This window comes from Flavobacterium sp. AK-345 (assembly GCF_058310175.1).
Genome location: NZ_JBZEER010000008.1, coordinates 1 through 57,671 on the forward strand (window position 1 = coordinate 1; position 57,671 = coordinate 57,671).

At 32.7% G+C, this 57,671-nt stretch carries 67 protein-coding genes (1 of these 67 running past the window's edge); 8 read left to right on the forward strand and 59 right to left on the reverse strand.

Annotated features, from left to right (window positions below):
- The 16 genes from AC4FQ3_RS14875 to AC4FQ3_RS14950 form a co-directional block, all read right to left on the reverse strand.
- On the reverse strand, positions 1-553 hold a 553-nt coding region (locus tag AC4FQ3_RS14875), incomplete at its 3' end, for an LbetaH domain-containing protein (RefSeq protein WP_491182351.1).
- A 5-nt stretch (positions 554-558) separates the two neighbouring features.
- A complete protein-coding gene (locus AC4FQ3_RS14880) occupies positions 559-1,932 on the reverse strand; it encodes a lipopolysaccharide biosynthesis protein (protein ID WP_491182352.1) in 1,374 nt (457 codons plus the stop codon).
- Between the two features lie 86 nt (positions 1,933-2,018).
- The gene (locus AC4FQ3_RS14885) at positions 2,019-2,939 is read right to left on the reverse strand and encodes a glycosyltransferase family 2 protein (protein ID WP_491182353.1); all 921 of its coding nucleotides are present in this window, start codon (positions 2,937-2,939) and stop codon (positions 2,019-2,021) included.
- A gap of 4 nt (positions 2,940-2,943) precedes the next feature.
- Entirely contained in the window at positions 2,944-3,876 is a 933-nt protein-coding gene (locus AC4FQ3_RS14890) for an NAD-dependent epimerase/dehydratase family protein (RefSeq protein ID WP_491182354.1), read from the reverse strand.
- A 66-nt stretch (positions 3,877-3,942) separates the two neighbouring features.
- Positions 3,943-5,013, reverse strand: a complete 1,071-nt coding sequence (locus tag AC4FQ3_RS14895; protein WP_491182355.1) for a lipopolysaccharide biosynthesis protein — start codon at positions 5,011-5,013, stop codon at positions 3,943-3,945.
- 7 nt (positions 5,014-5,020) lie between these two features.
- A complete protein-coding gene (locus AC4FQ3_RS14900; RefSeq protein WP_491182356.1) occupies positions 5,021-7,537 on the reverse strand; it encodes an SLBB domain-containing protein in 2,517 nt (838 codons plus the stop codon).
- 48 nt (positions 7,538-7,585) lie between these two features.
- Positions 7,586-8,632, reverse strand: a complete 1,047-nt coding sequence (rfbB, locus tag AC4FQ3_RS14905; protein ID WP_491182357.1) for a dTDP-glucose 4,6-dehydratase — start codon at positions 8,630-8,632, stop codon at positions 7,586-7,588.
- An 8-nt stretch (positions 8,633-8,640) separates the two neighbouring features.
- The gene (locus tag AC4FQ3_RS14910) at positions 8,641-9,648 is read right to left on the reverse strand and encodes a mannose-1-phosphate guanylyltransferase (protein ID WP_491182358.1); all 1,008 of its coding nucleotides are present in this window, start codon (positions 9,646-9,648) and stop codon (positions 8,641-8,643) included.
- 33 nt (positions 9,649-9,681) lie between these two features.
- Positions 9,682-10,965, reverse strand: coding sequence for a nucleotide sugar dehydrogenase (locus AC4FQ3_RS14915; RefSeq protein WP_491182359.1), 1,284 nt, complete (start codon positions 10,963-10,965; stop codon positions 9,682-9,684).
- Positions 10,966-11,267: 302 nt separating this feature from the next.
- Entirely contained in the window at positions 11,268-11,732 is a 465-nt protein-coding gene (locus AC4FQ3_RS14920) for a UpxY family transcription antiterminator (protein WP_491182360.1), read from the reverse strand.
- Between the two features lie 77 nt (positions 11,733-11,809).
- Positions 11,810-13,201 (reverse strand): UDP-glucose 6-dehydrogenase, encoded by a 1,392-nt coding sequence (locus tag AC4FQ3_RS14925; RefSeq protein ID WP_491182361.1) that lies wholly within the window; start codon positions 13,199-13,201, stop codon positions 11,810-11,812.
- Between the two features lie 26 nt (positions 13,202-13,227).
- Positions 13,228-14,211: an SDR family oxidoreductase gene (locus tag AC4FQ3_RS14930; protein WP_491182362.1), complete on the reverse strand. Its 984-nt coding sequence runs from the start codon at positions 14,209-14,211 to the stop codon at positions 13,228-13,230.
- Between the two features lie 9 nt (positions 14,212-14,220).
- Entirely contained in the window at positions 14,221-16,662 is a 2,442-nt protein-coding gene (locus AC4FQ3_RS14935) for a polysaccharide biosynthesis tyrosine autokinase (RefSeq protein WP_491182363.1), read from the reverse strand.
- Between the two features lie 14 nt (positions 16,663-16,676).
- A complete protein-coding gene (locus tag AC4FQ3_RS14940; RefSeq protein ID WP_073395805.1) occupies positions 16,677-17,471 on the reverse strand; it encodes a polysaccharide biosynthesis/export family protein in 795 nt (264 codons plus the stop codon).
- A 71-nt stretch (positions 17,472-17,542) separates the two neighbouring features.
- Positions 17,543-18,163, reverse strand: a complete 621-nt coding sequence (recR, locus tag AC4FQ3_RS14945; protein ID WP_491182364.1) for a recombination mediator RecR — start codon at positions 18,161-18,163, stop codon at positions 17,543-17,545.
- A 175-nt stretch (positions 18,164-18,338) separates the two neighbouring features.
- A complete protein-coding gene (locus AC4FQ3_RS14950; protein ID WP_073395799.1) occupies positions 18,339-18,704 on the reverse strand; it encodes a CoA-binding protein in 366 nt (121 codons plus the stop codon).
- Between the two features lie 153 nt (positions 18,705-18,857).
- Between AC4FQ3_RS14950 and AC4FQ3_RS14955 the strand changes: the two genes are divergently transcribed.
- Complete coding sequence (locus AC4FQ3_RS14955; RefSeq protein WP_042565886.1) at positions 18,858-19,487, forward strand: MarC family NAAT transporter; 630 nt, start codon at positions 18,858-18,860, stop codon at positions 19,485-19,487.
- Positions 19,488-19,566: 79 nt separating this feature from the next.
- Here AC4FQ3_RS14955 and ctlX read toward each other — a convergent pair whose 3' ends face one another.
- From ctlX to rpsL, 37 genes are all read right to left on the reverse strand, one after another.
- Positions 19,567-20,502 (reverse strand): citrulline utilization hydrolase CtlX, encoded by a 936-nt coding sequence (ctlX, locus tag AC4FQ3_RS14960; RefSeq protein ID WP_491182365.1) that lies wholly within the window; start codon positions 20,500-20,502, stop codon positions 19,567-19,569.
- Positions 20,503-20,577: 75 nt separating this feature from the next.
- Positions 20,578-21,492 (reverse strand): dimethylarginine dimethylaminohydrolase family protein, encoded by a 915-nt coding sequence (locus AC4FQ3_RS14965; protein ID WP_042565884.1) that lies wholly within the window; start codon positions 21,490-21,492, stop codon positions 20,578-20,580.
- Positions 21,493-21,556: 64 nt separating this feature from the next.
- The gene (locus AC4FQ3_RS14970) at positions 21,557-22,834 is read right to left on the reverse strand and encodes a citrate synthase (protein WP_042565883.1); all 1,278 of its coding nucleotides are present in this window, start codon (positions 22,832-22,834) and stop codon (positions 21,557-21,559) included.
- A gap of 155 nt (positions 22,835-22,989) precedes the next feature.
- Positions 22,990-24,282 carry a phosphopyruvate hydratase gene (gene eno / locus AC4FQ3_RS14975; protein ID WP_042565882.1) on the reverse strand — a complete coding sequence of 431 codons (1,293 nt, stop codon included), beginning with the start codon at positions 24,280-24,282 and terminating at the stop codon, positions 22,990-22,992.
- 103 nt (positions 24,283-24,385) lie between these two features.
- Positions 24,386-25,504, reverse strand: coding sequence for a glutamine-hydrolyzing carbamoyl-phosphate synthase small subunit (carA, locus tag AC4FQ3_RS14980; RefSeq protein WP_042565881.1), 1,119 nt, complete (start codon positions 25,502-25,504; stop codon positions 24,386-24,388).
- 248 nt (positions 25,505-25,752) lie between these two features.
- Complete coding sequence (gene rplQ, locus AC4FQ3_RS14985; RefSeq protein WP_042565880.1) at positions 25,753-26,244, reverse strand: 50S ribosomal protein L17; 492 nt, start codon at positions 26,242-26,244, stop codon at positions 25,753-25,755.
- A 36-nt stretch (positions 26,245-26,280) separates the two neighbouring features.
- Positions 26,281-27,273: a DNA-directed RNA polymerase subunit alpha gene (locus tag AC4FQ3_RS14990; protein WP_026109818.1), complete on the reverse strand. Its 993-nt coding sequence runs from the start codon at positions 27,271-27,273 to the stop codon at positions 26,281-26,283.
- A gap of 21 nt (positions 27,274-27,294) precedes the next feature.
- Positions 27,295-27,900: a 30S ribosomal protein S4 gene (gene rpsD / locus AC4FQ3_RS14995; protein WP_026982953.1), complete on the reverse strand. Its 606-nt coding sequence runs from the start codon at positions 27,898-27,900 to the stop codon at positions 27,295-27,297.
- 95 nt (positions 27,901-27,995) lie between these two features.
- Entirely contained in the window at positions 27,996-28,379 is a 384-nt protein-coding gene (gene rpsK / locus AC4FQ3_RS15000; protein ID WP_007803677.1) for a 30S ribosomal protein S11, read from the reverse strand.
- An 8-nt stretch (positions 28,380-28,387) separates the two neighbouring features.
- Positions 28,388-28,762 carry a 30S ribosomal protein S13 gene (rpsM, locus tag AC4FQ3_RS15005; protein ID WP_007803675.1) on the reverse strand — a complete coding sequence of 125 codons (375 nt, stop codon included), beginning with the start codon at positions 28,760-28,762 and terminating at the stop codon, positions 28,388-28,390.
- Between the two features lie 2 nt (positions 28,763-28,764).
- Positions 28,765-28,881 (reverse strand): type B 50S ribosomal protein L36, encoded by a 117-nt coding sequence (ykgO, locus tag AC4FQ3_RS15010; RefSeq protein ID WP_072945378.1) that lies wholly within the window; start codon positions 28,879-28,881, stop codon positions 28,765-28,767.
- A 12-nt stretch (positions 28,882-28,893) separates the two neighbouring features.
- On the reverse strand, positions 28,894-29,109 hold the full coding sequence (infA, locus tag AC4FQ3_RS15015) for a translation initiation factor IF-1 (RefSeq protein ID WP_007136545.1): 216 nt from the start codon (positions 29,107-29,109) through the stop codon (positions 28,894-28,896).
- 7 nt (positions 29,110-29,116) lie between these two features.
- Complete coding sequence (secY, locus tag AC4FQ3_RS15020; protein WP_042565879.1) at positions 29,117-30,463, reverse strand: preprotein translocase subunit SecY; 1,347 nt, start codon at positions 30,461-30,463, stop codon at positions 29,117-29,119.
- A gap of 13 nt (positions 30,464-30,476) precedes the next feature.
- Positions 30,477-30,929: a 50S ribosomal protein L15 gene (rplO, locus tag AC4FQ3_RS15025; RefSeq protein WP_017495009.1), complete on the reverse strand. Its 453-nt coding sequence runs from the start codon at positions 30,927-30,929 to the stop codon at positions 30,477-30,479.
- An 11-nt stretch (positions 30,930-30,940) separates the two neighbouring features.
- Positions 30,941-31,123, reverse strand: coding sequence for a 50S ribosomal protein L30 (gene rpmD / locus AC4FQ3_RS15030; RefSeq protein WP_017495010.1), 183 nt, complete (start codon positions 31,121-31,123; stop codon positions 30,941-30,943).
- A 12-nt stretch (positions 31,124-31,135) separates the two neighbouring features.
- Entirely contained in the window at positions 31,136-31,660 is a 525-nt protein-coding gene (gene rpsE / locus AC4FQ3_RS15035) for a 30S ribosomal protein S5 (protein WP_085950926.1), read from the reverse strand.
- 3 nt (positions 31,661-31,663) lie between these two features.
- The gene (rplR, locus tag AC4FQ3_RS15040) at positions 31,664-32,014 is read right to left on the reverse strand and encodes a 50S ribosomal protein L18 (RefSeq protein ID WP_042565878.1); all 351 of its coding nucleotides are present in this window, start codon (positions 32,012-32,014) and stop codon (positions 31,664-31,666) included.
- An 11-nt stretch (positions 32,015-32,025) separates the two neighbouring features.
- Positions 32,026-32,568, reverse strand: a complete 543-nt coding sequence (rplF, locus tag AC4FQ3_RS15045) for a 50S ribosomal protein L6 (RefSeq protein ID WP_042565877.1) — start codon at positions 32,566-32,568, stop codon at positions 32,026-32,028.
- 18 nt (positions 32,569-32,586) lie between these two features.
- On the reverse strand, positions 32,587-32,985 hold the full coding sequence (gene rpsH / locus AC4FQ3_RS15050; RefSeq protein ID WP_007803657.1) for a 30S ribosomal protein S8: 399 nt from the start codon (positions 32,983-32,985) through the stop codon (positions 32,587-32,589).
- Positions 32,986-33,089: 104 nt separating this feature from the next.
- Complete coding sequence (rpsN, locus tag AC4FQ3_RS15055; protein ID WP_007803655.1) at positions 33,090-33,359, reverse strand: 30S ribosomal protein S14; 270 nt, start codon at positions 33,357-33,359, stop codon at positions 33,090-33,092.
- Positions 33,360-33,362: 3 nt separating this feature from the next.
- Positions 33,363-33,914 carry a 50S ribosomal protein L5 gene (gene rplE / locus AC4FQ3_RS15060; RefSeq protein WP_007803652.1) on the reverse strand — a complete coding sequence of 184 codons (552 nt, stop codon included), beginning with the start codon at positions 33,912-33,914 and terminating at the stop codon, positions 33,363-33,365.
- 2 nt (positions 33,915-33,916) lie between these two features.
- Complete coding sequence (gene rplX, locus AC4FQ3_RS15065) at positions 33,917-34,231, reverse strand: 50S ribosomal protein L24 (protein ID WP_007803650.1); 315 nt, start codon at positions 34,229-34,231, stop codon at positions 33,917-33,919.
- Positions 34,232-34,242: 11 nt separating this feature from the next.
- Positions 34,243-34,611, reverse strand: a complete 369-nt coding sequence (gene rplN, locus AC4FQ3_RS15070; protein ID WP_007803649.1) for a 50S ribosomal protein L14 — start codon at positions 34,609-34,611, stop codon at positions 34,243-34,245.
- A 2-nt stretch (positions 34,612-34,613) separates the two neighbouring features.
- Positions 34,614-34,874, reverse strand: coding sequence for a 30S ribosomal protein S17 (rpsQ, locus tag AC4FQ3_RS15075; RefSeq protein WP_007803646.1), 261 nt, complete (start codon positions 34,872-34,874; stop codon positions 34,614-34,616).
- A gap of 17 nt (positions 34,875-34,891) precedes the next feature.
- On the reverse strand, positions 34,892-35,083 hold the full coding sequence (gene rpmC, locus AC4FQ3_RS15080; protein ID WP_007803639.1) for a 50S ribosomal protein L29: 192 nt from the start codon (positions 35,081-35,083) through the stop codon (positions 34,892-34,894).
- A 13-nt stretch (positions 35,084-35,096) separates the two neighbouring features.
- Positions 35,097-35,522, reverse strand: coding sequence for a 50S ribosomal protein L16 (rplP, locus tag AC4FQ3_RS15085; protein WP_007803637.1), 426 nt, complete (start codon positions 35,520-35,522; stop codon positions 35,097-35,099).
- A 19-nt stretch (positions 35,523-35,541) separates the two neighbouring features.
- The gene (rpsC, locus tag AC4FQ3_RS15090) at positions 35,542-36,303 is read right to left on the reverse strand and encodes a 30S ribosomal protein S3 (RefSeq protein ID WP_007803635.1); all 762 of its coding nucleotides are present in this window, start codon (positions 36,301-36,303) and stop codon (positions 35,542-35,544) included.
- Between the two features lie 5 nt (positions 36,304-36,308).
- Entirely contained in the window at positions 36,309-36,722 is a 414-nt protein-coding gene (rplV, locus tag AC4FQ3_RS15095; RefSeq protein ID WP_007803631.1) for a 50S ribosomal protein L22, read from the reverse strand.
- A 6-nt stretch (positions 36,723-36,728) separates the two neighbouring features.
- Positions 36,729-37,007, reverse strand: a complete 279-nt coding sequence (rpsS, locus tag AC4FQ3_RS15100; protein WP_012022488.1) for a 30S ribosomal protein S19 — start codon at positions 37,005-37,007, stop codon at positions 36,729-36,731.
- Between the two features lie 6 nt (positions 37,008-37,013).
- A complete protein-coding gene (gene rplB / locus AC4FQ3_RS15105; RefSeq protein WP_007803623.1) occupies positions 37,014-37,838 on the reverse strand; it encodes a 50S ribosomal protein L2 in 825 nt (274 codons plus the stop codon).
- A gap of 9 nt (positions 37,839-37,847) precedes the next feature.
- A complete protein-coding gene (rplW, locus tag AC4FQ3_RS15110; RefSeq protein WP_007803621.1) occupies positions 37,848-38,138 on the reverse strand; it encodes a 50S ribosomal protein L23 in 291 nt (96 codons plus the stop codon).
- A gap of 7 nt (positions 38,139-38,145) precedes the next feature.
- On the reverse strand, positions 38,146-38,775 hold the full coding sequence (gene rplD, locus AC4FQ3_RS15115) for a 50S ribosomal protein L4 (RefSeq protein ID WP_041516263.1): 630 nt from the start codon (positions 38,773-38,775) through the stop codon (positions 38,146-38,148).
- Entirely contained in the window at positions 38,775-39,392 is a 618-nt protein-coding gene (rplC, locus tag AC4FQ3_RS15120; protein WP_007803612.1) for a 50S ribosomal protein L3, read from the reverse strand. Before rplC ends, rplD begins: the two co-directional genes overlap by 1 nt.
- Positions 39,393-39,794: 402 nt before the next feature.
- A complete protein-coding gene (gene rpsJ, locus AC4FQ3_RS15125) occupies positions 39,795-40,100 on the reverse strand; it encodes a 30S ribosomal protein S10 (protein WP_007803605.1) in 306 nt (101 codons plus the stop codon).
- An 11-nt stretch (positions 40,101-40,111) separates the two neighbouring features.
- Positions 40,112-42,268 carry an elongation factor G gene (gene fusA, locus AC4FQ3_RS15130; RefSeq protein ID WP_042565875.1) on the reverse strand — a complete coding sequence of 719 codons (2,157 nt, stop codon included), beginning with the start codon at positions 42,266-42,268 and terminating at the stop codon, positions 40,112-40,114.
- A gap of 10 nt (positions 42,269-42,278) precedes the next feature.
- Positions 42,279-42,755 carry a 30S ribosomal protein S7 gene (gene rpsG, locus AC4FQ3_RS15135; RefSeq protein ID WP_007803600.1) on the reverse strand — a complete coding sequence of 159 codons (477 nt, stop codon included), beginning with the start codon at positions 42,753-42,755 and terminating at the stop codon, positions 42,279-42,281.
- Between the two features lie 22 nt (positions 42,756-42,777).
- A complete protein-coding gene (gene rpsL, locus AC4FQ3_RS15140; protein WP_007136570.1) occupies positions 42,778-43,161 on the reverse strand; it encodes a 30S ribosomal protein S12 in 384 nt (127 codons plus the stop codon).
- 471 nt (positions 43,162-43,632) lie between these two features.
- Between rpsL and AC4FQ3_RS15145 the strand changes: the two genes are divergently transcribed.
- From AC4FQ3_RS15145 to AC4FQ3_RS15170, 6 genes are all read left to right on the forward strand, one after another.
- On the forward strand, positions 43,633-45,048 hold the full coding sequence (locus AC4FQ3_RS15145; RefSeq protein WP_491182366.1) for a BamA/TamA family outer membrane protein: 1,416 nt from the start codon (positions 43,633-43,635) through the stop codon (positions 45,046-45,048).
- An 84-nt stretch (positions 45,049-45,132) separates the two neighbouring features.
- Entirely contained in the window at positions 45,133-48,387 is a 3,255-nt protein-coding gene (locus AC4FQ3_RS15150) for a SusC/RagA family TonB-linked outer membrane protein (protein ID WP_491182367.1), read from the forward strand.
- A 3-nt stretch (positions 48,388-48,390) separates the two neighbouring features.
- Positions 48,391-49,848, forward strand: coding sequence for a SusD/RagB family nutrient-binding outer membrane lipoprotein (locus tag AC4FQ3_RS15155; protein ID WP_491182368.1), 1,458 nt, complete (start codon positions 48,391-48,393; stop codon positions 49,846-49,848).
- Between the two features lie 17 nt (positions 49,849-49,865).
- Positions 49,866-51,068, forward strand: coding sequence for a hypothetical protein (locus AC4FQ3_RS15160; RefSeq protein ID WP_491182369.1), 1,203 nt, complete (start codon positions 49,866-49,868; stop codon positions 51,066-51,068).
- An 86-nt stretch (positions 51,069-51,154) separates the two neighbouring features.
- Positions 51,155-51,889 carry a 23S rRNA (guanosine(2251)-2'-O)-methyltransferase RlmB gene (gene rlmB, locus AC4FQ3_RS15165; protein ID WP_042565870.1) on the forward strand — a complete coding sequence of 245 codons (735 nt, stop codon included), beginning with the start codon at positions 51,155-51,157 and terminating at the stop codon, positions 51,887-51,889.
- A gap of 121 nt (positions 51,890-52,010) precedes the next feature.
- Complete coding sequence (locus AC4FQ3_RS15170) at positions 52,011-52,745, forward strand: DUF2490 domain-containing protein (protein WP_491182370.1); 735 nt, start codon at positions 52,011-52,013, stop codon at positions 52,743-52,745.
- Positions 52,746-52,747: 2 nt separating this feature from the next.
- Here the strand turns inward: AC4FQ3_RS15170 and AC4FQ3_RS15175 are convergent, their stop codons facing one another.
- On the reverse strand, positions 52,748-53,257 hold the full coding sequence (locus AC4FQ3_RS15175; RefSeq protein WP_491182371.1) for a hypothetical protein: 510 nt from the start codon (positions 53,255-53,257) through the stop codon (positions 52,748-52,750).
- A 69-nt stretch (positions 53,258-53,326) separates the two neighbouring features.
- Positions 53,327-54,091, reverse strand: a complete 765-nt coding sequence (locus AC4FQ3_RS15180) for a rhomboid family intramembrane serine protease (protein WP_491182372.1) — start codon at positions 54,089-54,091, stop codon at positions 53,327-53,329.
- Between the two features lie 140 nt (positions 54,092-54,231).
- On the opposite strand from AC4FQ3_RS15180, the gene AC4FQ3_RS15185 reads away from it, so the two are divergent.
- Positions 54,232-55,509, forward strand: a complete 1,278-nt coding sequence (locus tag AC4FQ3_RS15185) for a replication-associated recombination protein A (RefSeq protein ID WP_491182373.1) — start codon at positions 54,232-54,234, stop codon at positions 55,507-55,509.
- Positions 55,510-55,524: 15 nt separating this feature from the next.
- Here AC4FQ3_RS15185 and AC4FQ3_RS15190 read toward each other — a convergent pair whose 3' ends face one another.
- The 4 genes in view from AC4FQ3_RS15190 to AC4FQ3_RS15205 are tightly spaced (at most 4 nt apart) and all read right to left on the reverse strand, a layout consistent with a single transcriptional unit that may run on beyond the window.
- Positions 55,525-56,265: a hypothetical protein gene (locus AC4FQ3_RS15190; protein ID WP_491182374.1), complete on the reverse strand. Its 741-nt coding sequence runs from the start codon at positions 56,263-56,265 to the stop codon at positions 55,525-55,527.
- Positions 56,266-56,267: 2 nt separating this feature from the next.
- Positions 56,268-56,954 carry a YjjG family noncanonical pyrimidine nucleotidase gene (locus AC4FQ3_RS15195; RefSeq protein WP_491182375.1) on the reverse strand — a complete coding sequence of 229 codons (687 nt, stop codon included), beginning with the start codon at positions 56,952-56,954 and terminating at the stop codon, positions 56,268-56,270.
- 3 nt (positions 56,955-56,957) lie between these two features.
- Entirely contained in the window at positions 56,958-57,650 is a 693-nt protein-coding gene (gene radC, locus AC4FQ3_RS15200) for a RadC family protein (RefSeq protein ID WP_302093571.1), read from the reverse strand.
- A gap of 4 nt (positions 57,651-57,654) precedes the next feature.
- Positions 57,655-57,671, reverse strand: partial view of a GNAT family N-acetyltransferase gene (locus AC4FQ3_RS15205; protein ID WP_491182376.1) — the 3' portion only. The gene runs 445 nt beyond the window's last position; only the last 17 of its 462 coding nucleotides appear in the window; the start codon falls outside the window, past its right edge — the gene reads right to left on this strand; the stop codon is at positions 57,655-57,657.

Below are 57,671 nucleotides of genomic sequence, written 5' to 3' on the forward strand. Positions count from 1 at the left end.
TAGCACCAATAATAGTATTTTCTCCAATTATAACATTAGGTAAAATTACTACTCCTTCACCAATCCATACATTACTTTTAATTTCAACTGATCCTTTAGAATAAAGTGGTCGCTCAAAGGGAGAAAAGATAATAGAATCACTTTCAATTTTTCCATGGTAGTGGTCTGTAATAAAAACTTTACTAGCTATTAGTACACCATCACCAATTATAATCTTATTAATAGCTCCAATATGACAATCGTGATTTATTCTAACATTATCTCCGATTATTATTTTAGGATTAAATTTAAATCCTAAATATTCGTCGATTGCTTCAAGACGGAAGCGCAAACCACAATTGAAATTTTCACCAATTGAAATGTATTTTTCACCATGTAAGTAAAATGGAGATATAATAAAGAAGTTTTTCCCAATTTGATTAAATCGTTTTGCATACCAAAAAGAATAAGCATAATTAAAATAAAAATTTATTATTATTGCCCTGCGAGGAGAAACAATAAAATAAAATATGCTTACTAGCAATTCAACTATCTTAAACATAATTTTTTTCATTACACCTACTCATTATCAGAATGCCATTCCTTTTTTTTATTTTTAAAAATAAAATATGTCCAAATAAAACTTATAGCCGTAATAATCATATATCCCAAGGTCATTCCAAAAGAACCAAAATTTTTCCCTAGAACAATTGCTGAAATTGAACACAATATCCCAATCACGACGCTTAATAATAACATCGGTTCTTTTTTATGGCAGCGAAGATAAGTGGCCCAAGCGTTGATCATGTGATTTAAAAATATTGGTATCGTCATAAATAACATTGGAAAAAAAGGAAGAAAACGATCTGCTATATTTTGACCATCTATTCTTATATTAAAATATCGAAATGCAAAAATTAATATAAAGAAAATAGTTAATGCTACAAAATTTAAAAAAGAAGATTGAATTAGGGTTTTATTAAATAAAAGATCCAATTCTTTATATTTCTTAATTGAAATCAAACCAGAAAAAGCAGGTATTTTTGTACTAATCCAGCTTAATGTAAACATTAAAATAGCGTTTAAAACAGCTAAAGTCATTCCCATTTGACCTGCTGCAATTGGACCTTCCGTAGCAAAAAGCACTGGATTAAATAATTGAAAAATAAAGTATCCACTAATCCAGCTTAAAGCAATTTTCCATTGGAAAGGGAAAATTTCAATTCGATAATTTACCTTATATATATCGATTTTACTCCAGATGAAAAGAAGTATTTTTTTCTTTTCACTAAATATAATCCAGATCGGAATTATCAAAAATGCAATTATAGCCGCTAAGGGACTAGAGAATAACTTAAAGCCAAAAAAAAACAAACTGAGAACTAAAAACAATTGAACAACTTGTTGCGTAAAACGAATTTTGGCTACTTCCTTAATTTTTCCTAATCCCTCCAAAAAAGCTAAAATTGGAGAAATCATTAGAGAAAATGAGGTTGTAATAGAAAGAATTAACCACGGTATTTGCCATTCAACAATATTGCCATTTTTCCCAAATTTATTAAAAAAACAGTAACCTGTTATTAATAAACCAACAAATAACAAAACAGCAATTACCGCAAACCATCTTATTGTAAATCTAAGTAGAGAAGATAATCTAGAGCTTGCTTCTGTTGGTCCAGAAAAACTAATGCTATCTAACCATTTTAATTGTGCAATTTCGTAAGCTACAAACTGAGTAATGATATTAGATAGACCTAATTCAAAAAAAATTTGAATTGCTAATATACTCCCGAAAGTATAATAATAACCCTGCTCAACTTTTGATAAAAATTTTGCAACAAAAATCAAGGTAACAACTCCTCCTCCTGCTTGTATAATTCTGGACAAAACTGTAAATGCTATAGCTCCGTCGATGCCTAATTTGTTTTTTAACAACAAAAAATTTTTTTTCAATATATTTTAAATAGATTATCTAACATTAAACTCTTACCATTATTTTGCACTTTCTATTATTTTTAGTTTTAATTAGTAAAACTTAGTTAGATTGGTTTTTTTATGAATTTAAAAAAAAGATAAAGATTTTTTTTTACTGCAAATAAATAACTAAAAAAAACCATTTTAGAGTAACTATATTTACCATAATAAATTTGCAAATTTTCTTTAATATTCTCCAAATCAAAAGTATATTCGTTTTTAATTATTTTAGTATTATAATACCAGCTAGCTAAAAAATTAAAAAACAGGTCTTTCTTTATTTTCTCAAAAGTAATAATAGAAAGATGACCTTTTATCATTGCTTGTTCGATCAGCTGTAAATAATCTACAGCAAAAGTTCTAAACAAATTGTACCCACCCTTTTTTGATACTTCCTGATTTTCAAAATAAACATAATCATTAATAATAAATAAATCTTTTGAATATTGACTAAGAAATAAAGAAGTGTGTGGAAACATTGTATTAACTTCTAAATCTGAAATTTTATTAAAATCTTCTTTCCAAATCGAAAATCCGGAACTCCATGAGCTCCAAAATGACAAATCGGAATTAAAAGAATTAAAACAACTATAGCTTCTTATTCCATCTATACCAGAACCTTTAAAAAAAATCAGTGGTTTTAATAATTCTTGTTGTTTGATAAAAGAAATGAATTTTGATAATCCTTGATTTGAAAATAAAGTATAATTATTATGCAATTTTAAAAACATACCTCTACCTAATTTTAAAGCATTTAATGAATTCAAAAATCCTTCGCAATCCGTCCTACTGTATATAATATTAGGAAAATGTTGGTAAGATTTTAATAAAATTTCTAACTCATTATTTTTTGAATTATCAGATAGTACTACCTCAAAATCACAAAAAGGCACTATACAATCATTATATATACTATCTAAAGTATTTTTTAAAATTTCAATTCGCCCATTAGTTGGAATACATATTGAAAGATAAACTTTATCCATTTAGTTATTTATTTTTCATTTTGACCAATTCATGGTTATAAAAGTTTCTAATACCTTCTTCTAAGCTAATTTTTTTAGAATCACCAACTAAGTCAGTATATTTCTCAACATTTAATATCATAATCGGAACATCAACCGATCTTCCTTCTAAATATTCAACTTCAAAATCTTTTATTGAATATTTCTTTAAAATAGCAATAATATCATTTATAGAAGATCCTTGACCACTACCTATATTGTATATTTCATTATTTGAGCCATTTTCAATAATAGCAACAACTCCTTTTGCCAAATCATCAATATTGATATAGTCCCTAACGACAGTTCCATCTCCCCATATAGATATTTTCTCGTTATTCAATAAATGTCCAATTGAAGCCGCTATCAAACCTTGCTTACCAAATATATTCTGTCCGATACCATAAGGATTTGAAGGTCTTAAAATAAGATAATTTAATCCTGACTTTTTGCCTTCTAATAAAATAGACTGCTCTATTATAAGCTTTGACTGGCCGTAATAAGAAATTGGATTTGTTGCACTTGACTCTATAAAAAAACCATTTTCATTAATACCATAAATAGCACCACCTGAAGAGAAAAAAACAAATTTAACATTCGATTTAGCAAAAAAAGGAAGTAAGGTTATTGTTGGTTTAATTATTGCATCAAATTCATTAAGATATTCATCAATATTACTCGATGGAATTAAAGTTGAAACTAGATGAATAACAGTATTAATTGAATGATCTAAAACAATTTTTTTTACTAACTCTATCTCTTCTAATTTGCCGTAATAAATTGTAAAATTATTATTTGAATGATGTAATGAACCATTTGGCAATTCTAATACAAATATTTTGTACTTTTCCTTTGCAAAAAATTTAATAATATTAGACCCTATAAAACCAGTACCTCCTATCAATAATACATTTTCCATACACTTAATTGATTCAGAACCTCATTACAATTTATTGTAATTATCCCTGACAAAAATATTTCAATTTTAAACTAAATTTTTAAATATTTTTTTTAATATAAGAAATAAAATACTTAGGAAAACTGCTAAGAAGCCTCCTAGTAGAATACCCTTATGCTTACTTAATCCTTCTTTTGCTAATGGTAAAATGGGTCTATCTATTACTTGTATTAACGGAGTTTCTTTACGAAGAGTAACTTTAGCTAATTCAGCCTGTTTTACTAATTCTGTCAATATAGCGGTATTTGCCTGAACATCAACTTGCCTGTTTGCAGAAGGCGCTCTACGAACATTCATAGCTGGATTTAAGTTAAAAGTATTATCATTTGCAACTGCAACACCTGTAATAGACCTATTTAATTCTCTACGAATAGAATCGACCTGATGTTCTAAAATTGACATATTTATTCTAGCTTTTTTACTTTTAGTTTCAATATAAAATTTACCTACTTCTTTTACTAAAGCTTCACAAAAGTATTTAGCAAACATCTCGTTATTAGAAGACATGTCAATACTAATTATTGCAACTTTTTTATCTTTTTGTCCAACAGTTAACCCTTTCGCAGATAAACCATTATATAACGACCCTAAAATACTATCATGAACGCGAGTAAAATTTTTGCGTTCGCTATCTGGTAGAAATTTAATTTTAGCCAGTTTTGGATTTTCATTCCAACTAGCTCTGATATTATTAATAGCAATATACATTTCAGCTAAAGAAATTATTTTTCCATTATAATCAACAGGAGTTAATAGTGTCTGCTCAACCATCCTGCGGGATTTGAATAACTCTGTTAAATTCGAACCTGTAAATATATTCCCTCCATTACCTCCTAAATCTAAACCAAAGGAACTGGCCAAACCCAATGCACCTCCTAAACCACCACTGGATTTATCATCTTCCAATACAAAAGATAAAGTTGCAGTATAAATAGTTTTCTTAAATAATAACGAATAAGTTAATCCTAAAACAGCTCCAAAAATCCCTGCCAAGACTATTGTTTTCCACTGAGAAATGAGATATAAATAAAACACATTACCTTTTTCAATTAATTCTCTTAACGAAATTTCATCTTTTTGAATAGGTCCTTTTTCCATCAAATTCTTATTTAAAAGCTGTAACAATTAACAATGCCAAACTAGCAAATGCAGTTCCAAGCCCTGCCCATTCTCCTGCGCTCATTTTTGTTGTCTCTGGTTTTTCCGGCACAACAATTTGGGAGTCAGGTTCCACTTTTGGATAAGATCTAAAAAACAAAAATGAACCAGTTACTGATGCCTTCCCATTTGGATAAATAATATAGGCCTTTCTTTTCCATCCTTTATGATCAACTCCACCAACAGCATCAATGTAGTACTTAAATCCTTTTCCACTTCTATATGGAATTTCAGAAGTTAACAATACATTTCCAGTTACTTTGACACCCTCATTATAAACTGAAACCTCGATTTCATCACCAGGAAATAAAGTAACGTTTGAATAATGATTTTTATCTTTAACTATTTTTTCCCAGTTAATAGGAATTGTCGCGAATTTTAATTCATCCCTAAGCTTTTTAGATAATTTAGAACTTAATGTATCTTTTTCTTTTAAATTTGAATCTTTTAGATCTTTTCCTTCTTCAGTTAGTTTCTTATCAAGATTAAGATTTACACTTTCTAACTGCTCAATTTGTTCTTCCTTAATCGGTCTTTTAATTTTCATACCATCCAGATTAGCAATTGATGTTAATCCTCCAGCTCTCATTACAACATTGTAAACTGTTTCTCTTTTATTAGCGAGTACATACTTACCTGGATAAGTTACAGCCCCAGTAACTTTAACCATTTCAGGCTTTTCATAAACAGCCATTCTTCTTATATTAATAACATCGAAAGGTTTTAAAACAAAATTTTTAATTTGTTCATTATTATCAGCAGTGATTTCAAGTTCTACTAGTTCGATACGCTTTGGATCGCTGTCGTCAATTGCATCAGATTTTACCATCCTTGCGATCTCAACTCTTTTTGAAGCTGAACCTGTCAATCCTCCGACTTGTACAACTAGGTCGTTTAAGGTTAAATTCTCAAAATATTCGTATTCTCCAGGATTTTTTACTTCTCCATCTATAGTAATTTTATATTCTTCTCTAAAATCAAGTATCGAATAAACTGTAACAATATCTTCTCTTTTTAGCTCAATATCAGAATTTAAATCCCCTGACAAGGCTGCACTTAAATCAACATTTACAATTTCTGTAGTTAAATCTGTTTTTAACCGAATAATTCTTGCTCGTTTCGTATAGGCATCTTCTTTAATACCTTCAGCTCTTGTAATAAGATCTGAAATTCTCATTCCTTCACTATATGAATAATAATCTGGTCTAAAAACTGCTCCTTCTATCTTAATACGATTTTCAAATCGATTTAAGATTTTTGTAACTTTAAAGACATCTCCTGATTTAGGCAAATAAGAACCAAATTCGCTTTCGTTAATATCATGAACTTTAAACTCTTTACCTGTTTTTTGCAAAACATTTACTGATGCTGTGTAAGCGAATTCATTAAATCCAGAAGCGAAATTTAGTAAATCAGAAAAGGTTTCTCCTTTTTTCATCTCGAAAATTCCTGGTCTTTTTACTTCTCCTTCAACTACTACCCTTTCAGTGTATGCAGGAATTCTAATTACATCATTATCTCTTAAATTTACATTCTCCGATTGATCTCCTTTAACTATAAATTTATAAATATCAACATTTTTATAAACTTTGTTATTTCGGATCAATTCTATATTTCTATAACTACCATTTTTACCTGGCCCACCTGCCAGATGCAATGCATTATAAACAGAGGCAAGAGATGAAATAGAATAATTCCCAGGTTGCTTCCCTCCCACAATTGTCACTTTTATAGTTCTAATATCACTTAAACTTACACTAACTTGAGACTGCCCAGATCTAACGGTACTGTACACTCTTGCAATTGCGGCTTTTATTTTTTGCGTAGCAGCCTCAATTGACATTCCTGCTACTGCAATTTGACCAACATTTTGAATTGTAATTTTACCTTCAAAGTTTACAGGAACAGTATCATCAAATAGTTGAACACCATAGACACTAACTTCCAATTTATCACCTGGTCCCAGAACGTAATTTACTGGCGTTGCCATTTTTAAATCTGGCTCAAAACTTAAAGTTGGATTATCAAATAATTCAGATCCAAAAATCAAAGCATTTAAGGAATCTTTTATTTTTTCATTTTTAATTTTTTCTTGTTTTCTTCCAAATTCTGAATCTTCGTCTGTATCTTTTAATTTATCCTTGTCTTTTTTATCCTTATCTTTTTTATTCTTGTCTTTTTTATCCTTATCGCTGGAATTTTTCTTCTCATATTCTTTCACTCGAGTTCTTAATTTATCGAATTCATTTTGGCTCATTCCCTTTGACAAAGCCATTGATTCAACATCATCAATTGTTGCACTATTACTTTTTAATTGAGAAATTATTCTACCAATTTCATCATCTGACAAATAATCTACTTTTACAGTACTTAGATCTTTAGATTTTATAATATCCTGAGCATTTGCATTAAAAGACATTAGTAAAATAAAAAATAATGTAAGAACGTATATTAATTTTTTCATATTTGATTTATAATTTAACCTTAAGTTTATTTAAAAAAACTTATTTGTTTACGAATATTGTTTTTGATAATACTCTTTATATGAACCTGAGGTTACGTTTTGCAACCATTCTTCATTGTTCAAATACCAATTAATAGTTCTTTCTAATCCTTCTTCAAAAGTTACAGATGGTTTCCATCCTAATTCTTTATTAATTTTAGAAGCATCAATTGCATATCGTAAATCATGACCTGGTCTGTCTTTTACATAAGTAATTAACTCTTGAGAAGTTCCTTCAATTTTTCCTAATTTTTGATCCATAATTTGGCATAATAATTTTACCAAATCAATATTTTTCCATTCATTAAATCCTCCTATATTATATGTTTCATGATTTTTTCCTTCATGAAAAACTAAATCAATTGCAATAGCGTGATCTTCTACGAAAAGCCAATCTCTAGTGTAATTCCCATCGCCATAAACAGGTAATGGTTTGTTATTGATTATATTGTTTATAAAAAGAGGAATCAACTTTTCAGGAAAATGATACGATCCATAATTATTAGAACAATTAGTTAAAACATATGGCAGGCCATAAGTCTCTCCGTAAGCTCTGACAAAATGATCAGAACTCGCTTTGGAAGCCGAATATGGAGAATTAGGGTCATATGAAGTCGTTTCAGTAAATAGACCTTCTGCCCCTAGTGATCCATAAACTTCATCAGTACTAATATGATAGAAACGTTTGCCTTCGAAATTATTTTTCCATTGATTCTTGGCAGCGTTTAATAAATTCATAGTTCCAATAACATTTGTTTTTACAAATGCCAATGGATCTTCTATAGACCGGTCAACATGAGACTCAGCTGCTAAATGTAGAACTCCTTCGAAATTATGTTCTGAAAAAAGTTTATTTATAAAGGATTCATCCACAATATCGCCTTTTACAAAAGTATAGTTTAACTGATTTTCAATATCTTTAATATTCTCAAGATTTCCGGCATAAGTTAAAGCATCTAAATTGAAAATTTGGTATTCAGGATATTTATTTACAAAGCGACGAACTACGTGAGAACCAATAAAACCAGCACCACCTGTTATAAGAATTTTTTTCATTTTATTAATTAATTTAGTAAATCAGAATTTATTTTTTCTAATTCGGTATAGATATCTTTAACATCTTGTGAATTTTCTTTTTGCAGAATTAAATTTGCTGTATCTGTATAAACAAAAATAGTGTTTTTTAATCCTAAAAATGTAGTGTGCTTTCCACTCCCAATAACCATATTTCCATTTTTATCAATATGATGTCCTTTTGAAACTAAATAATCATAAACTGATTCAAAAGATCCTAAATCTGACCATGAAAATGATGCCGGAACTACCTTTATTTTTTTACTACGCTCCATTACAGCATAGTCGATACTTATTGATGGTATTTCTAAAGATAAATCTAAATCTAAAAAACCATCTTTACTTGCTTCCCAAACAGCTTTTGATTTCTCATAAACTTCAGGTTGAAATTGCTTTAACTCTTCTAAAAGAACTCCGGCCTTAAAACAGAACATTCCACTATTCCATAAAAAATTTCCTTTTGCAATAAACTCCTTTGCAGTCGTTTCGTTAGGTTTCTCTCTAAATGATAAAACTTTATCTCCTTTTGATTCAATATAACCATATCCCGTTTCAGGCTTGGTTGGAATAATTCCAAATGTGACTATATAACCATCTTGTGCTTTTGAAATTGCTTCATCAATTGCCTGATTGTAATTCTCCATTCTATCAATAATATGGTCAGAAGGCGTTACAATTAATATATCATCCGGATTTGATGCAAATGCAGCAAAAGCAATAGCCGCCGCTGTATTTCTTGGAGTAGCTTCAACAATATTCACATAAGCAGTATTGGTTTTATTCATAACTTTACCACTTAAATGATGATTGTCTACATTACCTACAACCATTACTTTATTTGCTAAATGACTATTTCTATCAACCGTCATCTCAAATAATGATTTATTCTCAAATATCTCAAGATATTGTTTAGGTTGACTCTTACGGGAAAGTGGCCATAATCTACTACCAACTCCACCCGTCAAAATTACATGTATAATTGAATTGTTTTTCTCCATTTTTCTTTTAGTATAAAAAAAAGAATTTCAGTTCTATAATCTATTATCGGCTATAGCACCTAAAACTCCTTTTACGTCATATAATAAACTATTTGATTTTTGTAACTCTGAAAAGTTTAATTCTAAAAACTCAGCATGGGCAACTCCTAAGACAATAGCATCAAATTTTTCTGCTGGTAATGAATCTATTGTCGTCAATTTATATTCTTTTTTAACTTCTTGTATATTTGCTAATGGGTCATATATTGTAACTGATATACCATATTCTTTTAATGATTTTACTACATCTACAATTTTGGTATTTCTAACATCGGGGCAATTTTCCTTAAAAGTAATTCCAAGCATCAGAAGGTTTGCTCCATTAACTGAAATCCCTTTTTTAATCATTAATTTAACCACTTGCGACGCTACGTATTCTCCCATACTATCATTCAAACGTCGTCCTGCTAAAATTATTTCAGGATGATATCCAAATTCTTGTGCTCTTTGTGCTAAATAATAAGGATCTACACCAATGCAATGTCCTCCAACCAAACCAGGTTTAAAGGGTAAAAAATTCCATTTAGTCGCTGCCGCTGTTAATACTTCTTGTGTATCAATATTCATCAAATTAAATATCTTGGCTAACTCATTTACAAAAGCGATATTAATATCTCTTTGTGAGTTTTCAATAACCTTTGCGGCTTCGGCAACTTTTATACTTGGTGCTAAATGTGTACCTGCTGTAATGACAGATTTGTAAAGAGCATCAACTTTTAAACCAATTTCTTTTGTTGATCCAGACGTTACTTTTAAGATTTTCTCAACAGTATGTTCCTTATCTCCCGGGTTTATTCTTTCTGGTGAATATCCGGCAAAGAAATCGACATTAAATTCTAAACCTGAAACTCTTTCTAAAACAGGGATGCATTGTTCCTCTGTAACTCCTGGATATACAGTAGATTCATAAATTACAATATCATCTTTTTTTAAGACTTTTCCAACAGATTCACTAGATTTATATAAAGGAGTTAAATCTGGACGATTATTTTTATCAACTGGCGTTGGAACTGTTATTATAAAATAATTACAATCTGCAATATCACTTAAAGTAGTAGTGCAATACAATCCATTTTCATTATTAGAATTAGCAACTAAGACTTTTTGTAAAGTCTCATCATCCACTTCTAAAGTTGTATCAGTACCTGATTTTAAAGTAGCTACTCTTGATTCATTTATATCAAAACCCACAACTGGATATTTAGTAGCAAATAGTCTCGCTAAAGGAAGACCAACATAACCCAAACCTATAATGGCAATTTTTATGTTTTCATCCATTTTTCTTATCTTTTTATCAACTTTGATCATTACAACTCATGGCTTCGCCACTCTGAGTCACAAATATTGGACACAGATACTCTAGAATCATTTTTTGGCAAATATAACACATTCACTCAATTTATTCAATGAGTTTCTTACAGAACTACAAAAGAAACAGAATAAAAAAAATAACGGGTTTTCAAATCTTTACAAATCAGATAACAACGATTTTTTTTACAAGAAAAAAGAGAGCAAATATCACACAAAAAGTGATTTTTGCTCTCTTATTCTTATTATTTGATGCTGATTGTATCCTAAAATTATTTATATTTTATTTTCAGAACACATCCTAAAGATTCCAAAACTAAAATATAATGCGTATTAGAAACTTCTTTTACTATCGCATCCTGATTACTAAAAGCTCCTGTTTCTAATGTTATACGATCACCAACCTGAATTGAAGTTACTGAAACATCACTTAAATTAGGAGACGATAGACTTTTCTTTATAACATTAATCTCTTCGTCTCTTACAATTGCAGGTTTTCCTAACCAAAACAAATATCGAACTACACCCGAAATTTGAAAAACAGAATTTCGCTCACTTTCCAACAACTTAACAAATACATAAGAATTAAAAAGCGGCACTTCAACTTTCTTTTTTCTGTCTGACCATTGCTTTATTTGGGTAATGACAGGACAGTAAGATTCAATTCCAATTTCAAGTAGTCTCTCTGCAACCTTTTTCTCCCATTTGGGTTTAGTATAAATAACATACCAATTCATAATTTTTTCTATCTTGAAAATCCAGCCCTTTTTGTTATTACTATTTATTTAAATTTCAGATTAACTTTAATCTTCAATTAAGAACCTATTCCATTATAAATAAACCCAATTGCTTCTAATTCTTTACCATTTAATATATTTCTTCCATCAAAAACAAAAGCCGGTTTATGCATTGAATCGTAAATTTTCTTCCAATCATAAGCAGCAAATTCATCCCATTCAGTCAGAATTGCAATTGCATGTGATCCATTGCAAGCATTATAAGCATCATCAAACGTTAAAACTGCTGAATTGTTTTCTTCAACTAATCTTGTTTCTAAATAATTTAAATCATTTAGCATTTTATTTCTTGAAACTTTCGGATCATAAACTGAAATTTTCGCTTGTTCATTGATTAAATCGTCTGCTACATATATAGCCGCAGACTCACGTGTATCATTGGTGTCTTTTTTGAATGCCCAACCTAAAAAAGTAATTTTTTTATCCGCAACGGTGTTGTATAGCGTCTGAACAATTTTATTTGAAAATCTTCTTTTTTGATGATCATTCATAATAATTACTTGCTCCCAATAATCTGCAACCTCAAGTAATCCATAAGATTTAGCGATATAAACCAGATTAAGAATATCTTTCTGAAAACATGAACCTCCAAATCCTACTGATGCTTTTAAAAATTTAGGACCGATTCTACTATCCATTCCAATCGCTCTGGCAACCTCGTTTACATCTGCTCCGGTTTTTTCACATAGTTCAGACATTGCATTTATTGAAGAAATACGTTGAGCTAAAAAAGCATTTGCTGTAAGTTTTGATAATTCTGATGACCAAACATTTGTAGTCAATATTTTATCTCTACTTACCCAATTAGCATAAACATCAACTAAAGAATTAATCGCAGCTTCGCCTTCTGGTGCTGTATCTCCGCCTATTAAAATTCTGTCTGGATTTAATAAATCTGAAACAGCAGTTCCTTCTGCTAAAAATTCAGGATTTGATAAAATCTGAAATTGAACTCCATTTCCAGTATTATCCAGAATACTTTTTATCGCCTCGGCAGTTCGAACAGGCAAAGTAGATTTCTCTACAACAATTTTATTTTGTTTAGCAACTTTTGCAATTTGCCTTGCGCATAATTCAATATATTTAAGATCCGCAGCCATTCCTTTTCCTTTTCCATAGGTTTTGGTAGGCGTATTTACTGAAATAAAGATAACTTCAGCTTCATCGATTGCTTTTTCAACTTCTGTGGAGAAAAAAAGATTTCTTCCTCTCGCCTCAGCTACAATTTCTGAAAGTCCAGGTTCGTAAATAGGTATATTTTCTGTATTTGGATCATTCCAATCTTTAATTCTTTGTTCATTCAAATCAACAACAGTCACTTGAATATGAGGGCATTTTTGCGCAATTACTGCCATTGTTGGCCCTCCAACATAACCAGCTCCAATACAACAAATTTTTGTGATTTTCATTTATTTCTTATTATGTTATCCTTGATTTATTTCAAATTATTCCAATACCAATTTACTGCTTCTTTTAACCCATCCTGCAACGAATATTTTGGATTGTAACCTAATATATTTTTTGCCTTATCAATACTTGCTAATGAATGTGGAATATCCCCCACTCTGTTTACTCCATAGACAACTTCAACATCTGCTATTTTTGAATCAAATTCAGCTAAATATTTTTTCAAATACCCTACCAGATCATTTAATGTATTTCGATCACCATATGCCGTATTATAAACAGTGTTTATAGCTTCCGGATTTTGACTTGTCATAGCTAATTCATTCATCTGAATTACATTATCAATATAAGTAAAATCACGAGAATAATTTCCATCACCATTAATTACCGGACTTTCATAATGCATGAATTGCATTACAAATTTAGGAATTACTGCAGCATAAGCACCATTTGGATCCTGTTTTCTTCCAAAAACATTAAAATAACGTAATCCAATAGTTTCTAAACCATACGTTTTACTAAAAATCTCCGCATATAATTCATTTACATATTTCGTAATTGCGTACGGCGATAAAGGTTTTCCTATGACATCTTCTACTTTTGGCAATCCTTGAGAATCTCCATAGGTTGAAGAACTTGCAGCATAAATAAAACGTTTAATTTTTGCATCGCGTGAAGCTACCAAAATATTAAGAAATCCTGAAACGTTAACATCATTTGTAGTTATCGGATCATTTATAGACCTTGGCACAGAACCTAAAGCTGCCTGATGTAAAACATAATCAACATCTTTTACAGACAAAACACAATCTTCTATATTTCGTATATCTCCTTCAATTAATTTAAAATTAGGATGATTTAAAATATCTTTCAAATTATGACGATGGCCCGTCGAAAAATTATCTAAACAAATTACTTTATGACCAGATTTTAGAAAATACTCACATAAATTTGAACCAATAAAACCCGCTCCACCCGTAATCAAAATTTTATATTGAGTTGATGCTTCCATTTATTGAATTTATTTTTTATTGAATTTATTAGAAAGAGACTTTATAAAACCTGGCTTTACTTCTTCTTCGTGATAACCATTAGAATATACTCCATAACCGTACCCGTAAGCAGTTCCATATTTTGCTTTATTCTCATATCCATTCAAAACAATACTTGTATTATTTAGCTCTCCTCTTTTTACTCTAGTATTCAACAACGTGATCATATCTTTTTTAGTATAATTTTGTCTAACAATATACAATGTTACATCTGCATACTGAACCAATTCTAAAGCATCGGAAACAAGACCAACCGGCGGAGTATCTAAAATAATATAATCATATTTTTGTTTTAGCTCTTCTATCAACTCTTTCATAGCTTCACTTATGATAAGCTCAGACGGGTTGGGTGGAATAGGGCCGGAAAGTATAACATCAAGATTAGGAATTTCTGTTGGATTAATAATTTCACTCAACGTTTTTTGTTTAATTAAATAATTCACAACTCCTGTCTGATTACTCAAATTAAACTCATCAGCTAATCTGGGTTTTCTTAAATCTAAACCAATAATAACAGTTTTCTTTTCGCTTAAAGCGAAAATAGTAGCAATATTTATAGAGCAAAATGTTTTTCCTTCTCCACTTATAGATGAAGTGATCATTAACGTTTTTGAACCACTTACCTGCTGTTTTTTGTACAAAAATTGTAATGAAGAACGAATAGCTCTAAAAGACTCAGAAAGTGCCGATTTTGGCTTATCAAATACTGCTAAATTAACATTATCCTTATTTACTCCAATTACTCCAATAAGTGGAATCTGAGTCAATTTATTAATGTCTTCAGTATTTTGAATTGAATTATTAATGAAGAAAATTCCAAAAACGAATAACAAAGGAACTAAAATACCTAAAAATAAAGCCAATACATAATTTACAGAAGTTTTAGGTCCAATTAAACCACCTCCAATATCTTTGGCCGGATCAATAAAATGTATATCTGATAAATTAGAAGCTTTTACAATTTCTGCTTCATTGCGCTTTTGAAGAAATTCAGTATAAATATTATCATTTAAATCATATTTTCTTTTAATCTTCAATAATTCCTGCTGTTCTTCCGGCAATTTTTTAACTGTACTTTCTGCCTGTCCAATTTTGGCATTCACCATAGATAAATCGTACAACAATGAAGATTTTGCTGTACCTATATTTTCTAATAAAACATCTTTAACAGCACGCATTTGGTTATCAAAATCTTTAAAAATCTTATCGCTTTTTACTGCATAAGCCATCTCTGACCTTTGAGTAGAAAGTGCTATTATTTTGGACACATTGGCAACAATATTTGGATCTTCAATTCCAGCAACTGACGGAGCCGGAAGCCTGGAATAATCGACACTGTTATTCAAATAAGTTTTTAATGAATTATAATATGCTATTTTTCTGGAAATTTGATCTCTCTCTACATCAAAATTCATTATTTGATCTGAAAACTTTGCACCTCCGGCTTCTATATCATAAACATTCTTATCTTTTCTGAAAGTTTTTAATTCATTTCCGGTTTGCTTCAATTGCCCTTCCATAGCCACAAGCGTGCTATCTATAAATCGTATTGTATTGTTTGCAAATTGATTTTTTCCGTCAAGCTGAATTTTTATCAACATTCTTACGGTAGCATTTAGATATTCTACCATTCGGGCTTTGTTTGTACCCTGCATACTTAAAGTCAATATAGAACCTCCTTTATCGTCAGAATCAATATTTATACCTCTGTATTTTGATACTGTGCCATTAAAATCATTGAATCTTACAAAGTATTCATTTCCTTTATAAAAACCGGGATTATCATTGATTTGTAACTTCCAATTTAAAAAAGGCAATGTAACCTGTTCTCCCACTTTATACCTTTTTACAAATTCTGCAGGCTGTACATTTGTATTCGAATAAGTATTGGTCGTGTAGTCTACTACTGAAACTGAAGAATTTTCAAACGGAATTCGAATTTCATATACATTTTCACTTAAAAACTTAATCCCAATTAAAGTATTTGCAAGCTGACCTTTTGATTTATCAATATTTAGATAAAAAGGAACTGCTCCGTATGCATCGGTCAAATTATATTTTCCTTGTTTCAGATAATCAATATAAAATTGCAACTTACTCACAACTAACTCATTATGCGATCTTGATTGCAATATAGTCGAAATTCCATTTACCTGATCAGATATTCCTCCCCAATTAAAGACCAAACTTGTATTTGAAGTAAAAAAAGGATTACTTTCTTCTTTGATAGAAATCATCGTTTGCATTGCGTAAATTTTCTCTTTTCGAATATTTACCTGATATGCAATTGTAAATGCAATTATTAAACTAGCGAGAAACCATTTCCAATAACTGGCAATTTTTAATAAAAACCCTTTAAAATCAAAATTTGAATGATTTTCAAAAATCGAAAAATCTTTTATATCTAACATTTTTTGAATTTAGTTTAATTTTTCAGAATCAAATAAACCGTCGTTGCTAATGACAACAAGGTTATAATTGTACCAATTGATTGTATTCCAGTTTGTCCTGTTCCCCATGTTTTTTGTCTTAGTGGTTTTACATAAATGTAATCATTAGGCTGTAGATAATAATATGGAGATTTCATCACATTTACATCAGTAAGATCAAGGTCGTTCATTTGAACTCCCGTTGGTGTTTGACGAATTACGGTTACAGCTCTTCTATTTCCAACAGTCGTAATATCTCCAGCGTTTGCAATAGCTTCCATAATATTTACATGTTGCTGAAATAGTGTTTTAGTTCCAGTACTTCCCACTTCTCCATTAATTGTATATCGAAAACCCGCTAATTTGACGGTCACAAAAATATTCGCATCACTTTTAAAATATTCTTCAAGTAATTTTTTTTCAATTTTAACTCTTACCTCCTCGATTGTAAATCCAATTACATTTATTTCACCTAAAATTGGCATACGGATATTTCCATGATCATCGACCGTAAAACCATTGAAATATAATGATGATTCTGATTTTGCTGTAGTTCCTGAAGCTGATTCGGTTGAATTAAAAATAGTAACAAGTTTAGGATCAATTGCTTTTATATCGATACTAATAATATCATTAACTTGCAATCTATAAGGTTTAGATTCGACTGCGGCAATTGTATTTTGTTCTGCTGAAGTATTTTTATCTTGTAAATACACCAAATCTTTTATTGGAATACAAGATGTAAAAAGTGTGCTAATTAACAGCAATATATAAAAGCTTTTTCTTGTCATTATTTAAAATTTAGTCGCAAATATAGCTTTTCCTTTAATCTTCAGGAAATCTAACTTTTGTTTGGTTTTATTTAGTTGTTTTTAAAAGTTTTTTCGAATGGTACTCTGTGTAAAATACTTCTTCCAAGTGTAATTTCATCAGCATATTCTAATTCGTCCCCCACAGATATTCCTCTTGCAATTGTCGAAATCACAATTTCAGATTCTGCAATTTGTTTATAGATATAAAAATTAGTTGTATCGCCTTCCATAGTAGAGCTTAGCGCAAAAATAATCTCAATTACTTTTCCGGCTTTCACTTTTTCTACTAAACTTGAAATATTTAATTGCCCAGGCCCAACACCTTCAATTGGAGAAATTTTTCCTCCGAGTACGTGATAAATTCCTTTATATTGTCCTGTATTTTCGATTGCCATCACATCTCTAATATCTTCTACGACACAAATCGTCTGATGGTTTCTGCCTGAATTTGCACAGATTTCGCAAACTGTTGTATCAGAAATATTATGACAGCTTCTACAAAACTTAATATCTTCACGCATATTTAGCAATGCCTGAGATAAAAAACCAGTTTGTTCCTTTGGTTGCTTTAGCAAATGCAAAACCAATCGTAATGCCGTACGCTTACCAATACCTGGTAATTGCGACATTTCGTTAACCGCCTTTTCTATTAACTTTGATGAAAATTCCATAACGACAAAAGTAATACTTTTAATGGTTTAGTAGACTTGGGGACAACTAAATTCACTGTGTTTTAAAGAGCAAATATACTACTAAGAGTTTTTTTACTTAAATTATAAATCAAATCCTTTCTTATTATTGAACAGAATAAAAAAGGATTTGAACTAAACCGGACAATCCGGAAAATTAGTATTGATTTGTTGCCAATAAAACCAAAGTACAAGCAACTTCTGCCTTAATATCATTCAATTCAAGCAACTGATATAATTCAGGATTTTCAGTTCCTGGATTAAAAACTACTCTTTTTGGCTGAGCTTCGATTATGTAATTGTAATAATCACGCTGACGCGTAGGGTTTAAATACAAAGTTACTGTGTCTATATTTTTAACCGGAATTGCTTTGGTTTGAATTTTTACACCGGCTACTTCACCGGTATTTTGACCAATTGCTAAAACAGTATGTCCTTTTTGAACCAACATATTTATAGCTCTATATGCGTATCGATCTGGTTTTGTAGTAGCTCCCAGAACTAAAGTTTTCTTATTTTTCATCATTTTAAAATATTTTACAAAAGTAGTCAAAAAGAATGAGCTAATTTTAAGTTATTAATTTACGAATTAAAGCAATAAAAAACGAATAACCTTACATCAAATTGTTCTGTAATATTAAAATTTGACTATTTTTACTTCGTTAACCAAAACTCTATGGATTTATTTATTTACTTATTTGCTGCTCTTTTTTCGGTTTTAAACCCAATTGGCACTGTTCCTATTTTTGTTGGACTTACACAGGATGACTCTCAGAAAGAACGCTCGAGAATTTCACTTTGGACAGCGATAAATGTTTTTATAATTTTAATGGTTTCTTATTTTATAGGTCAATATGTTTTAACCTTTTTCGGGATCAGCATTGACGCTCTTAGAATTGCCGGCGGAATCGTAATTGTGAATTCGGGCTTTTCTTTACTTTCAGGGAAATTCAACAAAAAACGAGGCATCAACAAAAAAATTGAAAATGAAGCACACCATCGAAACGATATTGCGCTTACTCCATTAGCAATACCAATGTTAGCTGGCCCTGGATCGATGTCATTATTAATTGCTTTTTATCAGGAACACCATAAAATGAATGAAATCATTATTTCTAGTTTAGCCATTTTTGCGATTGCCGTTGCCATTTTTGCCATACTTAAAAGCGCACATTACTTAGCCCGTATATTAGGAGCTTCAGGAATTGTAGCAATATCAAGAATAGTTGGTTTTATTGTAATTTCTATTGGGATTCAATATATAGTAAGCTCAATCGTAAATATTATCAAAGGAAATTTGATGTAATTCATTTCTATATTTATATTAAAAACAAAAGGGATAAAACATACGTTCTATCCCTTTTTTATATTCTGAAAATTACTTTTTAATTTCTTGGTAAAAATACTTCAGCCATCATGCATCTTGCACTTCCGCCTCCACAAGCTTCAATTGTATCTAAACTTGAACTTAAAATTTCTGCATGATTTTCTAATTGTGCAATTTGTTTTGGAGTTAAACTCTGATGTGCCGATGCGCTCATAACAATATATTTTTTGTCATTTGCCCCTCGAACTTCCAGCATATTACCGGCAAAATTATTTACCTGAGCCTCCGTAATCAAAATAACTTCTTTCTTGTCAGCTTTTAGATTATCCAACACCATTTTACGTTCTTTCTTATCATCTATACAATCTGCACAAATAACAGCAAAAGTTTCACCCAAACACATCATTACATTGGTGTGATAAATCAATTTTCGTTCTCCATCAACTGTTTGAAATGCTTCGAAAATAACCGGAGCATAATCAAAATCTTCACAAAATTCGATAAACAATTCTTCATCAGCTCGAGGAGACAAAGCACAATATGCTTTTCCGTTTGCTCGATCTAAAAGTAGACTTCCTGTTCCTTCCAGAAAAAAACCATCATCTTCTGCAGATGTATAATCCATTATATTAGAAATCTCAAAACCTTTTTCTTCGAGAGTATCTAAAATATCTTCACGACGTTCATGGCGACGATTTTCAGCAAACATTGGATATAAAGCTACATCTCCATTTTCATGAAATGAAACCCAATTGTTTGGAAAAATACTATCCGGAGTATCTGTATCCAAAGTATCTTCAATAACTGTCACATCAACTCCAACTGCTCTTAACTTCTCAACGAAAGTGTCAAATTCCTGCTGGGCTTTTGCATTTACAGTACTTGGCAAAAGTCCGTCTAATACTTTTTGATAATAATTATTTACAGCCGTTTGCTCATTCATTCTAAAAGCAACTGGCCGAATCATTACGATTGCATTTGTAGTTTGTTTCATAATCTATATTTTTTGCTTCAGGTTTTAAAGTTTCAAGTTGCTGGAACCGGAAACATAAAACTTAAAACTATTTTTTTAATCTCTAATTAATGGTAACGTTGAACATCTCAACAATCCTTCTTGTTTTGCAATTTCTGCATACGGAATTTCTTCAACTGTAAAACCATTTGCACGAAGCCAATTGTTCAAACGAGTAAAATTCTTCTCTGAAACTACAACATTTTCATCAATTGAAAATACGTTTGAAAACATATTATACATTTCGTTTCTCTCAATGTGAAATAAATTTTCTTTCCCAAAAAGATTTACTAAATATAAATAATCAGCTTCCTCACGAAAACCTCTTTTATAAATGATCCCTTTATTTTTTCCAACTGGCTGAAAGCAACAATCAAGATGCAAAGCATTATCCCGAGCTTCTAACTTCGATTTAACCAAATCAAATTCTTTGACAATTTTATTCGGGAATAATTCCTTGATAAAATTAACACCATGCATATTTGTTCTTGCTGTGATGTAATCCTTATAATCACTGCCTTTATATGTTCCAATAAAAATATGATTATTCCAAAGCATAACATCTCCGCCTTCAATATGTACTTCCTCCGGTGGGCGAACCACTTTAGTTGCATCCATTTGATCAATTACATATTGAATTGCATCTAATTCACGTTCACGATCTGGCAAAATATTCGATTTCACAAAAGTGTCGTCAATAACAAAACCTATATCTCTGGCAAAAATTTGATTATAATTCTCAATCATTTCCGGACGATAAACTTTTACATCATACTTCTGAAAAACAGCATTAAAAGCATCCATTTCAGCAACCATGTCCTTTTCAATTGGATATGTTCCCGCTTTAATATGTTCCAATGATTTAGGATCGTAGGCTTCTTCCAAAGATGGAGTTGGCCCATTATGAACGGCTGAACCCAAAACTACAGCACGCAATCTTGACGTTTCGTTCTTTACATTTAATTGCAACATAATAGTATTATATTTTGAGCAAATATAAAAAAAGCTTCACAGTTAAGTGAAGCTTTAAAGTTTTTTATTTGTTAGACTTAAAGTCTCTCAAAGGATGTCCAGTGTAAATTTGTCTTGGCCTTCCAATTGGCTCTTTGTTTTCACGCATTTCTTTCCATTGTGCGATCCAGCCTGGTAATCTACCAATAGCAAACATTACTGTAAACATATCTGTTGGAATTCCTAACGCTCTGTAAATAATTCCAGAGTAGAAGTCAACATTAGGATATAAATTTCTTGACTTGAAATAATCATCTTCAAGAGCAGCTGATTCTAATTTTTTAGCAATTTCTAAAATAGGATCTTCAACTCCTAAAGTCTCTAATACTTCTTTAGCCGCTTTTTTAATAATTTTAGCTCTTGGATCAAAGTTTTTGTAAACTCTATGACCAAATCCCATTAAACGGAATGGATCATTTTTATCTTTTGCTTTCGCTAAAAACTTATCTGTATCACCACCATCTTTATTAATCTCTTCAAGCATTTCAAGTACGGCCTGATTTGCACCTCCGTGAAGAGGTCCCCAAAGAGCAGAAACTCCTGCAGAAATTGAGGCAAACAAACCAGCATGAGATGAACCTACCATTCTTACTGTAGAAGTAGAACAGTTTTGTTCATGATCTGCATGAAGAATAAATAATTTATCTAATGCATCAACAATAACCGGATTAGCAGAATAAGGTCCTGTAGGCAATTTAAACATTAATTGCATAAAGTTATCTACATAACCTGTTGTGTTGTCATAATAATTTAAAGGATAACCCATAGATTTTCTGTAGGTCCATGTAGCAATTACAAGAAATTTACCCATTGTTTTACAAATGGCTTCGTACATTTCTTTTTCATTGTCAACATTTACAGCTTTTGGATTAAATGCCGTTAAAGCACTTGTCAAAGCAGATAGTACACCCATTGGATGTGCTGTTTTTGGAAAACCATCAATGATATTTTTCATCTCTTCGTTTACCAAAGTATGTTTTTTAATACCATTTTCAAACTGCTCTAATTCCTGAGCTGTTGGTAATTCACCAAAAATTAAAAGATATGATACTTCCAAAAAGCTAGCTTTCTCAGCTAAATCTTCGATTGAATATCCTCTGTAACGCAAAATTCCTAATTCTCCGTCTAAGAATGTGATCTCACTTTTACAAGATCCAGAATTTTTATATCCCGGGTCTATAGTAATAATACCAGTTAAATCACGTAATTTGTTAATATCGATAGCTGATTCATTTTCGCTTCCTGTGATTACCGGAAGTTCAATTTTTTGACCATCTACTTCTAATGTAGCTATTTTTGACATAATATATCGGAAATAAATCTTTAAAATAATAATTTATCAAATCTAAGGAATTTAAGACTAATTAAAAAAAGAATACTGCTATGAATTTGTTAAAACTCCAAAAAAAAACCACCCATTAAAAAATGGATGGTTTAAATCTATATATAACCTTACAATTATTTAATCTTGAAAGCGTTTAATCCAGGGAAATAAGCTGTTGCTCCTAACTCTTCTTCAATTCTTAATAATTGATTGTATTTTGCCATACGATCAGAACGAGAAGCAGAACCTGTTTTAATTTGACCACAGTTTAAAGCTACTGCTAAATCAGCAATTGTATTATCTTCTGTTTCACCAGAACGGTGAGACATTACAGAAGTATAACCAGCATTTTTAGCCATATTTACTGCAGCAATAGTTTCAGTTAAAGTACCAATTTGGTTAACCTTTACTAAAATTGAATTTGCAATTCCTTTTTCAATACCTGTTGACAAACGCTCAACATTAGTAACGAATAAATCATCTCCTACCAATTGAACTTTATGTCCAATTTTTTCAGTTAAATATTTCCATCCATTCCAGTCATCTTCGTACATACCATCTTCGATAGAAATAATTGGATATTTAGCAGCAAGTTCAGCTAAATAATCAGCTTGCTCTTCAGAAGTTCTGATTTTTCCAGTTTCACCTTCAAATTTAGTATAATCGTATTTACCGTTTACATAAAATTCAGAAGCGGCACAGTCAAGTGCAATCATAATTTCGTCTCCAAAAGTATATCCAGCTTTTTCAACTGCTAATTTGATTGTATCTAAAGCATCTTCAGTACCACCAGCTAAGTTTGGTGCAAAACCACCTTCGTCACCTACAGCAGTACTTAAACCTCTGTCGTGTAATACTTTTTTCAAGCTATGGAAGATTTCAGTTCCCATTTGCATTGCATGTGTAAATGAAGTTGCCTTTACAGGGAAAATCATAAACTCCTGAAAAGCAATCGGAGCATCAGAGTGAGAACCACCATTGATGATATTCATCATTGGAACAGGTAATGTATTAGCAGAAACTCCACCTACATATCTGTATAATGGCAAACCTAATTCATTTGCAGCAGCTTTTGCAGCGGCTAAAGAAACTCCTAAAATAGCATTAGCTCCTAATTTAGATTTATTTGGAGTTCCGTCTAAATCAATCATTAATTGATCAATAGTGTTTTGTTCAAAAACAGAAGTTCCAACTAATTCCTCAGCAATAACAGTATTAACATTATTCACTGCATTTAAAACTCCTTTTCCTAAGAACGCTTTTCCTCCGTCACGTAATTCAACAGCTTCGTGTTCTCCAGTTGAAGCTCCAGATGGAACTGCTGCTCTTCCTAAAACTCCATTCTCAGTTACTACATCAACCTCAATAGTAGGATTACCTCTGGAATCAAAAATTTGTCTTGCGTGAACTTTAATTATAATACTCATTATTTCTGTTTTTTTATTAATAAATTATATATTTTTTTCCGAAATTATAAAATTTTTTAATAGTAAAAACGCATTCTTACTATTAAACACCTTTATTTATTAACTACATCGTTTTAGCGGTAGCCAGTTTTATATTCTCAACGAACTGATCAAATAAATAAGATGAATCGTGTGGTCCTGGACTTGCTTCAGGATGATATTGTACTGAAAAACAATTCTTATTTTTCATTCTCATTCCGGCAACTGTATCATCATTTAAATGTACATGCGTAATTTCTAATTCTGGATGACCGTCTAAAGCTTCTCTTTTTACAGCGAAACCGTGATTCTGAGAAGTTATTTCTCCTTTTCCTGTAATAATATTTTTTACCGGATGATTAATTCCGCGGTGACCTCCAAACATCTTATAGGTCTTAACACCATTTGCCAAAGCTATAATCTGGTGACCTAAGCAAATTCCAAACAAAGGTTTATCATCCGCTATAATTTCTTTTGCCACTTGTATAGCGCCAAATAATGGGTCTGGATCTCCAGGACCATTTGATAAGAAATAACCATCAGGATTAAATTCAGTTAAATCCTTATAAGTTGAATCATAAGGAAACACTTTGATATAACAATCTCTTTTCGCAAGGTTTCTCAAGATATTTTTTTTAATTCCAAGATCTAAAGCTGAAATTTTATAAGTAGCATTTTCATCTCCAAAAAAATAAGGCTCAGTAGTTGAAACTTTTGACGCCAACTCTAAACCTTCCATGTTTGGCACATTTGCCAATTCTTTTTTCAATTCTTCTACCGAAGTTCCATCTGTACAAATAACAGCATTCATTGCGCCGTTATCACGAATATAACTCACAAGAGCTCTCGTATCAACATCAGAAATACAAATCAGGTTTTGTTTAGTGAAATAATCTTCCAAACTTCCAGATGCATCTTCTCTTGAATAATTAAAGCTAAAGTTTTTACAAACTAAACCAGCAATCTTAACGCTATCAGATTCAATTTCCTGATCATTAACACCATAGTTTCCAATGTGTGCATTTGTAGCCACCAATATCTGACCAAAATAAGAAGGATCAGTAAAAATCTCCTGATATCCTGTCATTCCCGTATTAAAACAAACTTCACCAAAAGTTTTACCGCTAATTCCGATAGATTTTCCGTGAAAAATAGTTCCGTCGCTTAGTAATAAAATGGCGCTTTGTCGTGTCGTGTATTTCATTCTTTAATTTGTGTTGTTTTTTTAATTGTACATGAAACTTGCCAAGCTCATTTCATTTGTAATTATAAGTTTTGCAAATTTACTTCTTTAAAAGAGTGTCTCCAAGATTTTTTAAAAAATTCATTCATAAAAATAAAACCTTCAAATTGAAATAAGTTAAATTTCTCATTTTAAAAAAAATCAAAAAAAAAAAGGATAAACTAAAAATTAGCTTATCCTTGATTTCTATAGAATCATTACTTTCATAATTATTCAGAAGCTTCAGTAGTCGATTCTGACTCAGCAGCAGGAGCTTCAGAAGTAGTTTCCTCAGCTTTTTTTGCTTTACCACCACGACGGCTTTTAGCTTTTTTAACTTCTTTTTTACCTCCATTGTAAAGTTCATTGAAATCTACAAGTTCGATCATTGCCATATCAGCATTATCTCCCAAACGATTTCCAACTTTAATGATACGAGTGTATCCACCTGGACGGTCACCAACTTTAGCAGCTACGTCTCTGAACAAGTCAGTTACAGCATATTTACTACGTAAGTAAGCAAAAACAATACGACGATTGTGAGTCGTATCTTCTTTTGATTTTGTGATTAAAGGCTCAACGAATTGTTTAAGCGCTTTAGCCTTAGCAACAGTAGTGTTAATACGTTTGTGCTCAATAAGAGAACAAGCCATATTAGCCAACATAGCTTTTCTATGTCCAGTCTGTCTGCTTAAGTGATTGAATTTTTTTCCGTGTCTCATTGCTATTTTAAATTTAATCCGCCGTGGCGGATTGAATTATTCTTTATCTAGTTTGTATTTTGCTAAATCCATTCCGAAAGTTAAATTTTTAACAGCTACAAGTTCATCTAGCTCAGTTAAAGATTTTTTACCAAAATTACGGAATTTCATTAGGTCATTTTTATTGAACGATACTAAATCACCAAGTGTATCAACTTCAGCCGCTTTCAAGCAATTTAATGCTCTCACAGATAAATCCATATCAACAAGCTTAGTTTTAAGCAATTGTCTCATATGCAATGACTCTTCATCATACGATTCTGTTTGTGCAATTTCGTCAGCCTCGAGTGTAATTCTTTCGTCAGAAAATAACATGAAGTGGTGAATTAAAACTTTAGCAGCTTCAGTAAGAGCATCTTTTGGATTAATAGAGCCATCAGTTTTAATTTCAAAAACTAATTTTTCATAATCTGTTTTTTGTTCTACACGGAAGTTTTCAATTGCATATTTTACATTTTTTACCGGAGTAAAAATAGAATCTGTAAAAATGGTTCCAATTGCAGCGTTCTGTTTTTTGTTCTCCTCAGCAGGTACATATCCTCTACCTTTTTCGATTGTTAAATCGAAGTTCAATTTGATTTTAGAATCTAAATTACAGATAACAAGGTCTGGATTCAAAACTTGAAAACCTGAGATAAATTTTTGAAAATCACCTGCTGTTAATTGATCTTTACCTGAAACAGAAATAGTAACTGCTTCATTATCGATATCTTCAATTTGACGTTTGAAACGTACTTGTTTTAGATTAAGGATAATTTCGGTAACATCTTCAACAACACCTGAAATAGTAGAAAACTCATGATCTACACCTTCGATACGAACAGATGTAATTGCATAACCTTCTAATGCTGAAAGCAAAACTCTTCTAAGTGCATTACCAACTGTCAATCCATAACCAGGTTCTAAAGGTCTAAATTCGAATTTACCTTCAAAATCGGTTGAATCGATCATGATAACTTTATCGGGCTTTTGAAAATTAAATATTGCCATAAATTTCGACTAAGTCAATTATTATTTGTTGTACAACTCTACGATTAATTGTTCTTTAATGTTTTCTGGGATTTGAAGTCTTGCAGGTACAGAAACAAAAGTTCCTTCTTTAAGATCATTGTTCCAAGTAATCCATTCATAAACATGACTTGAATTTGATAAAGAACGTTCGATAGCTTCTAAAGACTTAGATTTTTCACGAACTGCAACTTTATCACCTGGTTTAAGGTGATAAGAAGCGATATTTACAACCTCACCATTTACAGTAACGTGTCTGTGAGAAACTAATTGTCTAGCACCTCTTCTAGAAGGAGCAATACCCATTCTAAAAACAACGTTATCTAATCTTGCCTCACATAATTGTAAAAGAACTTCACCAGTAACACCTTTAGTTGCTGATGCTTTTTTAAATAAATTTCTGAATTGTTTTTCTAAAATTCCATAAGAATATTTAGCTTTTTGCTTTTCCATTAACTGAACAGCATACTCAGATTTTTTACCTCTTTTTTTAGCCATCCCGTGTTGTCCAGGTGGGTAATTTCTTTTTTCGAAAGATTTATCATCTCCGAAGATTGCTTCGCCAAATTTACGAGCAATTCTAGTTTTTGGACCAGTATATCTTGCCATTTCTAAAAAATTAAATTTAAGGTAGAGATTATGAATTCAGGTCAAATCCTTCGATAATCTATATTCTACCTTGTTTATACTATGAATAAATAAAATTAAACTCTACGTCTTTTTGGAGGACGACATCCGTTGTGAGGCATTGGAGTAACATCGATAATCTCTGTAACTTCAATTCCACCGTTATGAATAGAACGAATAGCAGACTCACGTCCGTTTCCTGGTCCTTTTACATAAACTTTTACTTTTTTAAGTCCTGCCTCAAGAGCTACTTTACTACAATCTTCTGCTGCCATTTGAGCTGCGTACGGAGTGTTCTTTTTAGAACCTCTGAAACCCATCTTACCAGCTGAAGACCAAGAAATAACTTCACCTTTCTTATTAGTCAAAGAAATGATAATGTTGTTGAAAGTGGCAGAAATATGAGCTTCACCCGTTGATTCAACGATAACTTTACGTTTTTTTGCAGTTGCTTTAGCCATATTACTTATTATTTAGTTGCTTTTTTCTTGTTAGCAACAGTTTTTCTTTTACCTTTTCTTGTTCTAGAGTTGTTTTTAGTTCTTTGTCCTCTTAAAGGAAGACCAGATCTATGACGGATACCTCTGTAACAACCAATATCCATTAAACGTTTGATGTTTAAAGAAACTTCAGAACGTAATTCTCCTTCAATTTTGTAAAATGAAACAGCATCACGAATCGCTCCGATCTCATCATCATTCCAATCTTGAACTTTTTTGTCTTGGCTAACTTGAGCTTTTTCTAAAATCTCAATAGCTCTACTTCTTCCTAATCCAAAGATATAGGTAAGTGCTATAACACCTCTTTTATTTTTTGGGATATCTACCCCTGCTATTCTTGCCATAATTATCCTTGTCTTTGTTTAAATCTAGGATTCTTTTTGTTTATTACGTACAATCTCCCTTTTCTACGCACAATGATGCACTCGGGACTTCTCTTTTTTACTGATGCTCTAACTTTCATAGTGAATATCCTTTAATATCGATAAGTAATTCTTGCTTTTGACAAATCATAAGGACTCATTTCTAGTTTCACTTTATCACCAGGTAATAACTTGATGTAATGCATACGCATTTTACCAGAAATATGAGCAATTACAATATGTCCATTTTCTAACTCTACACGGAACATCGCATTTGATAATGCTTCAATGATTGATCCGTCTTGTTCTATTGCTGATTGTTTTGCCATAAATATATTAAGCTACCGCTTTTCTATTTTTACCAGTCTTCATTAAACCATCATAATGTTTGTTTAACAAGTATGAATTGATTTGTTGAATAGTATCTATTGCAACTCCAACCATAATTATTAATGAGGTACCTCCAAAAAACATTGCCCAAGATTGTTGTACATCCATAATACTTACAACAATAGCTGGGAACACAGCAATCAAAGCAAGGAATAAAGATCCTGGGAAAGTTATTAAAGACATCACTTTATCAAGGAAGTCTGAGGTTTCAGCTCCAGGACGAACTCCAGGAATAAAACCACCGCTTCTTTTTAAATCATCGGCCATTTTGTTAGTAGGAACCGTGATCGCAGTATAGAAAAATGTAAATACAATAATTAAAGTTGCAAAAACAAAATTATACCAAAATCCAAAGATATTACTAAATGCTCCAACAATAGATTGTGATGTGTCTGATTTAGACAATCCGGCTACAGCTGCAGGTATAAACATAATTGCCTGAGCAAAAATGATTGGCATAACTCCAGAAGCATTAAGCTTAAGAGGAATCCATTGTCTATTACCACCTGCTAAATCTTGCTCATAATCTCCAGTTGTTGTACGACGAGCATACTGAACCGGAATTCTACGTACTGCCATTGTAAGCAATACACAAGCAATAATTACTAATAACCACACAATAATTTCAATAACTAACAACATAGGACCTCCATTGTTATTGGTAACTCTGGTTGTAAATTCTTGAATAAAAGCTTGCGGTAAGCGAGCTAAAATACCAACCATAATCAATAATGAAATTCCATTTCCAATACCTTTATCTGTAATTTTCTCACCAAGCCACATAGCAAAAATTGTACCAGTGACTAAGATGATAACAGACGAGAACAAAAATTCAGGCGAATTAAAGCCTAGTAAGAATGCACTACCAGGCAATGTTCTGTACAAATTATAGATATAAGTTGGACCTTGAACCAGTGTAATAGCTATAGTCAACCAACGAGTGATTTGATTAATCTTTTTTCTACCACTCTCTCCATCGTTTTGAAGTTTTTGTAAATAAGGAATAGCAATTCCCATCAACTGAACAACAATAGATGCAGAAATATAAGGCATAATACCTAAAGCAAAAACTGAAGCTTTAGAGAAAGCACCTCCTGTAAACATGTCTAGGATAGATCCTAAACCATTTTTAGTTTGTCCCGCTAAACCTGTTAATTGAGTTGCGTCAATTCCAGGAAGCGTAACGTGTGCACCAAAACGATATACTAAAAGCAATCCTAATGTAATTAGGATTCTGTTTTTCAGTTCTTCGATTTTCCAAACATTACTTATTGATTCAATAAATTTCTTCATCTTAATAGATAAGTTATATAGTTACAGCTTCTCCTCCAGCAGCTTCAATAGCAGCTTTAGCAGTAGCAGTAAATTTGTGGGCAGTTACTTTTAATTTTGCTTTCAATTCTCCTCTACCTAAAATCTTAACGATTTCATTTTTGGTAGCAAGACGATTTGCTACGAAATCTGTCATTGAAACAGAATCAGTAATCACACCATTGTCTACTAATAATTGAAGCGTATCTAAATTAACACCTTCGTATTCTTTACGATTGATGTTTGTGAAACCAAACTTAGGTACACGTCTTTGAAGTGGCATTTGCCCTCCCTCAAAACCAATCTTTTTAGAATAACCAGAACGAGATTTTGCTCCTTTGTGACCTCTTGCAGAAGTACCACCTTTTCCAGAACCTTCTCCTCTACCTAATCTTTTATTTTGATTGTGTGTTGACCCTTCAGCTGGTTGTAAGTTACTTAAATTCATAACAGTATTTGTTATTTAGCTTCTTCGACAGAAACTAAGTGTTTAACTTTGTTTATCATCCCAAGGATAGCAGGGTTTGAATCATGCTCTACAACTTGTCCCATTTTACGTAGACCTAAAGCTTCCAAACCTCTTTTTTGAGAAAGAGGACAGTTGATTTTGCTTCTTACTTGTTTTACTAATAATTTAGCCATAATTTCCTTGAATTAACCTTTAAAAACTTTTTCTAAAGAAACACCTCTTTGTTTTGCAACAGTATGAGCGCTTCTCATTTGTAATAAAGCATCAAAAGTTGCTTTCACTACGTTATGAGGATTTGATGATCCTTGAGATTTAGATAATACATCGTGAATACCTACTGATTCAAGAACTGAACGAACAGCTCCACCAGCAATAACTCCTGTACCATGAGAAGCAGGAATTAAGAATACACGTGCACCACCAAATTTACCTTTTTGTTCGTGAGGAACAGATTGTCCGTTCAAAGGAATTTTTACTAAATTTTTCTTAGCATCTTCCACTGCTTTCGCAATTGCTTCAGAAACATCTTTAGATTTTCCTAATCCATGACCAACTACTCCGTTTTCATCACCTACAACTACAATAGCAGAAAAACCGAAAGCTCTACCACCCTTTGTAACTTTAGTAACACGATTAACACTTACCAGACGATCTTTAAGTTCAAGACCACTTGGTTTTACCAATTCTACATTTTTGTATTTAGACATAATATATTAGAATTTAAGTCCAGCCGCTCTTGCGCCTTCTGCTAATGATTTAATACGACCGTGATATAAATAACCACCTCTATCAAAAGTGATTGTATCAATCCCAGCTTTTAACGCTTTCTCTGCAACTAATTTTCCAACAGCAGCAGCGATTTCAACGTTAGTACCTTTTCCTATTTCTTTTTCTCTTGAAGATGCAGCTAATAAAGTAACTCCATTTACGTCATCAATAAGTTGAGCGTAAATTTCTTTGTTACTTCTAAATACAGATAGTCTTGGGTTAGTAGCAGTACCACTAATCGATTTTCTAATTCTGAATCTAATTCTCTGTCTTCTATCAGATTTTGTTAATGACATAATCTTATTTTTTAAGCTGATTTACCTGCTTTTCTTCTTAATACTTCACCCACAAATTTAACACCTTTTCCTTTGTATGGCTCAGGCTTGCGGAAACCTCTGATTTTCGCAGCAACCTGTCCTAAAAGTTGTTTGTCAAATGATGTTAATTTTACGATAGGGTTTTTACCTTTTTCAGATATTGTTTCTAAAGCTACTTCCGGAGCTATTTCCAAAACAATATTGTGAGAATATCCAAGAGCTAAATCTAACTTTTGACCTTGGTTTGAAGCTCTATATCCAACTCCAACTAATTCAAGTTCTTTTGTAAAACCTTCAGATACACCAATTATCATATTATTGATTAATGATCTGTATAATCCGTGTTTTGCTCTTTGGTCTTTATGATCAGACGATCTTTCTAATAGAACTTGATCGCCTTCAACTTTTACAGTAATGTCCGAAAACTCCTGAGTTAGTTGACCTTTTTTTCCTTTTACCGTAACGATACCGTCTTTAACTTCAACAGTTACACCAGCAGCGATTACAATTGGGCTTTTACCTATTCTTGACATCTTATTTAGTCTTTAAAATTAGTATACGTAACAAATTACTTCACCACCTACATTTAATTGTTTCGCTTGCTTTCCAGTCATAAGACCTTTTGAAGTTGAAACAATTGCAATTCCTAATCCGTTAAGGATTCTTGGTAATTTGGCAGCACCTGCGTATTTACGTAAACCAGGTTTACTAATTCTTTGGATATCTTTAATTACAGGCTCTTTAGTATCTTTATCATACTTCAAAGCGATTTTGATTGAACCCTGAACAGTGTTGTCCTCAAATTTGTAACTCAAGATATAACCTTGATCAAATAAGATCTTAGTTATTTCTTTTTTTAGATTAGAAGCTGGAATTTCAACAACTTTGTGGTTTGCAGCCACAGCGTTACGAACTCTAGTCAAATAATCTGCAATAGGATCTGTATACATATGTATTTGATTGCGATTATGGTTTTCGGGAGATACCCATCTCCCGAACCTTTAATCAATTAAAATTATTTTTAGGTTTGCAAAAGTACTAACTTATTGCGAGATTACCAAGACGCTTTTTTAACTCCAGGAATTAACCCATTATTAGCCATCTCACGGAAAGTTACACGTGAAATACCGAATTGACGGATATAACCTCTTGGTCTACCTGTTAACTTACAACGATTGTGCAAACGAACTGGTGAAGCATTTTTAGGTAATTTTTGTAAACCTTCAAAATCTCCAGCTTCTTTCAAAGCTTTTCTTTTCTCAGCATACTTTGCTACCGTTTTTTCTCTCTTAACCTCACGGGCTTTCATTGATTCTTTAGCCATGTCTTAATTCTTTTTAAAAGGTAATCCTAATTCAGCCAATAATGACTTTGCTTCCTTGTCTGTTTTTGCAGTAGTAACAAATGTAATATCCATTCCTGAAATTTTGTTTACTTTGTCAATATCAATTTCTGGGAAAATGATTTGCTCTAAAACTCCAAGATTGTAATTACCTCTTCCGTCGAAACCAGTAGCTTTGATACCACTAAAATCTCTTACGCGTGGTAAAGCAGAAGTAACAAGTCTATCTAAAAACTCATACATTCTTTCACCACGTAAAGTAACTTTTGCTCCAATAGGCATCCCTTTTCTCAATTTAAAAGACGCAACGTCTTTCTTTGAAATTGTAGATACTGCTTTTTGTCCAGTGATCTTTGTTAACTCATCAACTGCATAGTCAATAAGTTTTTTATCAGATACAGCTGCACCAACTCCACGGCTCAAAACGATTTTTTCAAGTTTTGGAACTTGCATCACGTTTGTATATCCGAATTCCTCTTTAAGAGCAGAGATTACTCTACTCTTATATTCTTCTTTTAGTCTAGGTGTATATGCCATTACTATAGTACTTGATTAGATTTTTTTGAAAATCTTACTTTCTTATCTCCTTCTACTCTAATACCAACTCTAGTTGTTTCCTTAGTTTTAGGATCAATTAGTGAAATGTTAGATATTTGTATAGAAGCTTCTTTCTTAACGATACCACCTTGAGGGTTTTTAGCACTTGGTTTTGTATGTTTCGAAACCATGTTTACACCTTCAACTATCGCTTTATTTTTCTCACGGTAAACACGTAAAACTTTACCTTCAGCACCTTTATGGTCTCCAGCAATAACTCTTACGATATCTCCTGATTTTATTTTTAGCTTTATCATCTTAAAACGAATTAAAGCACTTCTGGTGCTAATGATACAATTTTCATGAATTGTTTTTCACGAAGTTCTCTTGCTACCGGACCAAAAACACGTGTTCCTCTCATTTCCCCTGCAGCGTTCAAAAGAACACATGCATTATCATCGAAACGGATATAAGAACCATCAGCTCTTCTCACTTCTTTTTTGGTACGTACAACAACTGCAGTTGAAACAGCTCCTTTTTTAACGTTACCGTTAGGAGTTGCATCTTTAATAGATACTACAATCTTGTCACCAACAGAGGCATACCTTCTTTTGGTACCTCCTAAAACACGGATAGTTAAAACTTCTTTTGCTCCCGTGTTATCTGCTACTTTTAGTCTTGATTCCTGTTGTACCATAATTATTTAGCTCTTTCTAAGATTTCAACTAATCTCCAACATTTTGTTTTACTTAAAGGACGCGTTTCGCTAATTCTTACAGTATCTCCAATGTTACAGTCGTTTGTTTCGTCGTGTGCAACGTATTTCTTTGTTTTCAACACGAACTTACCGTATAATGGGTGTTTTACTTTTCTTACTTCAGCAATAACAATAGACTTATCCATTTTATTTGAAGTAACAACACCTATTCTTTCTTTTCTTAAATTTCTTTTTTCTTCCATCTTTCAGCAGAATACAATTATTGTAACTCTCTTTTAGTTAACTCTGTAGCCAATCTTGCAACTGTTCTTCTTACACTTCTAATCTGAAGTGGGTTCTCAATTGGAGAAATAGCGTGAGCCATTTTTAGGTCAGCATATATTTTCTTAGTTTGACTAAGTTTTTCTTGCAACTCCGCTGCAGAAAGATCTTTTATTTCTGATTGTTTCATAATATAAATTTAATTATGCTTCGAAATCTCTAGCAACGACGAATTTAGTTTTTACAGGAAGCTTTTGAGCTGCAAGACGTAAAGCCTCTTTTGCAACTGATAAAGGAACTCCTCCAACTTCAAACATAATTCTTCCGGGTTTAACAACGGCAGCCCAATATTCAACGGCACCTTTACCTTTACCCATACGTACCTCAAGAGGCTTCTTAGTAATTGGTTTGTCTGGAAATATTTTGATCCATAATTGTCCTTCTCTCTTCATGAAACGAGTTGCAGCAATACGTGCAGCTTCGATTTGACGAGACGTTAAGAACATTCCATCTTCATGTACAGATTTAATACCAAACATTCCATTAGAAAGTTCATGCCCTCTTTGAGAGTTACCTTTCATTTTACCTTTCTGTACCTTACGGTATTTTGTTCTTTTAGGCTGTAACATTTTTCTTTAGTTTAAAAATTTACTTTCTTTTACGAGCGTCTGGTTTACCACCTTTATTAAAGGGCTTTCTGTCTCCTCTAGGAGAATCACCACCTTTACCACCACCAGTTCCAGATTGTTTTTTATCCATTCCTGCAAGTGGAGAAAGATCTCTCTTTCCATAAACTTCACCTTTCATGATCCATACTTTGATACCCATTCTACCATAAGTAGTATGAGCTTCAGCCAAAGCATAGTCAATATCAGCTCTGAAAGTTGATAGAGGAATTCTACCTTCTTTGAAACCTTCTGAACGTGCCATCTCAGCACCATTCAAACGACCAGAAATCAAAACTTTGATACCTTCAGCGTTCATACGCATAGAAGCAGCAATAGCCATTTTGATTGCACGTCTGTAAGAAATACGGCTTTCGATTTGACGAGCGATGCTTGTCGCCACAAGATAAGCATCTAATTCAGGTCTTTTAATTTCAAAGATGTTGATTTGAACCTCTTTGTCAGTAACTTTCTTAAGTTCTTCTTTTAACTTGTCTACCTCTTGTCCGCCTTTTCCGATAATGATACCAGGTCTTGCAGTAGTGATAGTAACGGTTACAAGTTTCAAAGTTCTCTCGATGATTACTTTTGATACACTAGCTTTTGATAAACGAGCGTGGATATACTTTCTGATTTTGTGATCTTCGGCAAGTTTATCACCGTAATCATTTCCACCATACCAGTTTGAGTCCCACCCTCTGATGATACCAAGTCTATTTCCAATTGGATTTGTCTTTTGTCCCATGCTGCTTAAGAATTGCTTTGTGTGTTATTGATAGCTCCAAGCACGATTGTAACGTGGTTAGAACGTTTTCTTATTCTGTGTGCACGACCTTGTGGAGCTGGACGAAGTCTTTTTAACATCATTCCACCATCTACTCTGATCTCTTTAACAAATAATCCAGCTTCTTCTAAATTACCTTCACTATTTTTTTGCTCCCAGTTGTTGATTGCAGATAATAATAGTTTTTCTAATTTTCTTGAAGCTTCTTTAGAACTGAATCTTAAGATGTTAAGTGCTCTTTCTACCTTCTGACCTCTTACCAAGTCCGCTACTAAGCGCATTTTTCTAGGTGAAGTAGGGCAGTTATTCAATTTTGCGAAAGCAATAGACTTATTAGCCTCTTTTCTCGCATCTGCTGTTTCTCTTTTACGAACTCCCATTGCTTCTTATTTTTTACCTTTATTTTTTGCTCCAGCATGACCTCTAAAAGATCTAGTTGGTGAAAACTCTCCTAATTTGTGACCTACCATGTTTTCTGTTACGTAAACTGGTACAAATTGACGACCGTTATGAACTGCGATAGTTTGTCCAACGAAATCTGGAGTAATCATAGAAGCTCTAGACCAAGTCTTTACTACACTATTTTTACCACTTTCTACGTTTTCCTGAACTTTCTTGTCTAACTTATAATGAACGAAAGGTCCTTTTTTTAATGAACGTGCCATATCTTATTATTTCTTTCTACGTTCTACGATATACTTGTTACTCGGGTTTTTCTTAGAACGAGTTCTATAACCTTTTGCTGGTATTCCATTTCTTGAACGTGGATGTCCACCAGAAGAACGTCCTTCTCCACCACCCATTGGGTGATCAACAGGGTTCATTGCAACAGGTCTTGTTCTAGGTCTTCTTCCTAACCATCTTGTTCTACCTGCTTTACCAGATACAACTAATTGGTGGTCTGAATTAGAAACAGCTCCAATTGTAGCCGAACAAGTTAACAAGATTAATCTTGTTTCACCAGATGGCATTTTAATTGTAGCATATTTTCCATCTCTTGCCATTAATTGAGCAAATGTACCAGCTGAACGAGCGATTACCGCACCTTGACCTGGACGTAACTCAATACAAGAGATAACAGTTCCTAAAGGAATTCTGCTTAAAGGCAATGTATTACCAATTTCAGGTTGAGATTCCGGACCAGAAACTAATTTCTGACCAACTTTCAATCCGTTTTGAGCAATAACGTATGTTTTCTCTCCATCAGCATAAGCTAATAAAGCGATAAATGCAGTACGATTTGGATCATATTCGATTGATTTCACTGTAGCCGGAATTCCGTCTTTAGTTCTTTTGAAATCAATAATACGATATCTCTGCTTGTGACCACCACCCGTATAACGCATGGTCATCTTTCCTTGACTATTTCTACCTCCAGAGTTTTTTATCGGCGCTATCAAAGAGCGTTCCGGCTTATCAGTTGTAATGGCGTCATAACCATTCACAACTCTAAATCGCTGACCTGGGGTAATAGGTTTTAATTTTCTTACTGACATTTTTCTATCTTAGATATTGTTGTAAAAATCAATTGTTTCTCCTTCTTGTACTTGAACAATCGCTTTTTTAATTGCATTTGTCTTTCCACTGATTAAACCACTTTTAGTGTATTTTGTAGTTCTATCCGGTCTTACGTTCATCGTGTTAACTGAAACGATAGTTACTCCATAAGCAGCTTCAATAGCTTTCTTAATTTGAACTTTGTTTGCTTTTTTGTCAACAACGAATCCGAAGCGGTTTAAAACTTCACTTTCTTTGGTTACTTTCTCCGTTACTATAGGTCTAATTATGATGCTCATATTCCTATTATTTACTTAAATTTTCTTCGATTAACTCCAAAGAACCTTCTAAAAGCACTAAATTATTAGTGTTTAAAATGGCGTAAGTGCTTAATTCTGAGCTAGTTACGACATTAGAAGCCTTTAAATTGCGTGACGACAAATATACATTTTTATTTGACTCTCCCAACACAAATAGAGATTTTTTGTTATCTAACCCTAAAGCTTTCAAAACGTTAATGAAATTTTTAGTGTTTGGAGTTTCAAAATTAAAGTCCTCAAGAACGATAATATTTGACTCTTTTGCTTTGATTGAGAAAGCTGATTTTCTTGCCAATCTTTTCAAGCTTTTATTCAATTTAAATGAATAACTTCTTGGTCTTGGTCCGAAAATTGTTCCACCACCTTTAAACAATGGATTTTTGATACTTCCCGCACGAGCCGTACCAGTTCCTTTTTGTTTTTTAATCTTACGTGTACTTCCAGTCACTTCAGCTCTTTCTTTAGCTTTGTGAGTTCCTTGTCTTTGATTAGCAAGATATTGCTTAACATCAAGGTATACAGCGTGATTGTTTGGTTCAATTGCGAATACTGAATCAGAAAGTTGAACTTTTCTTCCAGTATCTTTTCCGTTGAAATCTAATACTTTTACTTCCATTACTTCTGAATGATTACATAAGAGTTTTTATGTCCAGGAACACATCCTTTAATAACAAGCAGGTTCTTTTCAGCAACCACTTTTAAAACTCTAAGGTTTTGAACTTTTACATTGTCTCCTCCCATTCTTCCAGCCATACGCATTCCTTTGAATACTCTAGATGGATAAGAAGAAGCTCCCACAGAACCTGGCGCTCTTAAACGGTTGTGTTGACCGTGAGTTGCTTGTCCAACACCACCAAATCCGTGACGTTTAACAACTCCTTGAAAACCTTTACCTTTAGATACACCTTGTACATCTACAAATTCTCCTTCAGCAAAAATAGAAACATCAATAAGATCTCCTAATTTTTGTTCAGTTGCAAAATCTTGAAATTCAACGACTTTTTTCTTAGCAACAGTTCCAGCTTTTTTAAAGTGACCTAAAGCCGCTTTAGTGGAATGTTTCTCGTTTTTGTCATCGAAACCAAGTTGCAACGCTTCGTACCCGTCAACACCTTTGGTTCTGACTTGGGTAACAACACACGGGCCAGCCTCGATTACTGTACAAGGAATGTTTTTCCCGTTTTCGTCGAAAATACTAGTCATGCCGATTTTTTTACCAATTAACCCAGACATAAATATTAATTATTAATTACTAAAATTCCCTTCAATTTGAAAATAACAGAAATTTCCAAACAGGGAGTGCAAAAGTATACATTAAAATTGAATATACCAAACGGTTATAAAAATTAAATAGCTCATAATCAAAATCAAAGCATCAATCTGACCATCACCTATATTTTATTTCATTAAAAAAATAAAATCTATCTTTTTAACCCACAACAACATTCAGCTTAACAATTACCTAATCAGCTAAAGAAAAAACATCGGTAACACCCTAAACTCAAGGCATTTCAACAAAAACAGAAATAATTCACCAAAATAAATATCTCGGAAAAATTAGCCATGAAAACTTTTGTCCACAAAAAAAGCGAGACATTTCTGTCTCGCTTTTTATATGTAAAATATAATAAAAAATTATACTTTTATTTCTACTTCAACTCCACTTGGCAATTCAAGTTTCATTAATGCATCAATAGTTTTAGATGAAGATGAATAAATATCAATCAATCTCTTGTATGACATTACTTCAAATTGCTCTCTCGCTTTTTTGTTAACGTGCGGAGAACGTAACACAGTGAAAAGTTTTTTGTGAGTTGGCAACGGAATTGGACCTGTTACAACTGCTCCAGTAGTTTTTACTGTTTTTACGATCTTTTCAGCAGACTTATCCACCAACATGTGATCGTAAGATTTTAGTTTTATTCTGATTTTTTGACTCATTTTCTTAAGAATTAAGCGTTACCTTTTGCTTTTTTAATTACAGCTTCTGAAATATTAGAAGGTGTTTCTGCATAGTGAGAAAACTCCATTGTTGAAGTTGCTCTACCAGAAGATAATGTTCTTAATGTTGTTACATATCCAAACATTTCTGATAAAGGCACATCAGCTTTAATAGTCTTAGCACCGTTTCTGTCACCCATGTCATTAACCTGACCTCTACGACGGTTGATATCACCTACGATATCCCCCATGTTTTCTTCAGGAGTAATAACCTCCATTTTCATGATTGGTTCCAAAATAATCGCACCAGCAGCTTTAGCCACTTCTCTATAACCCATTCTAGCAGCTAATTCAAAAGAAAGAGCATCAGAATCGACAGGGTGGAAAGATCCATCCGTCAAAGTTACTTTTAAACTATCCACTTGATAACCTGCCAATGGACCAGTTTTCATAGCTTCACGGAAACCTTTTTCTACAGAAGGGATATATTCTTTAGGAACGTTACCACCTTTTACTGCATTAATAAACTGTAATCCTACAGGAACTTTACCATCAACTTCGTCAGCTGGCTCAAGTGTAAATACGATATCACCGAATTTACCACGACCTCCTGATTGTTTCTTATAAGTTTCTCTGTGTGTAGCAGTTCTTGTAAACGCTTCTTTATATTCAACTTGAGGCTCACCTTGGTTTACTTCAACTTTAAATTCACGTTTCATACGATCCACTAAGATATCTAAGTGAAGCTCACCCATACCTGAGATAATAGTTTGCCCTGAAGCCTCATCTGTTCTAACAGTAAATGTTGGATCTTCTTCAGCTAATTTAGCCAAAGCCATACCCATTTTATCAACGTCAGCTTTAGTTTTAGGTTCAATTGCAATACCAATTACCGGTGCAGGGAATTTCATAGACTCAAGAATGATTGGGTGTTTTTCATCACACAATGTATCTCCAGTTTTAATATCTTTAAATCCAACAGCAGCTCCAATATCTCCAGCCTCAATATATTCGATTGGATTTTGTTTGTTAGCGTGCATTTGGTAAATACGAGAAATTCTTTCTTTATTTCCTGAACGTGTGTTCAAAACATAAGAACCCGCATCTAAACGACCAGAGTAAGCACGGAAGAAAGCTAAACGACCTACGAATGGGTCAGTAGCGATTTTAAATGCCAAAGCAGCAAACGGCTCTTTTACATCTGGCTTACGCAAGATTTTAGTTTGATCTTCTTCTAACAATTCAGCATCATCAGGATGAATACCTTCAATACCTTCTTTATCCATTGGAGAAGGCAAGTATTTACACACTGCATCCAGCATGAATTGAACTCCTTTGTTTTTGAAAGAAGAACCAGCAATCATAGGAATGATAGCCATGTCCATAGTTGCAGCTCTAAGAGCGTTGTTGATTTCTTCCTCTGTGATAGAATCTGGATTCTCCATATACTTATCAAGCAAGTTTTCATCATAATCAGCAACTGCTTCAATAAGAATATCTCTATACTCTTTAACTTCAGCAACCATATCAGCAGGAATTTCAACAATATCAAAAGTCGCCCCTTGAGTTGCATCATGCCAAATGATAGCTTGGTTTTTTACTAAATCTACAACACCTTTGAAATCATTTTCTTCACCAATTGGCAAAGTGATCGCAACAGCATTTGACTTTAACATATCACGAACTTGTTGACAAACTGCCAAAAAGTTAGATCCTTGACGGTCCATTTTATTAACGAATCCCATACGCGGAACTCTATATTGATCTGCAAGTCTCCAGTTAGTTTCTGATTGCGGCTCAACACCATCAACAGCACTAAACAAGAAAACCAATCCATCAAGAACACGCAAAGAACGATTTACCTCTACAGTAAAATCAACGTGTCCAGGAGTATCAATAATATTAAAGTGATAAGGCAATGAGTTTGGCAAAATTTTACCTTGCTCAGTTGGAAAATTCCACTCACAAGTTGTAGCAGCAGAAGTAATTGTAATACCTCTTTCTTGCTCTTGTGCCATCCAGTCCATTGTTGCAGCACCATCATGTACTTCACCAATTTTATGTGACTTTCCAGTATAAAAAAGGATACGCTCAGTTGTTGTTGTTTTACCAGCATCAATGTGAGCAGCAATTCCGATATTTCTTGTATATTTTAAATCTCTAGCCATTTCTTACGAATTAAAATCTAAAGTGAGAGAAAGCTTTATTAGCCTCTGCCATCTTGTGAGTATCCATTCTTTTCTTAACCGCAGCACCTTCTTCTTTAGCAGCAGCTAAACATTCTGACGCTAAACGTTGTGCCATAGATTTTTCATTTCTTCTTCTAGAATAAAGTATCAACCACTTCATTGCCATAGAAATTTTTCTGTCTGGTCTAATTTGCATTGGAATTTGAAATGTAGCTCCACCTACTCTACGACTACGTACTTCTACGTGAGGCATAACGTTTGTTAAAGCATCTTTCCAAATTTCTAATGAAGATTTTTCTGAATCTTGCTTTTTAGACTCAATGATGTCAATTGCATCATAAAATACTTTGAAAGCTGTAGATTTCTTACCGTCCCACATTAAGTTATTCACAAAACGTGTTACCAATTGGTCGTTAAACCTCGGATCTGGTAAAAGTGGTCTTTTCTTTGCCGCTCTTTTTCTCATGTCTTTTTCTTAAAAGTTTAAATTACTTTTTTGCTTCTTTTGGGCGTTTAGCACCGTACTTAGATCTTCTTTGCGTTCTTCCTGCAACTCCTGACGTGTCAAGCGCTCCACGAACGATATGATATCTAACACCTGGTAAATCTTTTACCCTTCCGCCTCTAACTAATACTATCGAGTGCTCTTGTAAATTGTGTCCTTCTCCAGGGATGTAAGCATTTACCTCATTACCATTTGTCAAACGTACACGCGCAACTTTACGCATTGCAGAGTTTGGTTTTTTTGGTGTAGTAGTGTAAACACGCGTACAAACCCCTCTTCTTTGAGGACAAGAATCTAAAGCAACCGATTTACTCTTCTTAGTTATCTGAGTTCTTCCTGTTCTTACTAATTGTTGAATTGTTGGCATAATTAATACTAAAAATTTATTATGTATATTAAATTCCCGCTTTTTACGGGGTTGCAAATGTATAAAATAATTTTCACTATACAAACGTTAATTCATTAATTTTCAATAACATTATTTAAGCTTAAACTTTTACAAACAAATAATAGATATTTGCAATACTTTTAATAAATGAAACAATTGCCCTTGAAACAGTTATTCCAAATATTTATTTTTTGCCTTATAAGCATCTCAAGTTATGCACAAAACTTTAATTTAAAAATAAACGGCACAAATACAGTTGAAAAAAAAATTATAGATTCATTAAACTATTCTGCAAAACATCCAAATTTAAAATCCTTATTAAACGAGATAAAAAACACCTCAGAAAAGCTCGCGAAAAAAGGTTTTCTTGACAATAAAATACTAGAAACCAAAAACATAAATGATAGCTCTTACACCTCAATTATTGAACTAAAAAAACGAATAAAAGAGATGCATATATATATAGGTATAAATAATTCGTTTTTTAATTTTCAAAAAACAGGAAATGACACCATAATTCTTCCTTACGAAGAAGTAGAAAACTACCTTAATCAAAAAATAAATGATGCAGAGAAAGCCGGTTATGCACTAACAAAAATTAATCTTGAAAATATTCGAAGAAAGAATTTAATAATTTATGCTGACTTAAATTTTAAATCCGAAAAAAAACGCGAACTAAATTCCATTATTCTAAATTATACAAATAACACAGGTAAGGATATTTTTCCCAAAGGTCATCTAAAACAACTTAATAAAAAATACATCAACAGGACTTTTAATCAGGAAACGGTAAAAGAACTTTACAATGAAATAAATAATTTTGAATTCATAACTCAGACAAAATATCCCGAAATTCTATTCACTCAGGACTCAACCAAAATCTACGCATATATTCAAAAAAGAAAAGCAAACACATTTGATGGCTATATCGGTTTTTCGAATGACGAAAACAAAAAGCTAAATCTCAATGGTTATGTTGATATCACTTTACAAAACATACTTCACTCAGGAGAAGAGTTCTCATTGTACTGGAAAAGTGATGGCAACCAACAAAAAACGTTCAATGCAAAATTAGAAATCCCATACATCTTTAACTCGTCACTTGGAATCAAAGCTCAATTAAACATCTTTAAACAAGACAGTACTTTTCAAAATACAAAAACAGCTATTGATTTAGGATACTTTGTAAATTATAATTCCAGAATATATGTTGGTTATCAATCAACAGAATCAAGCGATATTCAAAATACAAACAACACAACAATTAGCGACTATAAAAATTCATACATCACAACTTCTTTCGATTATAAAAAAACAGATATTACTAATAATTTATTTCCCAAAAAAGCAGTTCTAAATTTCATTTTTGGTTATGGAAAAAGAGACACAAACAACAATCCTGAAACCGCTGAATCAAGTAAACAATTTTACACAAACATAAACTTATCATACAATTTTGAATTAAATGAAAAGAATTTCATTAACATAAATTCACAAAATTTTTATCTTAACAGTAAAAATTACATTTCAAACGAATTATTTCGTTTTGGAGGAATGAATTCAATTCGAGGTTTTTTAGAAAATAGTCTGCAGGCAAATTTCAACGCTTTAATTCTTACAGAATACAGATATATTCCCTCGAAAAGCCTATATGTTAATTCTATTATTGATTATGGTCTATATCAAGACCTCACAACTAATACTAATCAAAATAAAGTAAAAAAATTAATAGGAATTGGAGTTGGAACCGGAATACAGACAACAAATGGTTTATTAAAAATTACTCTTACAAATGGAGCAGAAAACGCAAGTGAACTACAATTATATAACACTATCATAAACATATGTTATAATGTTAAATTTTAATGTTTAACAAAAAAAGATTTTTATTTATTAGGAAAGTTAACAAATTATTAAGAGTTTTGCGATACTAATTCAAAATATTTAAAAATGAAACTAAAGTTCAATGGATTCTTAGTGCTTTTATTAGTACTAGTGGCGCAACTAACTTTTGCGCAAGAAAGAGCTGTTTCAGGAATTGTTACTGATAATGCAGGTATGCCTTTGCCAGGTGTAAGTGTATTAGTGAAAGGAACAAAATCCGGAACGCAAACTGATTTTGATGGTAAATATTCTATCAAAGCATCAACAAGCCAAATTTTGGTATTTAGCTACATCGGGATGAAAACTCAAGAAGTGGCTGCAAGTTCATCAAGCGTTAATGTAAAATTAGCAGGAGATGCACAAGAACTTGAAGGTGTTGTAGTAACAACGGCTTTAGGTGTTAAAAGAGAGAAAAAATCTCTTGGTTATGCAACTCAGGAATTAAAAGGAGGAGATTTAAAATCTGGAACTTCAAGTGGAAACTTCTTAAATGAACTTTCTGGTAAAGTTGCGGGTGTTAACGTAAGAAGAAACACTAACTTTGGTGGATCTACAAGTGCTATCTCTCGTGGTGTTAAAGCTATCAACCAAAGTAATGAGATGCTTATCGTTATTGATGGTATGCCAATTAACAATGCAAACAATACTAATGACGGTACTACAGCTCAATCTAGAGGAGCTCAAGGTTATGACTACGGAAATAATGGTATGGATATTAACCCAGAAGATATCGAAAGTGTGAACGTATTGAAAGGTGCTGCTGCATCTGCATTATACGGATACTTAGCTGGTAACGGGGTATTAATGATTACTACTAAAAAAGGTAGAGCTAAAAAAGGTCTTGGAATCACTGTTTCTTCTGAAGTAGTTTCTGGTTCACCAGACAAAGATACTTTCGTTAAATACCAAAAACAATATGGTGCTGGTTACGGAGGTTCTTTCGGAGAGCAAGATATTGATGGAGACGGAATCAATGATTTAGTAGTTGCTATGGGAGACGATGCTTCTGTAGGAGATGCTTTTGATCCAAGTTTAAACGTTTACCAATGGGATGCTTTCTCAAACTATCCTGGAAACAATAATTACGGAAAAGCAACTCCTTGGACAGGCGCTAAAAATGATCCAAACGCATTCTTTAAAAATTCTTTATCATTAGTAAACAGTATCTCATTTGAAGATGCTAACGAAAAAACTAATTTAGTTTTCAACTATTCAAATACTAATCAAACAGGTATTTTACCAAATAGTGAATTAAAGAAAAACAACTTCAGTTTAAAATTAAATCACCAATTTACTGACAGATTATCTCTTAGTACTTTTGCTAACTTCTCTAATCAGGCTACTACAGGTAGAAACATGACTGGATATAGCGACAACTTAGTATCTGGTTTCCGTCAATGGTGGCAAACAAACGTAGACTTGAAACAATTAGAGCAAGCCTACAATGCTTCAGGTGGACAAAACATTACATGGAACAGACTTTCTGCTTCTAATGGTTTCCCTGCATATTGGAACAATCCTTATTTTGACCGTTACAAAAACTATCAAAATGATAGCAGAAACCGTTTCGTAGGTTATGCTAACTTTACTTATAAAATTGCCGAATGGGTTTCTGCAACTGCAAAAATCTCTACAGATTCATATTCTGAAATTCGTGAAGAAAGATTAGCTGTTGGTTCAGTTGGTAAAACTTTCGGTATTAATGCATTCAATGAAACTTCAGGTTACCAACGTTACAACGGTAACTATTCTGAGCAAAACTATGATTTGTTATTGAACTTCAAAAAGAACTTCGGTGAAAACTGGAACTTAACTGGAGTTGCCGGTGGAACTATAAGAAGAAACTATTTCAATCAAATTACTGCTTCAACTGAAGGCGGACTTATTATCCCAGGACTTTATAGCTTAGATAATTCAGTTTCTGGAAGCCCTTACCCTTACGAAAGAGAAACTAAAACTGGAGTAAATAGTTACTTCGTTTCTGCTTCTGTTGGATTTATGGATCAATTTTTCGTTGATGCTACATCAAGAAGAGATGCTTTCTCTCAATTACCAGAAGGAAACAACTCATTATTCAGTAACTCTGTTTCAGGTAGCTGGGTTTTCACTAAAAACATTAACGCTAGCTGGTTAACATTTGGTAAATTAAGAGGAGGTTACTCTGAAAGCCCACTTGGAACTCCAACATTGGCTTTAGTTGATACATATGAAAAAATCAACTCTTTCAATGGACAACAACAATACTCTGTAAACATTACAAAAAACAATCCAGACTTAGAGCCAATTAAAACTAAAACACAAGAGATTGGTCTTGAGATGCAGTTCTTAAACAAAAGAGTTGGGTTTGACGTGAGTTTATACAAAAACGTGAATGATGGTGAGGCTATCCCTGTACCTTATTCTACAGCTACAGGTAACTCAACTCGTTACGTAAATGCTGCTACAATTGAAAACAAAGGTATCGAGGTTCAATTTAATGCTACTCCAATCAAAACAAACAACTTTGCTTGGGACATTACTGTTAACTGGTCTAAAAACGACAACACTGTAACCGCATTAGCTGATGGTGTATCTAACTTACAAGTTGGAGGTTCATACCCTGGAGGTGTTACATTGAATGCTGTAGTTGGACAACCTTTTGGAATCTTAAAAGGAACAGATTACACTTACACTGCTGATGGTCAAAAAATCATCAACCCTGCAACAGGAAGATATGTAATCAACACATCTACAAACAACATTATTGGAGATATTAACCCTGATTGGATTGGTGGTCTTCGTAATAAATTCACATACAAGAGTCTTTCTTTCAGTTTCTTAATTGATATGAAAAAAGGAGGAGATATTTTCTCTACTGACCAATGGTACGGTGTAGGAACAGGTTTATCTGAGTCTACAGTTGGTAACAACGATTTAGGTCTTCCTAAAAGAAATGCTTTAGTTAATGGTGGTGGTGTAATCCTTCCTGGTGTTTATGCTGACGGAACTCCAAACACTACTAGAACTGCTTATTCTACTGGTGGTGCTATTACTAATAGTTATTCTGGAGGACCAAGAAGTCAATATGTTTACGATGCTGGTTTTATCAAATTAAGAGAAGTACAAATTACTTATACTTTACCATCTTCATTAGTACAAAAAATAAAATTAGTTGATGCGAAAATCTCGCTAGTTGGATCTAACTTATGGATAATCGACAAAGATCTTCCAGAAGCTGACCCAGAAAGTGGATTAGGATCTAACATTGGATCTTCAGGTTTATCTATCGGATCTTTACCAACCACTAGAAACATTGGTTGCAACTTAACAATAAAATTCTAAGCTATGAAAAATAGACTTCTTATATTAATACCGCTTTTATCTTTGTTTGCATCATGTACTGATGACATTACAGGATTAAACACGGACACAAAACGTCCAACTTACACCGAAGCTAATTACTTATTTACTAATGCAGAACATGCAATGGTAGACCAGGTAACAAGTACTTCTGTTAACTTTAATGTTTTCAGATTACTTGCTCAACAATGGACTGAAGTTCAGTACCCACAAGAAAGCCAGTATGACCTTACAGGACGTACTATTCCAGATACTCACTGGACAACTTATTACCGTGATGTATTAAGAGATTTTAAAGAAGCAAAAAGCATTTTAGTTGATCAGCAAGCTGATGCTACAGCAGATGAGCTAGCTGTTATCAACAATAAAATTGCGATCATTGATATCTTAACGGCCTATTCATATGGGATTTTAGTTGACACTTTTGGAGACGTTCCTTATACTGAAGCTTTAGATATCGTTGCTTTTCCACAACCTAAATATGATGATGCTCAAACAATCTACAAAGATCTTATTGCAAAATTAACTGCTGCATCACATGCATTAGACACAGATGCTGGTAGCTTTGGGAATGCTGATTTAATTTACAAAGGAGATGCTGCATCATGGGCAAAATTTGCTAACTCATTACGTTTAAGAATGGCAATTAACATGGATGATGTTGATCATGCATATGCTTCTACTGAAGCTTTGGCTGCTGTTGCTGATGGAGTAATCTCTTCTAGCGCAGAAGGAACTTACATGACTTATGCCGAAACTCAACCAAATGCTAACCCATTATATGTTGATTTAGTTGCATCTGGACGTTTTGACTTTATTCCAGCTGACACATTTGTAAATAGATTAAATGCACTTAATGATCCTAGAAGACCTAAATACTTCACAGAGTTCCCTGAGGGTTCAGGTGTATATAAAGGTGGAGTTTATGGCGCAATAAATGTTTATGATAATTTCTCTCACCTTACTACTACAATACAAGATCCAACTTATCCTGGAGTATTGTTTACTTATTCAGAAGTTGAGTTTTTATTAGCCGAAGCTGTTGAAAGAAATATCGCTGTAGGCGAAACTGCAGAAATTCATTACAATAGAGCTGTAACGGCTTCATTACAAGACTGGGGTGTAGCATCTGCTGATATTGCAGCTTACTTAGCAAGAACTGATGTAGCTTATTCTGCAGCTACTCCTTGGAAACAAAAAATTGGAGAACAATCTTGGATTTCTTTCTTCAATAGAGGTTTTGAAGCATGGACAAATTACAGAAGATTGGATTATCCAGCTTTACAAGTACCAGCTGTAACTTATGGTGATATCACTTCAGTTCCAAAACGCTACTCATATCCTAACAGAGAGCAAACGCTTAATGCTGCTAGCTTAGAAGCTGCTGTTGCTAAATTGGGTAACAATGCAGTTACTACCAAAATCTTCTGGGATAAAAACTAATACTTAATAAAATAAATATGAAAAGATATATAAAACAAATTGCCACATTCGCATTAATTGCGGCTTTCGCATCTTGTTCATCAGATGATGATATAGATTACACATCTGTGGGAGGTAATGTGGTACCAACAACGTCAAGCATTAGTCGCTTAGATAATAACTACAATCTACCTTTTAACGTTTTTACAAAAGAAGGTGTAACTGCAACTAAAGTTGAAATCTACAAAAATGCGGCTAAAACAACTTCAGATCCAATCATATTTGGTGATAAAGTTTCAGATGCAACTATTGCAGATGGAAAAGCAACATTTAACACTTCTACCTTAGGAAGTTTTGATGTATTTCCTGTAACTTCAGGAACTACAACTACCTTAACTGGTAAAACAGGTACTTTTCCTTTAGCAATTTTAACAACATATTCTGATGGTTCAACAACAAGAGCTACATTTACTCTTACAGTTGCAAAAGGAATTGTTTGGCAAATTTACAATGCTGATGGCGATCCTGTAACTAATGCAACAAGTGGTGTATCTACAATAAAATACTTAGATCCAACACCAGTAATTATTACTTTTGCACCAGTAAAAAAAGCAACTACAACTGTTAACAGTATCGTAGGGGAATGGTCTAAAAATGATGGTGCTTTTTCTGCATTACCTGGAACTTTGCCAATTACTCACCAAGATCTTGATATTGCAGCAATTCCTTACTCTACATATGGTGGAATAGCTGTTGGGGATAAAATAACTTATAGATTTACTGTAACTGCAGGAACTCAAAAGGATGTTATATCTACTACAGTTACATTCGTTAATCAAACTTTTGATGGAGATCATGCTGGTGCTGTTTCTAATTCGGATGCTACAAGCAGATTTAATTTCTCAACTGGATTAAATGGTGACGGAGCTGATAGTACAGCTGATATTAAATTTGTAAGCTCATTTGGTTTCGAAGCAGTAAGCGATATTACTTTCGTAAAAACTACTTTAGATTATGAAACAGCTGATTTATTCACTGCTGAAGCTGCTTATAATGCAGGTACTCAAGTTTCATCTTTAACTAATTTAGTATTTGGAGACGTAGTTATTTACAAAATCACTAGAGATGATGTAGAATACACTGGTATCTTGCATATTACTGACAAAGTTCAAGGAACTACAAGTCAAAAATTATCATTCTCTTATAAAGAAGGAGTATTATCAGTAGAAGATCCTATCTAATATTGTTTTTAATACAACTAAATATAAAACCACCGGCATATGCTGGTGGTTTTTTTTTATATAAACATTATACCTATATTTGCTTCATGGAAAAAGAACATCAAATATTTGGAATTAGAGCCATTATAGAAGCAATTCAGGCAGGAAAAGAAGTAGACAAAGTATTCATCCAAAAAGAAATTTCTGGAGAATTAATGAAAGATTTAATGAAAGTGATGAAACGCGCTAACATTAATTTCTCCTATGTTCCTGTAGAAAAATTAAACAGGTTAACTCCAAATAACCATCAAGGGGCTGTTGCAACAATCTCACCAATAGGTTTTATTGATTTAGAACACCTTGTGGAATCGACTATCGAATCTGGTGCAAAACCATTATTTTTAATATTAGATCAAATTTCTGATGCGCGTAATTTCGGTGCTATCATCAGAACTGCTGAATGTACTGGTGTAAATGGAATCATTGTTCAAAAAGCAGGTTCTGCTCCTGTAAACGGAGACACAGTTAAAACCTCCGCGGGTGCAGTTTTCAATGTTCCGATTTGTAAAGTTGAACATATTAAAGATGCCATATTCTATTTACAAGGTTCCGGAATCAAAACTATAGCAGCCACTGAAAAAACAGATCAAAACATCTATGATTTATCTTTGAACGAACCATTAGCAATTATTATGGGATCAGAAGACAGAGGTATAAATCCTTCTGTACTAAAAATTGTTGATGAAAAAGCAAAGCTGCCAATGTTTGGCACAATTGGATCACTAAATGTATCAGTTGCTTGTGGAGCATTTTTATACGAAACTGTACGTCAAAGAAGTTAAAATTGATTTAGAATTTAAGATGCCAAAATAAATATTTAAAAACTATTACTTGATGTCTTCCAAATCTGCTCAGAACATATCAATAAAAAAACTTTGCTGCACTATTGCAACATTTTTGATCATGAGCATTGGTTACTCTCAAACAAAAACTTATGACCAGTCGTGGAATGAAATTCAATTCAACAGAACTATAAATGACAAATGGTCTACCGAAATAAATTTAGGAAGCTCATATAGTAGTACAGAAACATCATCCAATATCTTTCAAAATAACATTCAACGATCTTTTAGAGGATGGGGACATTATTATCTGTCTCCACGTTGGAAACTTTCAACATTTTTGGCTTATTACGACAACAAAGATGTACCGGAAATAGGGCAATTTAAATCTCCTGAATGGAGATTTGCTCTACAAGGAATATACTATTTCCATAAAACAGGATATACGCTAAGCACAAGAATGAGAATGGAACTTCGTCATATGAAAAATGGAGATGACGATTATGAAAATGTCCTCAGATATCGCCAACAGATAAAATACATTCAACCCATCAATAGTAAGATTCTTCGGGAAGGTGTTATTTATGCTGTTGCTTCTGACGAGCTATTCTTTAAATCCGGAACTAAAGTTACAGGTCTTAGTTTTTTTGATCGTAACAGACTGATTTTAGGTGCGGGATATTTATTTACAGATGATATACAAATAGAATTGGCGTATGCAAATGATTATCTTCCGAGAGATGATGAAAATCAGATTGTAAATGCAGCATCACTAACACTTACTTTTAATAATCTTTTTAAAAAGCTAAATAAAAAATTATTACATAAAAACGAATCCAATTCAAATGAAGATTAGCGCTACTTCTCCCCTTCTTTCTTTAGGAAGCAATTCAATTGTTCTATTATAGCATTCTTATGTAATTTAAATTTATAGCTTCTAACAAATTCTGTTCCTTCCATATTAATTTCTGCCACCAAGGCCTCCAGCTTAGAAAAAGCCTCAATATCTTTGTCATCTATTAAATATAAAACCTGCATTATTGAGTCATTTTCCCTGTATTGCGTATCATAATGCGCAACCTTGTACGGCTTATTATCTGCCAGGTGAATAACCAGATCTTTTTTAATTTTTTTACCTTCTTTCTTAGGAGGAAAAGGTGTTGGTTGCAAAGCAATAAAATAATGTTCTTTATCAGTTACGATATTAATTTTTAATGATTTTGATTTAGTAAAGTAAAATACTGAAGGTTCAAAATAATACAACATTGTTCCATCCGCCAATACCCTATTTTTTACATCGCATTGCGCAATCATTTTTGTACTAATCAGAACGACTAAAAAAACTATTGCAAAATTTATCTTTTTCATAATCTGGCAAATAAAATTAAAAATCATCTGAACAAAAATAATCATTTAATTTAAACCAGACATTTCTATTTAATTTTTATCATCTGATTCTGTTCTAGTTACAGTATAATTAACCAAAACATCTGAATTAAAATAAGTAGAAATAATTTCAGATTCTTCTTCAATCTTTTCAGTATTAACAAAATTTCCATTTTCATCAAAATGCTTCATGAAAGGATCATCTTCCGGGTTAAAATCTGGTTTTTGCCAATCATAAACAATCGGCTTTGTATATTCTGGGGCTTTATAAAATAATGTCAGCACAAATCCTGTAATAAAACCAGCCAAGTGTCCTTCCCATGAAATAGAAGCATCAACATCCGGGAAAACATACCAAATCATTCCGCCATAAAGTAATACTACTGCAAAAGAAAGAGCAACTAATCTGTAATATTTCGTTTGGATTCCTTTAAAAAAAATAAAAGTGACCAAAACATAAATTAATCCGCTGGCACCAATATGATAATTGGTTCGGCCAATAATCCAGGTAATTAAACCTGAGAACAAAATTCCATAAGCAATTACCGAAAAAGATTGTTTTGGATAAAAAAATTGCAAAGCCGCAAGTAATACAAAAAGCGGAATTGAGTTATTATATAAATGGCCTAAGTTTTCATGGATAAAAGGACTAAACAAAATGCCTTGTAAACCTGAAACATCACGAGGATAAATTCCATACTGATAAAAATCAAAATCAAACCGAATCTGAATCCAATAAATAATCCATAAGAAAAGTACAAACAAAACTGGTAATCCAACAACGGCAGTAGAAAAGTTAAAATGATTGTCTTTCATATATCAAACAATTGGTTTTAAGCTGTAACATCAAAAAACTATCCAAATACGATTTACTGATAATTTGTCAGTTAGCCTTTGTTATGATTTGTAACCCTTTAATACTATAAAATTAAAATTGAAAATAGTAATTTTACAAAATGGAAGCACCTTTAGCAGAGCGTATTCGCCCACAGAAATTAGAAGATTATATTAGTCAGAGTCATTTGGTTGGACCAAACGGATCATTGACGCAGCAAATTTCAAAAGGAATTATTCCCTCTTTAATATTTTGGGGACCACCCGGGACAGGAAAAACGACTTTAGCACAAATTATTGCTCAGGAATCAAAACGTCCGTTTTATATTTTGAGCGCAATAAATTCTGGCGTAAAAGACATTCGCGATGTAATCGAAAAAGCAAAACAAAGCGGTGGACTATTTACTGCGAAGAACCCTATTTTATTTATAGATGAGATTCACAGATTTAGTAAATCTCAACAAGATTCACTTTTGGCTGCAGTCGAAAAAGGCTGGATAACTCTTATTGGTGCTACCACAGAAAACCCAAGTTTTGAAGTAATTCCCGCATTATTATCACGTTGTCAGGTTTATATTCTAAATGCTTTCACAAAACAAGACTTAGAAGCACTGTTGCATCGTGCCATGAAAACAGATGTAGAATTAGCCTCAAAAAACATCATTTTAAAAGAAACCGAAGCCCTTCTTCGTCTTTCTGGTGGTGACGGTCGTAAACTATTAAATATCTTCGAGCTTGTAGTTAATGCAGCTGCAAGTGAAGAAATTATTATAACAAATGATCGTGTTTTTGAATTGGTACAGCAAAATACCGTTTTGTATGACAAAACCGGAGAACAGCACTATGACATTGTTTCCGCATTTATAAAATCAATTCGCGGAAGCGACCCAAACGGAGCAGTATATTGGTTAGCACGAATGATTGAAGGTGGCGAGGATGTTAAATTTATCGCCAGAAGAATGCTCATTTTATCCAGTGAAGATATTGGAAACGCAAATCCGACCGCTTTTATAATGGCAAATAATACTTTTCAGGCTGTTTCTACTATTGGATACCCTGAAAGCCGAATTATATTAAGTCAATGCGCAATTTACCTAGCAACTTCTCCAAAAAGTAATGCTTCATATATGGCAATTGGAAATGCACAACAGTTAGTAAAACAAACCGGGGATTTACCTGTTCCTATTCACTTACGCAATGCTCCAACAAAATTAATGAAAGAATTAGGATATGGCGAAGATTATAAATACTCACATGATTATGCCAACAATTTTGCCGAACAGGAATTTTTGCCAGATGCTATAAAAGAAACGGTTCTTTACAATCCGGGAAGCAATTCAAGAGAGAATAGCAACCGCGAATTTTTAAAGAACCGCTGGAAAGATAAATATGGTTATTAAACCAAATTTTATATTTTAAAACTTAACTGATATTTTTTCAGAAACTAATTTGTCATTTTGATAAAACTCAAAATACCATTGATTATCTTTTGCATTTAATGTTCCCTGCACCCCATCTTTTATAGCAATAAAAGAATCTGGTCTGGATGTTTTTAGCAGCTTCATAACCACTTTTGGTGTTTTATCAATTAATTGATAACCATTTTCTGTTGGTTGTGCGTAAAGTAAATTCGGATCAGAAGTATCTGCTACAGGAGTTGTTGCAACAGCGACAGTTTCAACTGGAACCGAAGCTACTGCAGGAGTCCCTTTAGAAGAACCTGTAATTGTTTTACCGCTATATTTATAATGTAATTTATTTACAGATAAAAAAGCCTGATCAAGACTTTCTTTGTAAGCTACCTCATATTCTTTTTCCTTGCTTTTCCCAATTTCAGAAGTATAAATTACTTTTCCGTAACAATCTTTAAATTCTAAGTAAAGCTTTGTTACTAAAAAACCATTGTCTTTTTTTACATCAATATATAAAAGCTGACAGCGATCACCATATTCAGCAGGAACATCCTCGTTTGTATAATAAGCAGGAAAACCGGCTTTAAGCAAATTAGACTTAGTCATTGTTGACAATCTATATTGATTTTCTGTTCTAAGGAAATCATATTTCAATGGCACAATTACGGCTTTGTAGTCGTTAACTGATTGCGAAAATCCAACAACAGAAATTAAAAGAGTAACCAGCAAAAATTTAATTTTCATAGTTATAAATATTTTTTTAGTTCTAATAAATGATTTACTTGTTTAATATTTTGGGGAGCATCTATTTTTTTATCATTAAAAAAAATAGCATCGAGCCCCGCATTTAGCGCTCCGTTAACATCTGCATCCAGACAGTCACCAATCATAATACAATTTTCTTTTGAAGCCTGTGCCACATTAACTGCATAATCAAAGATAATACTATTTGGCTTTTTAACACCAGCTAATTCAGAATTTGTAATAGTCATGAAATAGCCTGATAATAACGCATTATTGATCTTTTTATCCTGAACATTGGCAAAACCATTTGTAATGATGTGCAATTTGTATTTAGGTTTTAGATATTCCAAAACTTCAATTGCTCCGTCAAATAAGTGATTATTATCTGTAAGGGTCTCAATATAATCGTTTGCAATTTGATCAATATCTTTATCTGATATCTCAATATTTAAGGCATCAAAAGAAAATTTCAATCTATTATAACGTAATTCCTGATGTGTAATTTTATCATGTTGATACAATTTCCAGCAAGCCTGATTTATTGGCATATACTTTTCGATAAAATCCGCGATTTTTACATTTGGAAATCGCTCCTTAAAAATTCGATCAAAAGCTAATTCAGAATTCTTATCAAAATCCCAAAGTGTATGATCTAAATCAAAAAAAATGTCAGTTATATGCGTATTCATAATTTAAAAGATTCCTTCATCTACAAAACTATAATATTTTGTTTCAGTAATAATCAAATGGTCTAAAACTTTAACATCTAAACTATCACCTGCTAATTTTAATTTCATTGTAATTTCTTTATCAGCATCACTCGGATTAAGATTTCCAGAGGGATGATTATGGCACAAAATCAGGCCTGTAGCGCCACTTTCAAGTGCTAATTTAAACACCAATCGTACATCTACAATAGTTCCTGTAATTCCTCCTTTGCTTAATTGCGATTTTGAAATTACCTTATTCGAATTATTCAGAAAAAGCACCCAAAATTCTTCATGAGGAAGTTCACCAATAATGGGCTGCATGATTTCAAAAACGACTTTACTGGATGTTATCTTATTTTTGAATTGTAACGCATCTTCACTCCTTTGCCTCCTTCCTAATTCTAAAGCCGAAACAATAGTAATTGCTTTTGCCTCTCCTATTCCTTTAAAATTCATTAATTGAGAAATTGACATTTTTCCCAACATATTAAGATTGTCTACACTTGCCAAAATCCTTTTGCTTAATGCAACTGCAGATTCATTTCGGCTTCCTGAACCAATCAAAATGGCAATTAATTCAGCATTGCTTAAAGCTTCTTTACCTTTAAGCATTAATTTTTCACGCGGACGATCATCTTCTGACCAATTTGTAATTGGAAAATGAGTTGCTTCCATAAGATTAAATTATGGATTTGC

Excerpts from the sequence above, each read along its gene's own strand:
- rplX (WP_007803650.1), bottom strand. The coding sequence starts at position 34,231 with ATGATAAAGCTAAAAATAAAATCAGGAGATATCGTAAGAGTTATTGCT.
- AC4FQ3_RS15155 (WP_491182368.1), top strand. The coding sequence starts at position 48,391 with ATGAAAAATAGACTTCTTATATTAATACCGCTTTTATCTTTGTTTGCA.
- radC (WP_302093571.1), bottom strand. The coding sequence starts at position 57,650 with ATGGAAGCAACTCATTTTCCAATTACAAATTGGTCAGAAGATGATCGT.
- AC4FQ3_RS14970 (WP_042565883.1), bottom strand. The coding sequence starts at position 22,834 with ATGTCAAAAATAGCTACATTAGAAGTAGATGGTCAAAAAATTGAACTT.
- rpsD (WP_026982953.1), bottom strand. The coding sequence starts at position 27,900 with ATGGCAAGATATACTGGTCCAAAAACTAGAATTGCTCGTAAATTTGGC.
- AC4FQ3_RS15145 (WP_491182366.1), top strand. The coding sequence starts at position 43,633 with ATGCATATATATATAGGTATAAATAATTCGTTTTTTAATTTTCAAAAA.
- AC4FQ3_RS14930 (WP_491182362.1), bottom strand. The coding sequence starts at position 14,211 with ATGGAAGCATCAACTCAATATAAAATTTTGATTACGGGTGGAGCGGGT.
- AC4FQ3_RS15190 (WP_491182374.1), bottom strand. The coding sequence starts at position 56,265 with ATGAAAATTAAATTTTTGCTGGTTACTCTTTTAATTTCTGTTGTTGGA.
- rplQ (WP_042565880.1), bottom strand. The coding sequence starts at position 26,244 with ATGAGACACGGAAAAAAATTCAATCACTTAAGCAGACAGACTGGACAT.
- AC4FQ3_RS14900 (WP_491182356.1), bottom strand. The coding sequence starts at position 7,537 with ATGAAAAAATTAATATACGTTCTTACATTATTTTTTATTTTACTAATG.
- rpsC (WP_007803635.1), bottom strand. The coding sequence starts at position 36,303 with ATGGGACAAAAGACAAATCCAATTGGAAATAGACTTGGTATCATCAGA.
- rplV (WP_007803631.1), bottom strand. The coding sequence starts at position 36,722 with ATGGGAGTTCGTAAAAGAGAAACAGCAGATGCGAGAAAAGAGGCTAAT.
- ctlX (WP_491182365.1), bottom strand. The coding sequence starts at position 20,502 with ATGAAACAAACTACAAATGCAATCGTAATGATTCGGCCAGTTGCTTTT.
- rplP (WP_007803637.1), bottom strand. The coding sequence starts at position 35,522 with ATGTTACAGCCTAAAAGAACAAAATACCGTAAGGTACAGAAAGGTAAA.
- AC4FQ3_RS14910 (WP_491182358.1), bottom strand. The coding sequence starts at position 9,648 with ATGGAGAAAAACAATTCAATTATACATGTAATTTTGACGGGTGGAGTT.
- fusA (WP_042565875.1), bottom strand. The coding sequence starts at position 42,268 with ATGGCTAGAGATTTAAAATATACAAGAAATATCGGAATTGCTGCTCAC.
- rpsN (WP_007803655.1), bottom strand. The coding sequence starts at position 33,359 with ATGGCTAAAGAATCAATGAAAGCCCGTGAGGTTAAGAGAGAAAAAACG.
- AC4FQ3_RS14890 (WP_491182354.1), bottom strand. The coding sequence starts at position 3,876 with ATGGAAAATGTATTATTGATAGGAGGTACTGGTTTTATAGGGTCTAAT.
- rfbB (WP_491182357.1), bottom strand. The coding sequence starts at position 8,632 with ATGAAAAAAATTCTTATAACAGGTGGTGCTGGTTTTATTGGTTCTCAC.
- AC4FQ3_RS14915 (WP_491182359.1), bottom strand. The coding sequence starts at position 10,965 with ATGGATGAAAACATAAAAATTGCCATTATAGGTTTGGGTTATGTTGGT.
- rpsS (WP_012022488.1), bottom strand. The coding sequence starts at position 37,007 with ATGGCACGTTCATTAAAAAAAGGACCTTTCGTTCATTATAAGTTAGAC.
- rpsQ (WP_007803646.1), bottom strand. The coding sequence starts at position 34,874 with ATGGAAGAAAAAAGAAATTTAAGAAAAGAAAGAATAGGTGTTGTTACT.
- AC4FQ3_RS14950 (WP_073395799.1), bottom strand. The coding sequence starts at position 18,704 with ATGAAAAATAAGAAAACTTTAGTTCTGGGAGCTACTACAAAACCAGAT.
- rplE (WP_007803652.1), bottom strand. The coding sequence starts at position 33,914 with ATGGCATATACACCTAGACTAAAAGAAGAATATAAGAGTAGAGTAATC.
- eno (WP_042565882.1), bottom strand. The coding sequence starts at position 24,282 with ATGAGTATTATAATTAAAGTTCACGCAAGACAAATTTTTGATTCCAGA.
- AC4FQ3_RS15150 (WP_491182367.1), top strand. The coding sequence starts at position 45,133 with ATGAAACTAAAGTTCAATGGATTCTTAGTGCTTTTATTAGTACTAGTG.
- AC4FQ3_RS14925 (WP_491182361.1), bottom strand. The coding sequence starts at position 13,201 with ATGAAAATCACAAAAATTTGTTGTATTGGAGCTGGTTATGTTGGAGGG.
- AC4FQ3_RS15185 (WP_491182373.1), top strand. The coding sequence starts at position 54,232 with ATGGAAGCACCTTTAGCAGAGCGTATTCGCCCACAGAAATTAGAAGAT.
- AC4FQ3_RS15170 (WP_491182370.1), top strand. The coding sequence starts at position 52,011 with ATGAGCATTGGTTACTCTCAAACAAAAACTTATGACCAGTCGTGGAAT.
- rpsM (WP_007803675.1), bottom strand. The coding sequence starts at position 28,762 with ATGGCAAGAATAGCAGGGGTAGATATCCCAAAAAATAAAAGAGGTGTT.
- secY (WP_042565879.1), bottom strand. The coding sequence starts at position 30,463 with ATGAAGAAATTTATTGAATCAATAAGTAATGTTTGGAAAATCGAAGAA.
- rplN (WP_007803649.1), bottom strand. The coding sequence starts at position 34,611 with ATGGTACAACAGGAATCAAGACTAAAAGTAGCAGATAACACGGGAGCA.
- AC4FQ3_RS14920 (WP_491182360.1), bottom strand. The coding sequence starts at position 11,732 with ATGAATTGGTATGTTATTTATACTAAACCCAAATGGGAGAAAAAGGTT.
- rplF (WP_042565877.1), bottom strand. The coding sequence starts at position 32,568 with ATGTCAAGAATAGGTAAAAGCCCAATTGTAATCGCTGCTGGTGTAACT.
- AC4FQ3_RS14965 (WP_042565884.1), bottom strand. The coding sequence starts at position 21,492 with ATGTTGCAATTAAATGTAAAGAACGAAACGTCAAGATTGCGTGCTGTA.
- rplW (WP_007803621.1), bottom strand. The coding sequence starts at position 38,138 with ATGAGCATCATAATTAGACCTATAGTAACGGAGAAAGTAACCAAAGAA.
- rpsK (WP_007803677.1), bottom strand. The coding sequence starts at position 28,379 with ATGGCTAAAGCAACTGCAAAAAAACGTAAAGTTATCGTTGAATCAACG.
- AC4FQ3_RS14935 (WP_491182363.1), bottom strand. The coding sequence starts at position 16,662 with ATGTTAGATATAAAAGATTTTTCGATTTTTGAAAATCATTCAAATTTT.
- rpsH (WP_007803657.1), bottom strand. The coding sequence starts at position 32,985 with ATGTATACAGATCCTATTGCAGATTATTTGACTAGAGTTCGTAACGCT.
- AC4FQ3_RS14885 (WP_491182353.1), bottom strand. The coding sequence starts at position 2,939 with ATGGATAAAGTTTATCTTTCAATATGTATTCCAACTAATGGGCGAATT.
- AC4FQ3_RS14895 (WP_491182355.1), bottom strand. The coding sequence starts at position 5,013 with ATGGAAAAAGGACCTATTCAAAAAGATGAAATTTCGTTAAGAGAATTA.
- rpsL (WP_007136570.1), bottom strand. The coding sequence starts at position 43,161 with ATGCCAACAATTCAACAATTAGTAAGAACAGGAAGAACTCAGATAACT.
- carA (WP_042565881.1), bottom strand. The coding sequence starts at position 25,504 with ATGAAATACACGACACGACAAAGCGCCATTTTATTACTAAGCGACGGA.
- AC4FQ3_RS14940 (WP_073395805.1), bottom strand. The coding sequence starts at position 17,471 with ATGACAAGAAAAAGCTTTTATATATTGCTGTTAATTAGCACACTTTTT.
- rplB (WP_007803623.1), bottom strand. The coding sequence starts at position 37,838 with ATGTCAGTAAGAAAATTAAAACCTATTACCCCAGGTCAGCGATTTAGA.
- infA (WP_007136545.1), bottom strand. The coding sequence starts at position 29,109 with ATGGCAAAACAATCAGCAATAGAACAAGACGGATCAATCATTGAAGCA.
- rpsJ (WP_007803605.1), bottom strand. The coding sequence starts at position 40,100 with ATGAGTCAAAAAATCAGAATAAAACTAAAATCTTACGATCACATGTTG.
- rpmD (WP_017495010.1), bottom strand. The coding sequence starts at position 31,123 with ATGGCTAAATTATTAGTAAAACAAGTAAGAAGCAAAATCAACTGTCCT.
- rplO (WP_017495009.1), bottom strand. The coding sequence starts at position 30,929 with ATGAATTTAAGTAACTTACAACCAGCTGAAGGGTCAACACACAATCAA.
- rplC (WP_007803612.1), bottom strand. The coding sequence starts at position 39,392 with ATGTCTGGGTTAATTGGTAAAAAAATCGGCATGACTAGTATTTTCGAC.
- AC4FQ3_RS14955 (WP_042565886.1), top strand. The coding sequence starts at position 18,858 with ATGGATTTATTTATTTACTTATTTGCTGCTCTTTTTTCGGTTTTAAAC.
- AC4FQ3_RS14990 (WP_026109818.1), bottom strand. The coding sequence starts at position 27,273 with ATGGCAATATTTAATTTTCAAAAGCCCGATAAAGTTATCATGATCGAT.
- recR (WP_491182364.1), bottom strand. The coding sequence starts at position 18,163 with ATGGAATTTTCATCAAAGTTAATAGAAAAGGCGGTTAACGAAATGTCG.
- rlmB (WP_042565870.1), top strand. The coding sequence starts at position 51,155 with ATGGAAAAAGAACATCAAATATTTGGAATTAGAGCCATTATAGAAGCA.
- rplR (WP_042565878.1), bottom strand. The coding sequence starts at position 32,014 with ATGTCATTAACAAAATCTGATAGAAGACAGAGAATTAGATTCAGAATT.
- AC4FQ3_RS15195 (WP_491182375.1), bottom strand. The coding sequence starts at position 56,954 with ATGAATACGCATATAACTGACATTTTTTTTGATTTAGATCATACACTT.
- ykgO (WP_072945378.1), bottom strand. The coding sequence starts at position 28,881 with ATGAAAGTTAGAGCATCAGTAAAAAAGAGAAGTCCCGAGTGCATCATT.
- rpsG (WP_007803600.1), bottom strand. The coding sequence starts at position 42,755 with ATGAGAAAAAGAGCGGCAAAGAAAAGACCACTTTTACCAGATCCGAGG.
- rpmC (WP_007803639.1), bottom strand. The coding sequence starts at position 35,083 with ATGAAACAATCAGAAATAAAAGATCTTTCTGCAGCGGAGTTGCAAGAA.
- AC4FQ3_RS15160 (WP_491182369.1), top strand. The coding sequence starts at position 49,866 with ATGAAAAGATATATAAAACAAATTGCCACATTCGCATTAATTGCGGCT.
- rplD (WP_041516263.1), bottom strand. The coding sequence starts at position 38,775 with ATGGAAGTAAAAGTATTAGATTTCAACGGAAAAGATACTGGAAGAAAA.
- AC4FQ3_RS15180 (WP_491182372.1), bottom strand. The coding sequence starts at position 54,091 with ATGAAAGACAATCATTTTAACTTTTCTACTGCCGTTGTTGGATTACCA.
- AC4FQ3_RS15175 (WP_491182371.1), bottom strand. The coding sequence starts at position 53,257 with ATGAAAAAGATAAATTTTGCAATAGTTTTTTTAGTCGTTCTGATTAGT.